The 56,849-nt window shown below is 64.9% G+C and carries 52 protein-coding genes and 2 pseudogenes (1 of these 54 running past the window's edge); 37 read left to right on the top strand and 17 right to left on the bottom strand.

Going from position 1 to position 56,849, the window contains the following annotated elements:
• On the bottom strand, positions 1-247 hold a 247-nt coding region (locus BEMPMBAN_RS08320; protein ID WP_159229885.1), incomplete at its 3' end, for a hypothetical protein.
• Positions 248-528: 281 nt separating this feature from the next.
• Here BEMPMBAN_RS08320 and BEMPMBAN_RS08315 point away from each other — a divergent pair.
• The gene (locus BEMPMBAN_RS08315) at positions 529-1,353 is read left to right on the top strand and encodes an alpha/beta fold hydrolase (protein ID WP_159229884.1); all 825 of its coding nucleotides are present in this window, start codon (positions 529-531) and stop codon (positions 1,351-1,353) included.
• Between the two features lie 10 nt (positions 1,354-1,363).
• On the opposite strand, the gene BEMPMBAN_RS08310 is transcribed toward BEMPMBAN_RS08315, so the two are convergent.
• On the bottom strand, positions 1,364-1,771 hold the full coding sequence (locus tag BEMPMBAN_RS08310) for a nuclear transport factor 2 family protein (protein ID WP_159229883.1): 408 nt from the start codon (positions 1,769-1,771) through the stop codon (positions 1,364-1,366).
• A gap of 234 nt (positions 1,772-2,005) precedes the next feature.
• Between BEMPMBAN_RS08310 and BEMPMBAN_RS08305 the strand changes: the two genes are divergently transcribed.
• Positions 2,006-2,488 (top strand): DoxX family protein, encoded by a 483-nt coding sequence (locus BEMPMBAN_RS08305; protein WP_159229882.1) that lies wholly within the window; start codon positions 2,006-2,008, stop codon positions 2,486-2,488.
• 218 nt (positions 2,489-2,706) lie between these two features.
• Positions 2,707-4,110 carry a hypothetical protein gene (locus tag BEMPMBAN_RS08300; protein ID WP_159229881.1) on the top strand — a complete coding sequence of 468 codons (1,404 nt, stop codon included), beginning with the start codon at positions 2,707-2,709 and terminating at the stop codon, positions 4,108-4,110.
• 156 nt (positions 4,111-4,266) lie between these two features.
• Here BEMPMBAN_RS08300 and mgtE read toward each other — a convergent pair whose 3' ends face one another.
• Complete coding sequence (gene mgtE, locus BEMPMBAN_RS08295) at positions 4,267-5,625, bottom strand: magnesium transporter (RefSeq protein ID WP_159229880.1); 1,359 nt, start codon at positions 5,623-5,625, stop codon at positions 4,267-4,269.
• A gap of 339 nt (positions 5,626-5,964) precedes the next feature.
• Here mgtE and BEMPMBAN_RS08290 point away from each other — a divergent pair, with 339 nt between their 5' ends.
• From BEMPMBAN_RS08290 to BEMPMBAN_RS08280, 3 genes are all read left to right on the top strand, one after another.
• On the top strand, positions 5,965-7,596 hold the full coding sequence (locus BEMPMBAN_RS08290) for a cation:proton antiporter domain-containing protein (protein WP_159229879.1): 1,632 nt from the start codon (positions 5,965-5,967) through the stop codon (positions 7,594-7,596).
• Between the two features lie 35 nt (positions 7,597-7,631).
• Positions 7,632-9,257: a response regulator transcription factor gene (locus BEMPMBAN_RS08285; RefSeq protein ID WP_159229878.1), complete on the top strand. Its 1,626-nt coding sequence runs from the start codon at positions 7,632-7,634 to the stop codon at positions 9,255-9,257.
• Between the two features lie 80 nt (positions 9,258-9,337).
• On the top strand, positions 9,338-10,753 hold the full coding sequence (locus BEMPMBAN_RS08280; protein ID WP_159229877.1) for an FAD-binding oxidoreductase: 1,416 nt from the start codon (positions 9,338-9,340) through the stop codon (positions 10,751-10,753).
• On the opposite strand, the gene BEMPMBAN_RS08275 is transcribed toward BEMPMBAN_RS08280, so the two are convergent.
• Genes BEMPMBAN_RS08275 through BEMPMBAN_RS08265 form a run of 3 tightly spaced genes read right to left on the bottom strand, consistent with a single transcriptional unit; the run spans position 10,734 to position 15,228 of the window.
• Positions 10,734-13,109 (bottom strand): PEP/pyruvate-binding domain-containing protein, encoded by a 2,376-nt coding sequence (locus BEMPMBAN_RS08275; protein WP_159229876.1) that lies wholly within the window; start codon positions 13,107-13,109, stop codon positions 10,734-10,736. The two genes, BEMPMBAN_RS08280 and BEMPMBAN_RS08275, sit on opposite strands and share 20 nt — an antisense overlap.
• A gap of 4 nt (positions 13,110-13,113) precedes the next feature.
• On the bottom strand, positions 13,114-14,103 hold the full coding sequence (locus tag BEMPMBAN_RS08270) for a TIGR03617 family F420-dependent LLM class oxidoreductase (RefSeq protein WP_159229875.1): 990 nt from the start codon (positions 14,101-14,103) through the stop codon (positions 13,114-13,116).
• A gap of 9 nt (positions 14,104-14,112) precedes the next feature.
• Complete coding sequence (locus BEMPMBAN_RS08265; protein WP_159229874.1) at positions 14,113-15,228, bottom strand: Rv3169 family protein; 1,116 nt, start codon at positions 15,226-15,228, stop codon at positions 14,113-14,115.
• 52 nt (positions 15,229-15,280) lie between these two features.
• On the opposite strand from BEMPMBAN_RS08265, the gene BEMPMBAN_RS08260 reads away from it, so the two are divergent.
• The 3 genes from BEMPMBAN_RS08260 (at position 15,281) to BEMPMBAN_RS08250 (ending at position 16,906) form a co-directional block, all read left to right on the top strand.
• Positions 15,281-15,880 (top strand): TetR/AcrR family transcriptional regulator, encoded by a 600-nt coding sequence (locus BEMPMBAN_RS08260; protein ID WP_159229873.1) that lies wholly within the window; start codon positions 15,281-15,283, stop codon positions 15,878-15,880.
• Positions 15,881-16,045: 165 nt separating this feature from the next.
• Positions 16,046-16,357, top strand: coding sequence for a WhiB family transcriptional regulator (locus BEMPMBAN_RS08255; RefSeq protein ID WP_159229872.1), 312 nt, complete (start codon positions 16,046-16,048; stop codon positions 16,355-16,357).
• 84 nt (positions 16,358-16,441) lie between these two features.
• Positions 16,442-16,906 carry an SRPBCC family protein gene (locus tag BEMPMBAN_RS08250; RefSeq protein ID WP_159229871.1) on the top strand — a complete coding sequence of 155 codons (465 nt, stop codon included), beginning with the start codon at positions 16,442-16,444 and terminating at the stop codon, positions 16,904-16,906.
• A 238-nt stretch (positions 16,907-17,144) separates the two neighbouring features.
• Here BEMPMBAN_RS08250 and BEMPMBAN_RS08245 read toward each other — a convergent pair whose 3' ends face one another.
• Positions 17,145-17,705, bottom strand: coding sequence for a TetR family transcriptional regulator (locus BEMPMBAN_RS08245; protein WP_159229870.1), 561 nt, complete (start codon positions 17,703-17,705; stop codon positions 17,145-17,147).
• 85 nt (positions 17,706-17,790) lie between these two features.
• Here BEMPMBAN_RS08245 and BEMPMBAN_RS08240 point away from each other — a divergent pair, with 85 nt between their 5' ends.
• Positions 17,791-18,714, top strand: coding sequence for an SDR family oxidoreductase (locus BEMPMBAN_RS08240; RefSeq protein ID WP_159229869.1), 924 nt, complete (start codon positions 17,791-17,793; stop codon positions 18,712-18,714).
• Positions 18,715-18,779: 65 nt separating this feature from the next.
• Here BEMPMBAN_RS08240 and BEMPMBAN_RS08235 read toward each other — a convergent pair whose 3' ends face one another.
• The gene (locus tag BEMPMBAN_RS08235) at positions 18,780-19,556 is read right to left on the bottom strand and encodes an SDR family NAD(P)-dependent oxidoreductase (RefSeq protein ID WP_159229868.1); all 777 of its coding nucleotides are present in this window, start codon (positions 19,554-19,556) and stop codon (positions 18,780-18,782) included.
• Between the two features lie 434 nt (positions 19,557-19,990).
• Here BEMPMBAN_RS08235 and BEMPMBAN_RS08230 point away from each other — a divergent pair, with 434 nt between their 5' ends.
• The 8 genes from BEMPMBAN_RS08230 to BEMPMBAN_RS08190 all read left to right on the top strand — a co-directional run bounded on the left by BEMPMBAN_RS08230 (position 19,991) and on the right by BEMPMBAN_RS08190 (position 28,088).
• Complete coding sequence (locus BEMPMBAN_RS08230) at positions 19,991-20,629, top strand: histidine phosphatase family protein (RefSeq protein WP_159229867.1); 639 nt, start codon at positions 19,991-19,993, stop codon at positions 20,627-20,629.
• Positions 20,630-20,670: 41 nt separating this feature from the next.
• Positions 20,671-21,963, top strand: coding sequence for a cytochrome P450 (locus BEMPMBAN_RS08225; RefSeq protein WP_159229866.1), 1,293 nt, complete (start codon positions 20,671-20,673; stop codon positions 21,961-21,963).
• A gap of 36 nt (positions 21,964-21,999) precedes the next feature.
• Complete coding sequence (locus BEMPMBAN_RS08220) at positions 22,000-22,998, top strand: hypothetical protein (RefSeq protein WP_159229865.1); 999 nt, start codon at positions 22,000-22,002, stop codon at positions 22,996-22,998.
• 288 nt (positions 22,999-23,286) lie between these two features.
• Positions 23,287-24,657 carry an aromatic ring-hydroxylating oxygenase subunit alpha gene (locus BEMPMBAN_RS08210; RefSeq protein ID WP_234897367.1) on the top strand — a complete coding sequence of 457 codons (1,371 nt, stop codon included), beginning with the start codon at positions 23,287-23,289 and terminating at the stop codon, positions 24,655-24,657.
• A gap of 42 nt (positions 24,658-24,699) precedes the next feature.
• Complete coding sequence (locus BEMPMBAN_RS08205; RefSeq protein ID WP_159229863.1) at positions 24,700-25,449, top strand: SDR family oxidoreductase; 750 nt, start codon at positions 24,700-24,702, stop codon at positions 25,447-25,449.
• Positions 25,446-26,024 (top strand): nuclear transport factor 2 family protein, encoded by a 579-nt coding sequence (locus tag BEMPMBAN_RS08200; RefSeq protein WP_159229862.1) that lies wholly within the window; start codon positions 25,446-25,448, stop codon positions 26,022-26,024. Before BEMPMBAN_RS08205 ends, BEMPMBAN_RS08200 begins: the two co-directional genes overlap by 4 nt.
• Before the next feature lie 41 nt (positions 26,025-26,065).
• Positions 26,066-27,076: a thiamine pyrophosphate-dependent dehydrogenase E1 component subunit alpha gene (locus BEMPMBAN_RS08195; RefSeq protein ID WP_159229861.1), complete on the top strand. Its 1,011-nt coding sequence runs from the start codon at positions 26,066-26,068 to the stop codon at positions 27,074-27,076.
• Between the two features lie 10 nt (positions 27,077-27,086).
• Entirely contained in the window at positions 27,087-28,088 is a 1,002-nt protein-coding gene (locus BEMPMBAN_RS08190) for an alpha-ketoacid dehydrogenase subunit beta (RefSeq protein WP_159229860.1), read from the top strand.
• Positions 28,089-28,105: 17 nt separating this feature from the next.
• Here BEMPMBAN_RS08190 and BEMPMBAN_RS08185 read toward each other — a convergent pair whose 3' ends face one another.
• Positions 28,106-28,816 (bottom strand): TetR/AcrR family transcriptional regulator, encoded by a 711-nt coding sequence (locus BEMPMBAN_RS08185; RefSeq protein ID WP_159229859.1) that lies wholly within the window; start codon positions 28,814-28,816, stop codon positions 28,106-28,108.
• On the opposite strand from BEMPMBAN_RS08185, the gene BEMPMBAN_RS08180 reads away from it, so the two are divergent.
• Positions 28,793-29,386 carry a TetR/AcrR family transcriptional regulator gene (locus BEMPMBAN_RS08180; protein ID WP_159229858.1) on the top strand — a complete coding sequence of 198 codons (594 nt, stop codon included), beginning with the start codon at positions 28,793-28,795 and terminating at the stop codon, positions 29,384-29,386. The two genes, BEMPMBAN_RS08185 and BEMPMBAN_RS08180, sit on opposite strands and share 24 nt — an antisense overlap.
• 13 nt (positions 29,387-29,399) lie before the next feature.
• Here the strand turns inward: BEMPMBAN_RS08180 and BEMPMBAN_RS08175 are convergent, their stop codons facing one another.
• On the bottom strand, positions 29,400-30,971 hold the full coding sequence (locus BEMPMBAN_RS08175; RefSeq protein ID WP_234897366.1) for an AMP-binding protein: 1,572 nt from the start codon (positions 30,969-30,971) through the stop codon (positions 29,400-29,402).
• 61 nt (positions 30,972-31,032) lie between these two features.
• Here BEMPMBAN_RS08175 and BEMPMBAN_RS08170 point away from each other — a divergent pair, with 61 nt between their 5' ends.
• From BEMPMBAN_RS08170 to BEMPMBAN_RS08135, 8 genes are all read left to right on the top strand, one after another.
• The gene (locus tag BEMPMBAN_RS08170; protein ID WP_159229857.1) at positions 31,033-31,419 is read left to right on the top strand and encodes a Zn-ribbon domain-containing OB-fold protein; all 387 of its coding nucleotides are present in this window, start codon (positions 31,033-31,035) and stop codon (positions 31,417-31,419) included.
• Positions 31,416-32,582 carry a thiolase family protein gene (locus BEMPMBAN_RS08165; RefSeq protein WP_159229856.1) on the top strand — a complete coding sequence of 389 codons (1,167 nt, stop codon included), beginning with the start codon at positions 31,416-31,418 and terminating at the stop codon, positions 32,580-32,582. Before BEMPMBAN_RS08170 ends, BEMPMBAN_RS08165 begins: the two co-directional genes overlap by 4 nt.
• The gene (locus BEMPMBAN_RS08160; RefSeq protein ID WP_159229855.1) at positions 32,579-33,808 is read left to right on the top strand and encodes an acyl-CoA dehydrogenase family protein; all 1,230 of its coding nucleotides are present in this window, start codon (positions 32,579-32,581) and stop codon (positions 33,806-33,808) included. The genes BEMPMBAN_RS08165 and BEMPMBAN_RS08160 overlap by 4 nt, the downstream gene beginning before the upstream one ends.
• A 34-nt stretch (positions 33,809-33,842) precedes the next feature.
• A complete protein-coding gene (locus tag BEMPMBAN_RS08155) occupies positions 33,843-34,919 on the top strand; it encodes an acyl-CoA dehydrogenase family protein (protein ID WP_159229854.1) in 1,077 nt (358 codons plus the stop codon).
• A 156-nt stretch (positions 34,920-35,075) separates the two neighbouring features.
• The gene (locus BEMPMBAN_RS08150) at positions 35,076-36,140 is read left to right on the top strand and encodes an oxidoreductase family protein (protein ID WP_159229853.1); all 1,065 of its coding nucleotides are present in this window, start codon (positions 35,076-35,078) and stop codon (positions 36,138-36,140) included.
• 28 nt (positions 36,141-36,168) lie between these two features.
• Positions 36,169-36,945 (top strand): SDR family NAD(P)-dependent oxidoreductase, encoded by a 777-nt coding sequence (locus BEMPMBAN_RS08145; RefSeq protein ID WP_159229852.1) that lies wholly within the window; start codon positions 36,169-36,171, stop codon positions 36,943-36,945.
• Between the two features lie 46 nt (positions 36,946-36,991).
• A complete protein-coding gene (locus BEMPMBAN_RS08140; protein ID WP_159229851.1) occupies positions 36,992-38,047 on the top strand; it encodes an alpha/beta fold hydrolase in 1,056 nt (351 codons plus the stop codon).
• Positions 38,044-39,132 carry an NAD(P)-dependent alcohol dehydrogenase gene (locus BEMPMBAN_RS08135; protein WP_159229850.1) on the top strand — a complete coding sequence of 363 codons (1,089 nt, stop codon included), beginning with the start codon at positions 38,044-38,046 and terminating at the stop codon, positions 39,130-39,132. Before BEMPMBAN_RS08140 ends, BEMPMBAN_RS08135 begins: the two co-directional genes overlap by 4 nt.
• Here the strand turns inward: BEMPMBAN_RS08135 and BEMPMBAN_RS08130 are convergent.
• The 3 genes and pseudogenes from BEMPMBAN_RS08130 to BEMPMBAN_RS08120 all read right to left on the bottom strand — a co-directional run bounded on the left by BEMPMBAN_RS08130 (position 39,119) and on the right by BEMPMBAN_RS08120 (position 40,651).
• Positions 39,119-39,736 carry an aldehyde dehydrogenase family protein gene (locus BEMPMBAN_RS08130; protein WP_159229849.1) on the bottom strand — a complete coding sequence of 206 codons (618 nt, stop codon included), beginning with the start codon at positions 39,734-39,736 and terminating at the stop codon, positions 39,119-39,121. The genes BEMPMBAN_RS08135 and BEMPMBAN_RS08130 overlap by 14 nt on opposite strands.
• A gap of 13 nt (positions 39,737-39,749) precedes the next feature.
• Positions 39,750-39,854, bottom strand: a pseudogene (locus BEMPMBAN_RS33140) (aldehyde dehydrogenase family protein); the annotation flags it as partial.
• A gap of 38 nt (positions 39,855-39,892) precedes the next feature.
• Positions 39,893-40,651, bottom strand: coding sequence for an MlaE family ABC transporter permease (locus tag BEMPMBAN_RS08120; protein WP_159229848.1), 759 nt, complete (start codon positions 40,649-40,651; stop codon positions 39,893-39,895).
• 500 nt (positions 40,652-41,151) lie between these two features.
• On the opposite strand from BEMPMBAN_RS08120, the gene BEMPMBAN_RS08115 reads away from it, so the two are divergent.
• From BEMPMBAN_RS08115 to BEMPMBAN_RS08075, 9 genes are all read left to right on the top strand, one after another.
• Entirely contained in the window at positions 41,152-41,949 is a 798-nt protein-coding gene (locus BEMPMBAN_RS08115) for an ABC transporter permease (RefSeq protein WP_425294947.1), read from the top strand.
• A 5-nt stretch (positions 41,950-41,954) separates the two neighbouring features.
• Positions 41,955-43,400, top strand: coding sequence for an MCE family protein (locus BEMPMBAN_RS08110; protein ID WP_159229846.1), 1,446 nt, complete (start codon positions 41,955-41,957; stop codon positions 43,398-43,400).
• 34 nt (positions 43,401-43,434) lie between these two features.
• A complete protein-coding gene (locus tag BEMPMBAN_RS08105) occupies positions 43,435-44,463 on the top strand; it encodes an MCE family protein (protein ID WP_234897365.1) in 1,029 nt (342 codons plus the stop codon).
• Entirely contained in the window at positions 44,460-45,806 is a 1,347-nt protein-coding gene (locus BEMPMBAN_RS08100) for an MCE family protein (RefSeq protein ID WP_159229845.1), read from the top strand. The genes BEMPMBAN_RS08105 and BEMPMBAN_RS08100 overlap by 4 nt, the downstream gene beginning before the upstream one ends.
• A complete protein-coding gene (locus tag BEMPMBAN_RS08095) occupies positions 45,803-47,131 on the top strand; it encodes an MCE family protein (protein WP_159229844.1) in 1,329 nt (442 codons plus the stop codon). Before BEMPMBAN_RS08100 ends, BEMPMBAN_RS08095 begins: the two co-directional genes overlap by 4 nt.
• Positions 47,132-47,160: 29 nt before the next feature.
• Positions 47,161-48,264 (top strand): MCE family protein, encoded by a 1,104-nt coding sequence (locus BEMPMBAN_RS08090; RefSeq protein WP_234897370.1) that lies wholly within the window; start codon positions 47,161-47,163, stop codon positions 48,262-48,264.
• 1 nt (position 48,265) lies between these two features.
• Complete coding sequence (locus BEMPMBAN_RS08085) at positions 48,266-49,735, top strand: MCE family protein (protein WP_159229842.1); 1,470 nt, start codon at positions 48,266-48,268, stop codon at positions 49,733-49,735.
• Between the two features lie 42 nt (positions 49,736-49,777).
• The gene (locus BEMPMBAN_RS08080; protein ID WP_272952229.1) at positions 49,778-52,141 is read left to right on the top strand and encodes a CaiB/BaiF CoA transferase family protein; all 2,364 of its coding nucleotides are present in this window, start codon (positions 49,778-49,780) and stop codon (positions 52,139-52,141) included.
• Positions 52,142-52,365: 224 nt separating this feature from the next.
• Positions 52,366-52,857: a CAP domain-containing protein gene (locus BEMPMBAN_RS08075; protein ID WP_425294946.1), complete on the top strand. Its 492-nt coding sequence runs from the start codon at positions 52,366-52,368 to the stop codon at positions 52,855-52,857.
• Between the two features lie 189 nt (positions 52,858-53,046).
• Here BEMPMBAN_RS08075 and BEMPMBAN_RS08070 read toward each other — a convergent pair whose 3' ends face one another.
• Positions 53,047-53,781 carry an SDR family NAD(P)-dependent oxidoreductase gene (locus BEMPMBAN_RS08070; RefSeq protein WP_159229840.1) on the bottom strand — a complete coding sequence of 245 codons (735 nt, stop codon included), beginning with the start codon at positions 53,779-53,781 and terminating at the stop codon, positions 53,047-53,049.
• A gap of 216 nt (positions 53,782-53,997) precedes the next feature.
• A complete protein-coding gene (locus BEMPMBAN_RS08065) occupies positions 53,998-54,849 on the bottom strand; it encodes an LLM class flavin-dependent oxidoreductase (RefSeq protein ID WP_159229839.1) in 852 nt (283 codons plus the stop codon).
• A 111-nt stretch (positions 54,850-54,960) separates the two neighbouring features.
• Here BEMPMBAN_RS08065 and BEMPMBAN_RS08060 point away from each other — a divergent pair, with 111 nt between their 5' ends.
• Positions 54,961-55,536 (top strand): TetR/AcrR family transcriptional regulator, encoded by a 576-nt coding sequence (locus BEMPMBAN_RS08060; protein ID WP_159229838.1) that lies wholly within the window; start codon positions 54,961-54,963, stop codon positions 55,534-55,536.
• Between the two features lie 15 nt (positions 55,537-55,551).
• Here the strand turns inward: BEMPMBAN_RS08060 and BEMPMBAN_RS08055 are convergent, their stop codons facing one another.
• Both BEMPMBAN_RS08055 and BEMPMBAN_RS32525 read right to left on the bottom strand, forming a co-directional pair.
• Complete coding sequence (locus BEMPMBAN_RS08055; RefSeq protein ID WP_234897364.1) at positions 55,552-56,553, bottom strand: NADP-dependent oxidoreductase; 1,002 nt, start codon at positions 56,551-56,553, stop codon at positions 55,552-55,554.
• A 219-nt stretch (positions 56,554-56,772) separates the two neighbouring features.
• Positions 56,773-56,849 (bottom strand): annotated as a pseudogene (locus BEMPMBAN_RS32525) (alpha/beta hydrolase family protein); its annotated part runs 47 nt beyond the window's last position; the annotation flags it as partial.

The following is a 56,849-nucleotide window of genomic DNA, read 5'->3' as shown; positions in this document are numbered from 1 at the left end:
GCGGTGGTGGCGGTGGGGGTGTGGTGTCCGCGGTGTCGTAGTCCTGCGGAAGCGGCACGTACTCAGAAGGCGGCGGAACCCACGGCGCGATGGCGTCGGCGATGCTGCCGCACGCATTCACCGAAACGTGGCGTCCGCCGACCGAGCCGCACACGTCAGCAGAAGCCTCGGGCGGTTGCGGCACCGCGTAGAGCCCCAAGGTGACCAGACACAGCCCGATCGGTCCGACGACGCGCATCACCCACATACGCCGGATCGTATCGCGTGAGCGCTGTGCTGCCAGGCCCTTGCCGCGACGAGTTCCGGCAACAGAACGTGGTTGTCAACGGTGCTCGCGGGGCCATGACACGAACGTACAAGGACGTTGGGGTGACAGATACGCGAAGCGTGGTGGCGCCATCAAAAACAAGCCGGGGGGATCGCTGCCGTCGGCCCAACGGCGCGCGCGCATGCCCGGATGGCGGGTAACGTCCAGCACGAGAGGCGATCCCGTAGGGCCCCGATGTCCCTGGACCGAGATGAGGCGCGATGCCGACAGTCACCACCGACGATGGTGTGGAGATCTTCTACAAGGATTGGGGCTCGGGTCAGCCGATCGTCTTCAGTCACGGTTGGCCGCTGTCATCTGATGACTGGGACGCCCAGATGATGTTCTTCCTGGACAAGGGTTACCGGGTGGTGGCCCACGACCGGCGCGGTCACGGCCGTTCCACCCAGGTCGCCGATGGCCACGACATGGATCACTACGCCGATGATCTCGCCGCGGTGGTCAGGCACCTGGAGTTGCGCGAAGCGGTGCACGTCGGGCATTCCACCGGTGGTGGGGAGGTGGTGCGTTTTCTGGCTCGCCACGGCGAGGGGCGCGCGGCCAAGGCTGTGCTGATCGCCGCGGTGCCCCCACTGATGGTGCAGACCGACGCCAACCCGGGCGGGCTGCCCAAGGCGGTGTTCGACGACTTCCAGACCCAGGTGGCCACCAACCGTTCGGGGTTCTATCGCGCGGTTCCCGAGGGTCCGTTCTATGGCTTCAACCGTGACGGCGTCGAACCGGTCGAAGCGTTCATCGCGAACTGGTGGCGCCAGGGCATGATGGGTGGCGCCAAGGCGCACTTCGACGGGGTGGTGGCGTTCTCCCAGACAGATTTCACCGAGGATCTGAAGAGAATTCAGCTACCGGTGCTGGTCATGCACGGCGACGACGATCAGGTGGTGCCGTACGACGATTCCGGACCGCTGTCCGCGCAGCTGCTGCCCAATGGAACACTGAAGACCTACAAGGGTTTTCCGCACGGAATGCCCACCACGCATGCCGAGGTGATCAACAGCGACCTTCTCGAGTTCATCCGGGCATGACCGGCCTAGGTCAGCCCGCGGGCCGGCCGGCTTCGAGGGCCTCGCGTTGAATCTGGTCGAACTGGGCACCCATCGCCTCGGCCAACCCGGTGGCCCCTGACAGCGGGCGCACCATCACCGTGAAGTCGTCGATCAGCCCGGCGTCGTCGACATGGAGGAAGTCGCACCCGGAGATCTGCTTGCCTGCCACGGTCGCCTCGAATACCAGAGCATGGTCCCGGCCGTTGCTGTCGCTGATTTCGCGGACGTAGCGGAAGTCCTCGAACACCCGCATCACGGCGCGCAGGATCGCCGCCGTCATGGCCTTGCCCGGGTAGGGCTTGAAGGCGACCGGGCTGGTGAACACGACATCGTCGGCCAACAACGCTTCGATGGCGGCGTCGTCGCGAGCTTCGACGGCCTTGCGGAACGGATGCATCACACACCTCATGTCTGGTTTTGGGCTGGCGTGGTCGTCGCCCGTGGACACACGGTATCGCCACCGTCCCGACGGCGCGCCGAACGCTCGCGTCGCGACCCCCCGACCAGCGTGATGGTGGCGATGAATTTCTCCAGAACGCTTGGCAGAGGGACGGTTAGCGGTTGCTGGGTCCGACGCCGCGGTGGCGGAGGTAGCGCCCCGTGCGGCGATCAACTGCCATACCGTGGCGATATGGCACGCATTTCGGGCTCCCTGACAACTGGTATTCATGCATCGGCTGGAATTCTCGTGTTCCGGGTGGTGATTGGTTTTCTGTTCGCGCTGCACGGGACGGTGAAGCTCTTCGGCTGGCCGCCGGGGGTCGGCAGCGCGGCACAGTTCGGCGCTTGGCCGTCGTGGTGGGCGGGGCTCATCGAACTGGTCGCGGGTCTGCTGGTGATGGCCGGATTGTTCACTCGTGCAGCAGCGTTCGTCGCGTCGGGCACGATGGCGGTGGCCTACTTCTGGCAGCATCAGGCCGACGGGTTGCTACCCATCCAGAACGGCGGTGAATCGGCGGTGCTGTACTGCTTCGCTTTTCTGCTGCTGACCCTGACCGGCGGGGGTCTGTGGGCACTCGACAATCTGCCTGGACGGCGCAGCACGTCCGCGGACCCTGCCGTTGATTCCGGGCAGAGCCGCGAGAACGCCGGAGCCGGCGTTGCGGGACGCTGACGAGTCCTTTGCTCGACCCGGGCAATTGCGGACGTGACACCTGTTAGTGGCCTCGCTGCCGGGCTCTCTGCGCCGCTGCAAGCTGTTTCGCCACTTTGCTGTGCTGGTCAGAATCATGGGGGTTTGTCGATTGTTCCTGCTTGGGGGGCGCGCATGCGACAATTGTGGTTCGGTTTCGACGTCCAGGATCCAGTTCGGGGTGAGGGAAGGTTTCACTGATGCGGCGCTTACGCGGCGCTACCGGCGCGCTTGTGCTATCGACCGCGCTCCTCGTGGGGGGCGCGGGTGGCGCAGTGGCGGCGGCGGACACCGGTGACAGCTCCACCCGTGCCGGACAGGACCGGGCCGGCGCTTCGGACACCTCCGGCGCGAGCAGTCGTGAATCGGCCAGGACCACGGTGCGCGACCTCGTGCGCAGCGCCACGAGCGCCGTCGAATCACACCGTGATCGCGTATTGGGGCCTGTCCGCGGCGCCGATCGGGCGAAAACCCGAGACGCCGACGTCGACCGCGATGCCGTGACGGCCACCGATGACGGCGGCGAATCGGCCCCGGTCATCGACGATGTCGTTGTCGACGACGTCGTCACGGATGGTGTCGCGGACGAGGCAGGGTCTGAGTCGGGTCAATCGGTGGACGACAGCGTCACGACGGCCACGGATCCGGCAGTGCCGGCATCCGACGACGTGGCAGAAGTGGCGACCGGGTCACAGTCATCCGCGCCTGAGCAAACCGGTGGCACGGAGCCGGCCGGGACGACGGAGAGTAGCTCGCCGGAGCCGGTCGGTTCCGGTTCGGTGTCGCCGTACGGGTCCGCCGATGAGCAGGAGCCGGCGGTGGTGAGCGAGCCCAGGCCGTTGGTCCGGGTGTTCACGACGATGACGACGGTGGTGGTGTCTCTGGGAAGCGCTGCTGCTGCGGTGCCTCCGGTGGTCCTCTCGCTGCCCTTTTCCGAGACGCCGATCTCCGATGTCATCGCGCTGCTGGAGACCGTCATGGCGTCGGTCTCGGAGTCCGCGACCGCCGCCCGTCAGTTGCCCTATGACCTCGCCGCGCTGCTCAGAGTGGAGGTCACAGGCACCAACCCCGTGGGGATCGCCGGGCATTCCGAGAGCCGGCTCGAGATCCTCCCCGAGGGCATCGCCCCGGTGGTGGACACTGCGGCGGCGTCGCCGCTGTCCCTGCCGATGACCTCGGAGCTGTTGTTCGGCGACCTGCCCGGGCAGTCGAGATCGGGAGCGTTGACGTCCGCGGCTTTCAGCGCTTTCGCGGCTTCACCGCACAGCGTGCCGTCGCCTCTGGCTGCGCGGATGGGTGAGCACCAATCCCTGATCGATCGTGCATTCGGCGCACTGCTGGTGCCGCTGTCTCTGTGGGCGTTGGCCACCGGTGCTCTTCCGGGACTCGCCGGACTGATCATCGTGTTCGGTGCGGGCATCCGCGTCGGATACCGAAATGCCAAGGCGGGCTTCGCAATGCGGGTGTCAGGTATCGCGCGCTTCGCGGGCTCCGGGCCACTCGGTGTGGTCCGCTCAGGTTCGTTCATCGCCCTGCACAACAGGGCGGCAGCCGATACCCAAGGGGCACTGCGCTGGTCGCGTTTCGGCGATCAAGCTGCCTGAGCCGCCGAAATGTCCTAAGACTTTTTGTGGCTGGAACGACCTTTGGCGGGTCTGATCTTCGGTGCCGCTGACCAGATTCTCGATGAGGTCGGGAAGCTCGGGAGCCAGCTGCATCGGCGGGGGTGGCTGCCGCGAAAATTCAGTCACATTCGGATATCAGATGCCGAGTACGGCCTTTGCGATGAGGAAGTAGATCAGCAACCCGGTCGCGTCGACGAATGTCGTGATGAACGGATTGGAGAAGACCGCGGGGTCAGCGCGAATCGTCCGCGCCAGCAGCGGCATCGCGCCGCCCACGGTGGCGGCCATCGTGCAGACACTGAGCAGTGTCAAGCCGATCACGGTGCCGAGCTGGCGGTCGTAGATGACGCTGGTGGCGGTGAACGCGACCGCTCCGAGTAGCAGTCCGAGCGACAGGCCCACCCGAAACTCCCGAAACAGCACTTTGAACAAGTCTGACGGCTCGACGTCGCCGAGTGCGAGCGCGCGGGTCACCGTGGTGGCGGCCTGGTTGCCCGTGTTGCCGCCGGTGCCGATCAGCAGCGGGACGAACAGGGCCAGCGCCACCACCTGGGACAGCGTGTCCTCGAAGACCTCGAGGACCTGGACGGTCAGCGTGGCGCCGATGGCCAGGACCAGCAGCCACACCACCCGCGAACGGACCAGGCTGGCGACCGGCGCGGTCAGGTACGGACGCCGCAGAGGTTCCACGCCGCTGATGCGGGCCTGATCCTCCGACTCGGCGTCCTCCAGGATCTGCAGCGCATCGTCCACGGTCAGGATCCCGACAAGGCGGTTCTCGTTGTCCACCACGGGCAGCGCCAACACCTTGAGATCGGCGCAGCGTCGGGCGGCGGCTTCGGCACCCTCGGAGGCGCGCACCCAGTGTGCCTTCCGCATCACGTCCGCGACGGTCGTGCCGGGCGCGGCGTTCAGCAGATCGCGCAGACCGGCAGTGCCGACGAGTCTTCGCTGCTCGTCTGCGACCGGCAGCGTGTAGACGGTCTCGGCGTCGTCGAGGTGGCGTGTCACCCGGACCAATGCCTCGGCCGTGGTCAACTCGGGCCGCAGCGCCACGAACTCCGGGCTCATCCGCCGGCCGATGGACCGCAGCGGGTAGCCCAGAATGTCGGCCGTCTTCTCCCGTTCGGCTGGCGGGAGTCCCTGGAGGAGTCGGCGCGCGACCTTGGCGGGCAGCTCGTCGAGCAACTCCACCCGGTCGTCGGGGTCCAGTTCGGCGAACAGCGCCGAGACGGTGTCATCCTGCAGAGCGCCGACCAGATCGCGTTGCAGGCTCAGATCCAGTCTCTCGAACACCTCGAGGGCCTGATCCTTGGGCAGCATCCGGTACAGCACCGCCCGGTGCTCGCTGTCGGATCGCTCGATGATGTCGACCACTGCCTCCGACGACAGGGTCTTGACCACAGCAGTCAGCGGTGCGAGGTCGCCGTCGTCGATGGCACGGTCCACCGCCCGGCTGACCGTGTCGCGGAGTTGCGCGTCGGTCTCATTCACCGAGTAGCGTCCCGGCGTAGAAGCTTCACTGGTGACAACTGCCGCTGCCGACTCGACATGCGGACCATTGAACACGACTGGGCGGCCGCTGACCACGCGGGGGTCTGTTACTTCAGGCCGAATGAAATACGTTGTGTCGCAGGAGTTACAGGAGAGCCGCCGTGCGGCGACAAGCGTTCACCGGGGTGTGATAGGGCCCGCGGCACACGCCCCACTGGGCAGGCGCGGCGCTCTCAAGAGAGAATTGGCGATCGTCGCGATATCGAGACAACTCCAGCAGCACATGGGGCCGCCGCCGACGTGGGCACCACCATCGCCAAGTGAGCAAGGGGACCGTGTATGACAGTTGTCGCCATCTATCTCGTCATCACCTTCGGTCTCGGGGGCCTCGCCCTGGTGGCACGACTGCCTCCGCTGGTCGGGTTCCTGGCGGCGGGCTTCGTCATCAACGCCCTCGACGTCGAGGACATACCGCAACTGGACGTGCTGGCGGATCTTGGTGTCACTCTGTTGCTCTTCGCCATCGGTCTCAAACTGGACGTGCGGATCCTGCTGCGGCGCGAGGTGTGGCTGACCACGTCGGTGCACATGACGATCAGCATCGTTCTCGGCGGGGCCGCCCTGTGGCTGGCCGCGGTGGCCGGAGTGGCGATGCTGGCAGGCCAGAGCATGCAGACGATCGCCCTGCTGGCGTTCGCGCTGTCGTTCTCGAGCACGGTCTTCGTGGTCAAGGTCCTCGAGGAGCGGGGCGAATCCCACGCTCTCTACGGCCGCGTCGCCATCGGCATCCTGGTCATGCAGGACATCATCGCCGTGGTCTTCCTGACCGCCACCAGCGGTCACCTGCCCAGCCCGTGGGCGCTGGCGCTGGTGGGCCTGTGGCCGCTCACCCGCGTGCTGCGCAGGATCTGGAGTCGGCTCGGCCACGGTGAGATGCAGTCGCTGTTCGGCATCGTGATGGCCCTGGTGCCCGGCTATGCACTGTTCTCCGCGCTCGGCCTGAAGGGTGATCTCGGTGCCCTGGTCATCGGGGTGCTCCTCGCGTCTCACCCGGCGTCCTCCGAGCTCGCCCGGTCGTTGTTCCACATCAAGGAACTGCTGCTCGTGGGGTTCTTCGTGTCGATCGGTCTGACGGGGCTGCCGGACCTGCCTACCGTTGGCGTGGCTGCGCTGATGGTGTTGCTGCTGCCGTTTAAGGCGGCCTGGTACGTGCTGTTGCTGTCCCGCCTGAAGCTGCGGTACCGTACCGCGCTGTTGGCCGGGCTGAGCTTGATGAACTACTCCGAATTCGGCTTGATCGTGGTGTCGGTCGGGGTCTCGGTCGGGATGCTCGCAGAAGCCTGGCTGGTGGAGATGTCGATCGCGGTGGCCATGAGCTTCGTGGTGTCGGCACTGGTCAACGGCCGCGGGCACCTGATGGTGGAGAAGATCGCCGCCCGGCTGCCGGCCCAGGACGAACACCAGTTGCATCCGGAGGAACGTCCCGGAGATGCCAGCGACGCCGAGGTCGTGGTGATCGGGATGGGCCGTGTCGGGTTCGCCGCATACCAGCGACTGACCGACCACTATGGGCTGCGGGTGGTCGGTGTTGACTACGACGGGCCCCGGATCGAGCGCCTGGCGGCCGAGGGGCTGCGGGTCATCGAAGGTGACGCCACGGACCTGTACTTCTGGAATCAGCTACGGCGTTCGGGTTCGGTGCGTATCGCCGTGTTGGCGATGCCACGTCACGGCGCCAATGTCACCGCGCTCGAATGCCTGCGCGAGTCGGGCTTCAGCGGCAAGGTCGCCGCGGTCGCGCGATACGACGACGAGGTGCAGTGGGCCAAGGACCACGGTGTCGGCATCGCGTTCAACGTGTATGCCGGTGCCGGACTCGAGCTGGCCGACCAGGTCGCCGACGGCGCCGACGGCTCCTCCGGGGAGGCCACGGTTCGACCGAGCGAGAACGGACCGTCCGAGACGACTTAGCGAGGGGAATCGCCCGGCGCGGGTATGGTCGGCCCATGAACGCGGGGCCGTTCGCCGATTACGAACCGGTCGCGGCCGGCCGCGAGGCGCTCGGGCAGGCGAACTGGGCTGATGCGCGGGCTCGCTTCGAAGAGGCGGCGGCGCGCGGGGACACCCCCGAGGCGTGGGAGGGCCTGAGCCGAGCCGCGTGGTGGCAGGGTGATCAGGACACGGTGTTCGTCGCGCGGGAACGCGCCTACCGCTGCTACCAACAGGCAGGAGATCGGTGTGGTGCGGCGCGGATGGCGATGTGGCTGGCCTCGGACCATCTCGACTTTCGGGGCGATGACGCCGTTGCCACGGCGTGGCTGAGACGGGCGCAGGCGCTCGCCGCCGATCTCCCGCCATGCGCCGAGCAGGGTTACAACCTGCTGCTCGCCGCCGACATCGCGCTGCTCTCCGCGTCGGACCCGGCCACCGCAGTGCAGAAGGCGAACGAGGCCGTCGACTTGGCGCGCCGAATTCCGGACGTCGGTGTGGAGGTCGTCGGCCTGGCGATCAAGGGAAGCGCGCTCGTTGCGCTCGGGGCGGTCGACGAGGGTCTGCGGTGTCTCGACGAGTGCGCGACACTTGCTGTCGCCGAAGATTTCTCTGAGATGGCCGCGCCGGGTTGGGCGCTCTGCCACACGGTGTCGGTGTGCGCGAACGTCGGCGACTTCGGGCGCGCCGCACAGTGGTGCCGCGCGCTGCACAAGTGGTCGGCGGCATGGCAGGCGCGGCATTTCTTCGGCGTGTGCCGTACCGCGTACGGCGACGTGCTCGCGACCCGCGGCGATTGGCGCACGGCCGAGCAGGAGCTCGTCAGCGCCATGGAGGATCTGCGTGTCACCCGTCCTGCTCTCGCGGCGCCGACGGCCGTGCGCCTCGGTCGGCTGCGCGCGTCGCAGGGTGACCTGCCGCAGGCGCGCGCCCTTTTCGAAAGCGCCCTGCCTGCGCCGCCGGCGCTGCTGGCCCTCGGGGAGCTGAATCTTGCCGCCGGGGACGCGAGCGCGGCCGCCGATGCGGCTGACCGTGTTTTGCGCAACCTCGGCGACGCGAGCATCCTGGACCGCTTTCCGGCACTCGAGCTGCGTGCACGAGCGTGCGCGGCGGCGGGCGACCCCGCCGCCGCGATCGCTCTCGTCGACCAGATCGATTGCCTGGCAGCGCAGCTCGGCACGCCGTACATGCGCGCGCGCAGCCGTCACGTGCGTGCGGACGTCCTGGCGGCGGCGGGCGATCACGACGGCGCTCGGAGGGCCGCCGAGGATGCTGCCGACCTGTATACCGCCAGTTCGGCGCCCTACGATGCGGCCTGCGTGCGGATCGTCCTGTCCGCTGCACTGGAAGCGCTCGGCCACCACGCGCGCGCCGAGGAGGAGACCCGCGCGGCGCACCAGGCATTCGCGCTGCTTCGCGCGCCGCGTGATGGGGACCGGCTCGACGCCGAGGGACTCAGCGAGCGAGAGGTCGAGATCCTGCGGCTGGTGTCGCAGGGTCTGGGTGACGGCCAGATCGCCGAGAGGCTCTTCTTGAGCCCGCACACCGTGCACCGCCACGTGGCGAACATCCGGACAAAGCTGCGGACGCCCTCGCGGGCGGCGGCGGTGTCCTACGCGACGCGCCACGGCCTGCTCGATTGACGCTGGCCGATTCCGGCCATTGCGCTCAATGGCCGGTTCTGGCGATGTGCCACCGATGGCGGCGACGGCAGGCTGGCGCCATGCCGAACAACACGATCACCTCCAAAGTCGACGAGCTGCGTTTCCGCCTGCAGGGGGGCGTGCACGAGCCGGGTGACGCCTTCTATGAGGACAGCTGCACGCTGTTCAACACCATGATCGACACCCGGCCGCGTTTTGTCGCCGAGTGTGTCGTCATCGACGACGTGGTTGCGGCGCTTGCCTTTGCGCGCGACCATGCACTGCCGATCGCGGTCCGCGCCGGCGGGCACTCCGTCGCCGGCCTGTCACTGTGTGATGACGGCGTGGTGCTCGACGTCCGTGGCATGGCCGACATCAGCGTCGACGTCGACCGCCGGATCGCGCGGATCGGCGGCGGGGCGATCTGGGCTGATGTCGACCACGCGACGCAGGCGCACGGACTGGCCACGACGGGCGGGCGGGTATCGACCACCGGGGTGGCGGGGCTGACGCTCGGCGGCGGTTCCGGCTGGCTCGAGCGCAAGCACGGACTGGCGTGCGACAACCTCGTCGCCGCGGAACTGGTCACCTGGGACGGGCGGATCGTCCGCGCGTCGGACGACGACAATGCCGAGCTGCTGTGGGCGTTGCGGGGCGGTGGCGGTAGCTTCGGCGTCGTCACCGCGCTCGAACTCGAGCTGCATCCTGTCGGGCCAGAGGTCTGGGGCGGGCTCGCCCTCTTCGGAGCCGAGCGCACCCGCGAGGTGATGCGAACGTTCCGCGACGTCATGAACGACGCGCCGGACGAGCTGGCTCTCATCGTCGCATGCATCACCGCACCTGATGACGACGACGACGTTCCGACGCACCTTCGGGGTCGTCCTGCGGTCGCAGTGGCGGGGATGTGGGCGGGCACCCTCGCGGACGGTGAGAGCGCACTGGCCCCGATCCGGGCACTCGACCCCGACGCCGACTTCTTCGGCCCCACAAGCTATGCCGATTTCCAGTGCTCGCTCGACGACCCACCGGGGTACCGGAACTACTGGACGGCAGAGAACGTCGTCGATCTGCCCGACGAGGCCATCGACGTGCTCGCCGAGCGCGCGATCGAACTGCCGGCAGGCCCGTCGCAGCTGTTCATCGTGCCCTGGGGTGGCGCCGTCACCCGTTTCGGCGCAGACCATTCGCCACTCGCGGGGCGCCAGGCACGTTTCATCGTGCATCCGCTTCTGCTCTGGCAGGACGCTGCCGACGACGCGCGCTGCCGCAACGTCGCTCGGGCATTTCGAACCGATATGGCGCCGTGGTCGACGGGCGCGACATATCCGAACTTCCTCGGCGACGAGGGCAGCGCGCGGATGGCCGCGGCCTTCGGAACCAGCGCGCAGCGGCTCAGCGCTGTCAGGGCGGAATGGGACCCGCACGGGGCGTTCCGCACGCATCAAGCGTTCCGCGTGCAGCCGACCGCGAGCCGATTCACTGCGGCAGGCGGGTGACGACACCGCGATCGCCGTCGACCCGTACCCGGTCGCCGGTGGCGAGGACCCGGGTGCCGACCAACGTGTTGACCACGCAGGGCAGGCCGTACTCCCGAGCCACCACGGCGCCGTGTGACACCGAGCTGCCGATATCGGTGACCAGCGCGGCGATCACCGTGAAGTACGGCGTCCAACCGACGTCGGTGACCGGTGCGACCAGGATCTCTCCACGCTGCACATCACGGGCATCCTGGATCGACTTCGCCACGCGGACAACACCTTCCACAACACCACGGCTGGCGGGCCGGCCGACGATCTGGTCGCCGTCGAAGGCGCTCGGTGGCGCCGTCACGACCGGTGTGGGTCGGCCTACGGAGACATCATCGAACTCGAGTGAATCCTGGAATGCCAATGCCTCGCGGCGTTGCCGTGCGCGCTGCACGAGCGCGATGGTGTCGTCCTCGCCGAGGAGCTGGGCCAGTTCGCTGCGGTCGAGGAAGAACACCAGATCGGCGTCGGGCAACCGACCAGATCGGACCAGCACCTCGCCCAGATGGTGATAGCCGCGTTTGAGCGCATGCGCCATCAGCGCCATCTTGGCTTTGGTCTCCTCGCGGCCACGCGCGCCGCCCTGCGCCAGCCGGGCGAGCAACCTGACGACGCGGGATCTCGGCGCGTCGGCCGCGCTGCGCACCGGTTCACGGTCAGCCGGCTCGTCAACTGCCCCGAGCATCACCTGCATCATCGCTCCCAGGCCGCCGGAGTCCTCGGCCCAGGAGGGGTCGCGCATGCACAGTTCGCGGTATCCGCGGTGGCCGTGCCGAAGCAGGAACTGCCGCAGCATGATCCCGGTGGGGCTGTCCCCGTCCCGCAACGCGGTGACCGCATCATCCGGTGCGGCGGACAGGAACTGTTCGGCGGTGGCGGCGTCGGCGGCGATGTTCCGGACCACCGAGTGGAGTTCGTCGAGCATCATCGCGCTCTCCACGTCGGCCGCCCCCGCCATCAGCCGCATCGCGTCGGCTCGGCCCTCATCCTCGCTGCGTCCGTTCTTGGTTGCCTGTTTGATGAGGAAGCTCTCGAGGATGTTGGCCGCCACTGCGGCCCGTGATGACGATCGCACATGGGTGAGCGTGACGTCGCAGTAGAGGGTGACGCCGGATTCCAGCTGATCCAGGACAACCCGTGGGTCGTCGCTGGTCGGGATCTGGAACCCGGCGATCTGGTTGCCGAGTCTGCGGATGGCCGGGCCGGCGGACAGCGCATGCGAGGTGAGCCGGACTGTGTTGACGAGCTTGCGGCCGAACGGCTTCGGCGCTTTGGGTTCCAGTTCGTCGATCACCCGTCCGCAGATCGACATCGAGAACTGCTCCAGGGAGTTGCCGAGGATGCCCGAACTCAACGCCGTGCCCTCGGTCATGTTCAAGAACATGTGTCCGTAGAAGTACCCGACCTGAAGCCACGGCTTCTCGTAACGGTCCTGGGCCCGCGCCACCACCTGTGTCGTCTGCATCGCATAGTCGATGGCGTGGCCGGACACCGACGCGGTCAGTGGGCAGAACGCACCGGGCATCATCTCACCGATGTTGCAGCGGGTGTAGACGTGCGTTGGACCGGCCACCGGTGAGTCCATCTCGTTGAGGTCACCGGGCAGCGTGGTGAGCGGCCGCGCCTGCAGCCACCACAGTTTCCCGGAGCGGTCGATGGCCCATTCGAGATCCAGTGGTCTGCCCCAATGTTGCGCAGCAATCAGCGCGCCGGAGCGGATCTCGGCGACTTCTTCTTCGGAAAGCACCGGAACCGCGCCGACCTCGTGCACGACGGGGGAGCCGTCGGAGTTCAGCACGATGTGGTCGGGGGAGGCCGTGCCGTCGACGAGCGCTTCTCCTAGTCCGGCGATCGCGTCGATCACCATGAGGTCGCGCCGGGCTGTCGCCGGGTCCGCGGTGAACACCACGCCGGCTGCGCGCGCGTCGACCATCTGCTGGACGACGACGTTCATGGTGGCCGCGGCGTGGCCGCTGTAGGACGACGCGCGTGGGGAATCCGCGGATTCGGCACACTTGCGCACCGCCGCGGCGAAGCCGTCCACGGAGTCGACGTTGAGCACGGTGTCGTACTGTCCGGCGAAAGACTGGTCGTCGCCGTCTTCTCCGACCGCCGAGGACCTGACGGCCACCGGGGTGGCGCCGGCGGAGACCATTTGTGAGAACCGGTCGGCGGCAGCATCGCAGGCGTCGTGAGCAGAGGCTTCTGCGAGGACGAAACCCGCGGGCACCGCGAGCCCCAGGCGCCGCAGTTCGGCAAGTCCGGCCGCCTTGCCGCCGAACCGGGAGTCGGCGATGTCGTCGAATTCGATTGTCGTCGGTGCCATGTCGTCAGCCCAGCGCATCCACGATCTCGGCGAGAGCGTCGATCGCGATGGGCCCCGGTTGGTACAGGCAGATCCGGTCCGACACCCCATCGACGCGGTCGCGGATGCGTGCGGCGACCTCGGCCGGGGTGCCGCAGGCGGCGATGGTGTGCAGGATCTCGTCGTCGATCAGGGTGGCCATCTCCTGCCAGCGGCCCTGCTTGGACATCGCGTTGAGTTCCGGCTGCAGGTCGCCCCATCCGTGGGCGTCGAGCACCGGCCGGTAGGCGGGGGTGGAGCCGTAGAACGCCAACAGCATTCGCGTCGAGGTGTGATCTGGGTTTTCCTCAGAGCCGACCGACACGATGATCTCGGGCAGCACGGCGAAGTCGTCTTCGTGGCGGTCCGCCGCGGCCAATCCCTCGCGCACGGCTGGCAGCGTCGTCTCGTGCAGGAACTTTTTCGACCCGAACGGCATCACCAGCAGACCGTCGGCCACCTCCGCGGTCGCCCGGGTCAGTCGCGGTCCCAGCGCGCCGAGATAAATCGGGGGCGGCCCGAACGGGTTCGGTCCGGGAACGAAGGTCGGCGTCATCAAGGTGTGGCGGTAGTATTCGCCGCGGAAATCGAGTCGCTCCCCGGTGTTCCAGGTGGCGAAGATCGCTCGCAGCGCACCCACCATTTCCTTCATCCGGGCGACGGGACGGTCGAACTCGGCCCCGTAGCGCTTCTCGATCTGGGCCCGGATCTGCGTGCCCAGCCCGAGGACGAACCGCCCCTCGGTGAGCAACTGCAGGTCGTTGGCCTGATGGGCGAGCTGGATCGGGTTGCGGGGGAGTGCGATCGCGACGTTCGACATCACGTCGAGACCCTTTACCGTCGACGCCAGCACCAGCGGGGTGAACACGTCGAAGGGGCCTTCGAAGGTGAACACGCCCGAGGCGCCGGCCTCGCGCAGTAGTTCCGCCCGTTCGATCGCGTCGGTGGGCCCGAACAACGCTGTCATGATCTTCATGCCGCTCCCTTAATCCGCCACGTCGGTCCAGTCGGTGAAGCCCGAGGGGTGGTGCGGGCCGATGACAGCGTGCTCGAACAACCCTGCGCCCTCGCGGGTCCGGCCGTCGGCCTCGGTGCACACCGCCTTGCCCACGTGGTCGATGAGGCTGAACGGCGCTCTGGCCATCACCGCCGGGTCGGTCAGGTCGAAGGTGACCCGTTCGGTGAACGGTCCGTCCTTCCAGGTGCCGTGTCCCCATGAGGAGTCGCCGCCGTAGCCGGACCCGAAAGCTATGGGCGCGAACAGTTGTGATTCGACGTCGAGCTGGATTCGGTCACCGGAGCGGTTCATGAACTCCACGTGGGCGCCGTGCGGGATCCGGGTTCCGGGCCGGTAGTGAATCGTGGCGCGCACACCGTCGAGTTGTTCGACCGTTCCGTCGCGCCAGCGTCGGGTGCAGTCGTAGAGGCTGCGGTGACCGTCGGGATTCTCCTGCAAGATCAGAAACAGCTGATAGTCGTCGAAGGCCAACGGCAGGTACAGCCACCACATCCCTTGGAACGCGGTGTCGGGCCGGCCGGTCGGTTCCGGTTCGCCCACGGGCCGGATGCCCCAGGATCTGTCGCGGCTCGCCACGCTGGTGTCGTGGTCCACCGCCAACCGTTCGCCGTCGACGTCGATCCAGCCCTGCCACGTACCGACCTGGGCAAATCGGCACGCCTGCAACGTCACTCGCCGCTCGGTGAGCATTTCGTGGGGGTGCTCCAGAGCAGCGGGGAACAGGCCTTGCCACGTCAGGTCGGCGGAGATGCCCTCGGTCTCGGCCACAGTGAGGTGCAGTTCCTGCAGTGGTTCGACCACCTCGAGGCGGTACCCGTTGACGTTCTGGTGGAGACGGTCGTCGTCGAGCGCGTCGCTGAAGTGCACGGCGGTCTGGGTGTCACCGCGCCGCACCAGGAAATAGGCGTCCTTGACGCCGAGTCGCGGGTAATAGCCGATACCGGTGAGCGCCATGAAGCGGCCGTCACGATCGAGGACGTTGAAGTAGGACCGATCATAGAAATTGCGATCCGAGGTCGCCGGGGAACTGATCGGCGACGGCGTCTGATGGATCGGGTACTCGTCGAGCGGGCTGAGATTCACAGACTCTCCGTTAAGATACGATGCATCCTATATTGGAACTAGGCTGGGACCCATGACAGCAGATCAGCGCACCGATGGCAAGGCACCCGCCCGGCAGGCGCCGGGGAGGCCCCGCGACGGCAGGATCGACGCCGCGATCATCGCGGCCACCCGGGAGCTGATCCTCGAGACCGGTTACACCGCGCTGTCGTTGTCCGCGATTGCCGTGCGTGCCGGGACGACCACCGCAGCCATCTACCGGCGCTGGTCGGGCAAGGTGCACCTGGTTCACGAAGCAGTGCTGTCCGACGAGGTGATCTCCGCACCGAACGGCTCCGGTGACATCCGTCAGGACATCCGGGCACTGGTCGAGACCACCCGCGCGATGTTCGACCGCCCCGAAGTGCGGGTGGCGCTACCGGGTTTGATCGCCGACACCGTCGCCGACCCGGATGTGCACAACATGATGATCACCAGGCTCACCGGCAATCTGGCGGACTTCGAAACGAGGTTCGGTCAGCAACGCCGCGGTGACGACGAACTGCCGATGCTCGCTGAAGTGGTGGCGGGCAGCGCGATCTTCCGCATCCTGATCCGCCAGAATGCCGCTCTCGACGATGCGTGGGTGGACGCGATGACCGAGATGATCACCGAACGGTGGCCCGTCGAGTAGGCGCCTGTTCTCCACCGTCGGCGGAGAAGAGACGAAGGTCCCACTGATCCGGGTACATCGATACTGCAGCTTGCCGGCCTCACCTGAGTAACCTTCGCGATGACGGACCCCTTGATCGGTGCGCGAGCGTAACGGGTCCTGTGGGTGGATGGGGGATCGAAAGACATGAACTCTGACGGTGGGCGACTCGAAGCGCGGTTCGAGTGGGCGTCGCAGGCACGGTGCCGGGGAATCGATCCGGAGGAGTTGTTCGTCCGCGGCGCGGCGCAGAAGCAAGCTGCGCGGATATGTCGCCGCTGTCCTGTGGTCTTGCAGTGTGCGGCGGAGGCGCTCGACACTCGCACCGAGTATGGCGTCTGGGGCGGGATGACCGAGCGGCAGCGGCGCGCACTGCTGAACCGCCATCCTGAGATGAGATCCTGGGCCGGCTACTTCGAACGTCAGCAGAACACGACCACCGCAGGTCACATTGGGTGATACGGCGCTCGGATGGTGCGTGCGACGTCCCGACGCAGCAGTTCCCTGGTTTAGTAATCAGCCGTTGTGGGGCACTGTGGGGGAATGGGCGTCAACACAAAGGTCACTGTCGAACGAACCATCGATGCACCCGTCGACGTGGTTTTCGACATCCTCTCCAACCCCCAGCGGCATCACGAACTCGATGGCTCGGGGTTTGTCCGCAGTGTGGACCATGCCGACCGGCTACAAGAAGTCGGCCAGGTGTTCACCATGAACATGCAGGGCAGCCATATGGGCGGCGAGTACAAGACCGATAATCACGTGTCCGGGTACGCGAAGGACAAGCTACTGGCGTGGAAGACAGCGCCTGCGGGTACCGAGCCTCCGGGATGGGAATGGCTGTGGGAGTTGGAATCTCAGGGACCCAATGAGACGTTGGTGCGCCACACCTATGACTGGTCGAAGGTCACCGACAAGAAGCTGCTCGAGAAGGTCAAGTTTCCGCTGGTAAGCGAGGAACAGCTGACCGATACGCTGGCGCGGCTTGCGTCGGCGACGTCGTCCTGAGCGGCTGGCGGTTCAGGAGAAACTCCTCAGCGCTTGTTCTTCGGAATTCGGTTCGCCACAGCGTCAATGCGGTCAGCACCGGCGCAAACGGTAGGCGCATGAACCGGCTGGTGTCGCTGTTGAGGTGGAAGGCGTCGACCTGGTTGAGATATTGGGCTCACTCGGCGCTCGTCGTCAACGGCACGCACGCGGCGGACTAGCCTCTCGCGTTCGAGTCGCTTGGCTGGGTGGGGGATTTTCATCCGGCGGTCACCGCCCTGAGTTGGGCGACCGTCTCACGGATGTGCACGGCGATGCTGCGCTCCGCGGGGTCGTCGAGCCAGCGCACGAAGGCGACCTTGAACACCGCAGTGCCTGCCTCCGCAGTCAGGCTGGCCGCGGGTTCGGGGACGCCACGACCGCGGAGCGCTTCTCCGATCAGTGTCGCGATCGACGCGAGCTTGATCGATTCGCGTTCTTGCAGCGCCGGATTGGCATCGATGACGGCCTGGCGCTTCTTTGAGTACGGTCGGCGCTCGTCGAAGAAATCGGCAGTCGATTCGAACGCGGCGGTGACGGCGGCAAGTGGAGCCAAGGACTCGGGCATGGTGGTCAAGGTGTCGGCGATGCTGCGAGCCAGTTCGTCGCCGCGGAACAGCACCTCGCGCTTGTCGGTGAAGTGCCGGAAGAAGGTGCGTTCGGTGACTCCTGCCCGCTGGGCGATCTCGGCGACGGTGGTGTGGTCGAACCCGCGCTCGGCGTAGAGCTCGAGCGCGGCACGCTCGAGCCGTCCCTGCGCATCCGGCTCCCATCGGCCCATGGGGGAATAATACGGCGATGGCAGGCGCTGACATCAAATGTAAACTGATGTCAGTAGCTGACATGCCAAAGAAGGGACACGTCACATGCTCGTTTTTGTCACGGGTGCGTCGGGACATATCGGTTCGCTGGTGGTTCGCGAGCTGCTCGACAACGGTCATCGCGTTTCGGGTCTGGCCCGTTCCGACGCGGCTGCGGCGTCGGTGACGGCGGCCGGAGGCCAGGTGGTCCGCGGCACATTGGACGATCTTGATGTGCTGGCCGGCGCCGCCAGTGAGGCCGACGGCGTCATTCATCTCGCGTTCCAACACGACTTCAACGATTACACCGGTGCCGCCGAGGTTGACCTCGAGGCGGTGAAGGCCATGGGAGAGGCGCTGGTCGGTTCCGGCAAGCCGTTCCTCACGACCTCCGGGACCGCGATGCTGGCCACCGGCCCGCTCAGCACGGTGGGCACGGTGGGCACGGTGGGCACGGAGGAGAGCGAACCCAGCGCGCAGGGCGCGCGTGCGCCTTCGGAGAATGCCACCCTCGCACTCGCCGCCCGAGGAGTGCGCGCCTCGGTCATCCGGCTGGCGCCAACGGTACACGGACCCACCGATCTTCACGGGTTCATCCCGACACTCATCGAGAATGCGCGAAAGACGGGGCAGGCCATCTATGTCGGCGACGGAGCCAATCGCTGGCCCGCCGTGCACAATGTCGACGCGGCACACCTGTACCGACTGGCGTTGGAGCACGCACCGGCCGGTTCCAGGCTGCACGGAGCCGCCGAGGAGGGCATCCCGTTCCGGGACATTGCCCAGGTCATCGGCGACCAACTCGGCGTACCAACCGTCAGTGTCACCCCGGAGGAAGCCTCGAGCCAGCTGGGCTTCATCGGTTGGGTTGCCTCACTGGACAATCCGACGTCGAGCCAGATCACTCGGCAGCTGCTGGACTGGGACCCCCAGCGGCCGACCCTGCTCGAAGACCTGAGGGCCGGGCGCTACTTCGCCAGGGACGTGTAGGTCGAACGGCCGGTGGGGCGCCCCCCAGGTGTCGCGCCCCGCCGCCCAGGTGAGCCGCGGGCGAACTACTTGGGTGGCATCCTAATTCCGCCATCAACGCGGACAACTTCGGCGTTCATGTAGGAGTTGGTGATCAGTTCGACCACCATCGAGGCAAGTTCTTCGGGCTTACCGAGCCGCTTGGGGTACAGGACCGACTCGCCGAGCTTGGCCTTGAACGCCTCCGAGTCCGGGCCCTCACCGTAGATCGGGGTGTCGATCAGGCCCGGCGCGACGGTGTTGACGCGGATCCCCACCGCAGACAGGTCCCGGGCCACCGGCAGCGTCAACCCGACGACGCCGCCCTTGGACGAGGAGTAGGCCGCCTGGCCGATCTGGCCGTCGAAAGCCGCCACACTGGTCATGTTGACGATCGCGCCACGTTCGCCGGAATCGGTGGGATCCAGTCGGCTCATCGCCGTCGCTGCCAGCCGGATGCAGTCGAACGTGCCGACCAGGTTGATGGCGAGCACCTTCTTGTAGGCATCGAGGTTGTGCGCCGACGCGAATTCGCCATCCTTACCGATCGTCCTTTGCGCCCAACCGATTCCGGCCGAGTTGACCAGCGTTCGAAGAGGTCCGAGGTCGACGGCGGTGTTCACCGCGTCTTCGATCTGAGCCGTGTCGGTGACGTCGACACTGACAAACGCGCCGCCGATCTCGTGTGCGAGCTCCTCGCCGCGTTCTGCTTGCATGTCGGCGATGACAACGCGGGCTCCCTGGGATGCAAGCAGTCGGGCTGTCGCCGCGCCGATACCGGATGCTCCGCCGGTGACAATCGCGCTGGTTCCGTTGATTTCCACAGCGAGAGTGTAGAGGAGACGTTGGGTCCGGCGTCCGCGGTTTCTGTTCTGCCCGCCCACCGGTTCACAGCGTCCCACGTTGAGAATGCCGGTCTGCTGCCTAGGTGGTTGGTCGTCGCCAGCCCCGCCCCGCCGCTCGGCGTAACGCGACGCAGCACGTTCGAACGGCGCGGGTATGCACGCGAGGACGGCCACGGTCGCGGAAACCGCTGAGACGACGGGCTCAGAACTGGGGCAATTGTCGACGAACATGTCGGCGCTGCTGAGCGGGCGAAGGGGGTGTCGGTGTGCCTCGGCCTACCCCGCAAGACCGGTGGTCGGTCCAGCCCCGGTCGATCCCCGAAACAGCGGCGGGCTCTCGTGAGTCAGGCCCAAGTATATGATCAGCAATTAAAGTAAGTCCCAGTCCGGTTTGCGAAGAGTGCGGGGAGTTCATGCGGTTGCTGCTGGTTCGTCACGCCGAAACCGATTCCAACGTCGCCGGTCTCATCGATACCGGCATTCCGGGTCCTGGGCTGACAGTCGTGGGGTATCGGCAATCCCACGCTCTGGTCGAAACGTTTTCCGGTGAGCGCATTGAGTCGATTTATGCTTCGACTCATGCTCGAACGGCCTTGACTGCGCAACCATTGGCGCGAGTCCGCGGAATCACCGTCGAGGTCGATTCCGGGCTGGGTGAGATCTCGGCGGGCACGCTGGAAATGCGCGGGGATTCAGGCGCGGTCGCTGAGTACCTTGCGGTGCTTGAGGCCTGGGTGCAGGGGAGGCTGTCGCGCCGCATGCCCGGCGGTGAGAACGGCCACGAGTTTCTTGCCCGATACGACTCGGCCTTGCACCGGATACGTGCGGCGGGCTGTGGGGTTGTGGCGGTATTCAGCCACGGTGGGGCCATCCGCACCTGGAGCTTGATCAGGGTCCGCGGCGCTGCAGGTGTGCTCGACGTCAACCGTGATGTCGGAAACACCGACGCGATCGTCATCACACACGAAGATTTGGGGTGGCGAGTCGGCGGAATGCATGAGGCCCAGAATGCCTCTTGCGCTCGGGTGGATCCCCTGCAAGACTTCGAGTAACTGTAGTCAGTACCCAGTTACTAAGGATTGTGGGTAGATCGTTGTCGGATATCGAGGCCGCCGCCTCAGCTACTTGGTCGTTCGACCCCTATGCCGCGGCGGCGAACCACACCACCGATGAGGCATACTCGCGGATGCGTGTCGAGTCGCCGGTTTACCAGCTTCCCGACACGAACGTCTTCTTGATAACCCGCTACGACGACATCATCACCGCCGCGCGCGACACAGCGACGTTCAGCAACGAGTTCGTCAGCCCCGGCATCGCGCTCGGGCAGGGTTCCTCGGAGATCTCTGACGAGCTCGCTGCCATCCGCGCCACCGGGTACCCCCAGGTGCCGACGATGTTGACCCGAGATGACCCGGCACACAGCAGGTTTCGCCGGCTGACGACACGAGCGTTCAGTGCGAGGCGCATCGATTCCTGGGCCGCCGACATCGAACGCATCAGTGCCGACCTCATCGACGGCTTCATTGATGCCGGCGAAGTCGAGTTCGTCTCCGCGTTCGCCGTACCGCTACCGGTTCGCGTGATCGCCTTCGCGCTGGGGGTCCCAGCCGAACGTGAACGTGACTTCAAGGCGTGGACCGATCATGCGACGGCGGCCATCGGGGCCGACCCTGGCGACGACGCGCGATTGGAGGCCGCCCGGGGTCTGGTGCAGTTCCAACGGTACTTCGCCGGCGAGCTGCAAGATCGACGGTCCCATCCGCGTGACGACTTCTTGACCGATCTGCTGAACGCCAAAATCGCCGCCGACGACGACGACATCGAAGACCGGCGGCCCCTGGACGAGACCGAAATGTTGAGCATCTTGCACCAGCTGCTTGTCGCGGGCAATGAGACGACGACAGCATTGCTCGCCTCGGCCGTGATCGAACTGAGCGACAAGCCCGAGTTGCGCAATGCGATCCGCAACGACCGCAAGGCGACGCAGGCTGTCATCGAAGAACTGTTGCGGCTGTCCTCACCTGCTCAGGGGATGTTCAGGATCGCACGTCGCGACGTTACGGTCGCCGGCACGTTGATCCCCGAGGGCGCCACAGTGGTCCTGATGTACGCCTCCGGCAACCGGGATGCCGAGCGGTTCGAGTGCCCGCACGAGTTCAGCATCGACCGTAAACCGATGCAGAACTTGGCCTTCGGACACGGTTTGCACTTTTGCATCGGAGCGCGCCTGTCGCGGCTGGAAACCGAGATCGCGCTGCGCCAACTGTGCCAGCGGATGGACGATATGTGGCTCACCGCAACTCCGACCTACAAACCCAGCTTTGTTCTCAGCGGGCCGCTCACCGTCCCGCTGGCGTTCAAGAAGACCGAGCAGCACGCCGAGTAAGCGGAATAGAAGTTCCCAACCAACGAAAGAAGCGCGATGTCTGACAAGAAGCCCAGCCTGGGAGATTTCCACTTCCGAAACGTGGCGGCAAGCTACGAACCGAACCTGGCGCTGTTGATGCCGGATCAGCCGTTCTGCGGAGTGGCGCTGCAGTCGCAGTACCTCTATGGGGGCCTCACCAGCGAGTCCGGTGTCACCTACGTCCTGGAACGCAAGTTCATCGGGCCGATGTCCGGTGGCAATTACGTGCTTACCAACAGGTCGGGAACGATGGACCTCGCACCGGAGTCGGGCCGCACCGCCAAGGGCGAACTGGTGCGCAAATTCGAGCCGGATAAGCGCCATTGGGCCTCCAAGGGAATGCTGCACGACAGCGCTGAACTGCCGATCGACCTCACCATCACCGATGACGTCCTCACCTGGAGCGAGGGCGATGCGCTCGACCTGTCCGGCACCCGTCCCGCCTACGGCGTGCAGTTCTACGCACCCATGCGTGACGAACCGCTGGCCTACGCCAGCCAGCCCTACTGGGTGACGGGAACCATCCTCGGTGAGAAGTGCGAGGGCCCGTTGTTCTTCGACCATCTCTACTTCCGCCACGGCGTCGAGTGGAAGGAATACCGTTGGTACACAGACCTTCAGGTCTCATGGAACGTCTTCGCGAACAAATTCGAAGACGGGTCGGTGGAGTGGGGCCACATCGTCCGCGGTCGGCAGGACTGGTCGGTCGGAGCGGTGATGGCCAACGACGAAGAACTGGCGATGTGCACTGACGTGCGTGGCGACTTCACGCTCGACGACGAAGGGTACGTCGCAGAGGCGGACTACGACTGTGGTCCGGCGGGAACGTGGACCTTCACCGGAGACCCCACGCAGACGCTGGCAGGTTTCAACAACGCGCGGTGGGGCGGCTACCGAGCGCAGGGCGGTACCACGCGCCGAAAGGGCGACGATCGCGCGATCGTTGGCGGCTGGACCTGGCTCGAGTGCTTCGCAGACCGGATCACCTCGGAAGGTCTTCTCCGGCAGCCATAACCAGCGCGTGCCGTCAACTGATCGGAGGGGTTAGATGCGCAGGTTGGCGCACCCGTTCACCGGATGGATATACGAGTGGCCCGACGATGGTATCGGCCCGGTCATGGTCACCGATCGCAACGGCGTCAGCGGTCGATTCGACCGAGACGGACGGCCCGTTGCCGGTGATCTCGGGTATGCCGACCCCGAGATGTGCCGGTGGATCGCAAGCGGAGGCCCCGCCGTCGGTGGTGCGGCGGGGCGTAGCCGGCGATTCGTGGTTCCGACCCCAGCGGCAATGGAGGCTTCGTGACGACTGAGAGTGCGTCCGTGCGGCGCGCGCACGCGACAGGAATGAGCTACCAGGAGATCCTCGACGCCGACCGCAGCGAACCGCCGGCAACGTACCGGTGGCAGTCGCCTGACCGGCACGGCCCGGTGGAAGTACCGGTCTCGCGGTACCTGTCTGCCGAGGCGCATCAGTTGGAGAAGAGGTATCTCTGGTCACGGGTATGGCAGATCGCTTGCCGCTCTGAGCAGTTGACCAATATCGGCGATACGGTGGTTTACGACATCGCTGACAAGTCGTATCTGTTGGTGCGCGCGGCCGACGGACCCGACGGCATCAGTGCGTTCCCCAACGCCTGCCTGCACCGTGGCCGCGCCCTCCGGGACGGCCCAGGCCGGGTATCGGAGTTGCAGTGCAGCTTTCACGGATTCTGCTGGACGCTGGAGGGCGCGCTGCGCCGAATCCCCAGTGCGTGGGACTTCCCGCACCTGGACCCGCAATCCATGTCGCTGCCCCGAATACGGGTCGGCGAGTGGGGTGGATTCGTCTTCATCAACCCGGACATCGACTGCGAGCCCTTGGCCGACTACCTCGGCGTGCTGCCCGAACTCTTTGCGCGCTGGCCGTTGGACGATCGCTATACGAAGGCCCATGTCAGCAAGGTGATCAACGCAAACTGGAAGGTCGTCCAGGAAGCCTTCATGGAGAGCTACCACGTGGTGACGACCCATCCGCAGCTGCTGCCCGGCTTCGGTGATGCCAACAGTCAGTACGACGTCTTCGGCAACGTCGCCCGCGCGTTGAGCCCGCGTGGGGTGCCCAGCCCCCTGCTTGCCTGGACCCCGACCGAGCAGCAACAGCTCGATTCGGCACTGGATGTTCGTCAGGACGATCCCGCCCTTTTCGCGCTCGGCGAGGGTGGCCGGGCACGCCACGCTCTTGCGGATGCGGCCTCGGCGGCATTGCGGCCGAGCCTCGGTGATGCCGTCGACGGCCTCAGCGAGGCAGAACTCGTCGACAGCTACTTCGTCAATATATTTCCCAACGTTCACCCGTGGGCTGCCTACAACCAGATCTTCTACCGCTTTCGCCCCAACGGCGACGACCATCAGAGCTCTGTCATGGAAGTCATGCTGCTGGCTCCGTTTTCGGGTGCTCGGCCCGTCCCGGCCGCCGAGGTGCGACTCGGTGCCCAGGACCCGTGGCGGGACGCAATTGATGTCCTCGGGTCGTTGGCCCGCGTCTTCGATCAGGACGAGTTCAATCTCGAAGCGGTGCAGCGCGGTCTGCGCAGCACCCAGCGTCGCACTGTGAACCTAGCCACCTATCAGGAGGGCAAGATCAGGCACTTTCACGAGCTCTACGAGCAATGGATACCCGAGCTGACCTGAACAGGTCAACGCACAGAAGATGGCAACGCAGACGGAGGAACGATGGAGTTGCACGGCAAGACGGTGATCGTCACCGGGGGAGGGGGCGGGATCGGAAGCGCCGCAGCTCGTCTGCTTGCCCGACGTGGCGCCTCCATCGTTCTCGCGGACCGGGACAATCGCCTCACCGCGCCCGTCTTGCAGGAGTTAGCTCCTGGTAGTCACCGCAGTGTCAACGTCGACGTCAGCGATGTGAAGGCGGTTACCGACCTGTTCAATTCGCTCGACGACAACGATACCCAGCTCGTCGGCGTGGTGAACGCTGCGGGCATCGTGTCGGGAGGCCCACCGTGGCCCGCCGGCGACCTCGATCGGATGGCCACCGTCGTCGCAGTCAATACCCTGGGAACCCTGGTGTTTTCGACTCTTGCCGCCCGGCGGAGCGCCACTACCGAGATGGCTGTGGTGAACGTCGCCTCGGCTGCGGCGCTTCGCCCACACGCGCCGGATCCGGCCTACGCCGCGAGCAAAGCGGGCGTGGTCGCGTTCACCCGGTCGGCAGCCGCCGCCGGGTTGCCCGGGCTACGGGTCAACGCCGTCCTGCCCGGTGTGGTCCGGACACCCATGTTGGACAACACCGGCGAAAACGGAGTGGCCCCGTGGTTGGCACCGCGCCTTTCGCAGCCGCTACTGAGCGCAGGACAGGTCGCCGAAGCGATCGAAGACCTTGTCGCGGGAGATCAGAACGGTCAGATCTGGTCTTTGGAACTCGACAAGACCAACCCGACTCGGGTCTTGCGGAGCGCCCTGTGAGCGCGCCCCCGAGTTCCACCGCGGACGCTCTCGCACTGGCCATCACCGATGCGGACGACCCGGTGATCTGCCGCAATTTGCAGGTGGTTGCCGAGCATGTCGATGCGGAGATTGCCGGTGATCTGGACAGGCTGATGGCCACCCTCGTCGACGAGCCCATCTACCACGTCTGGGGAGCATCACAAAGTGTTGGGCCGCAGGGACACGACGAGGTCCGCGCCAACTACGAGAACCTGGTTACAAGTGGTAAGAACCGGCTGGAGTACCGGGTGAGCCGCGTGGTCGCCGACCGCAGCTGCGTCGTCACCGAAGGACACTTCGTGTTCGCGTATCCGGGGGTGGTGCTGCCGCACGACGAGTTGCCCACGGGCGAAGCGATTCTCGCTGACCATTGGTATCTCGTCGAGTACAAGTGTGTCGTGCTGTGGCCCGTCGATGCCGCCGGTCGTATCGAAGGCGAAGAGCTCTACGCCGGTGAGGTGCCCCAGGTGGTCAGAGCGCTGTATGACGGCGAGTTGACCGGCTTGGGTCCTCGGGACCGGCGCAACGGCACTCTGACATCAGGATGGATATGACACTTGCACATCGTGATTCGCATTCGATCGAGGAGAAGGCCATGACCACTGTTGCAGGGGCCCCGCAACTGGAAGCCCAGAACGTCCCTGAGCGTGCCGCTCTGGCCCGCATGTACGAACTGATGCTCACCACCAACCTGGCCGATGACAAGGCCCGTGAGGAGGCGAAGGCCGGCCGGTTGCAGGCGGCGTTTTATCCCGTGCGGGGCCTGGAGGGCGTGTGCGCTGCCTTGAGTTCGGCGTTGCGGCCCGACGACCAGCTGGTGTCGACGTATCGGAACCTCGGAGACGCACTGGCCAAGGGTGTTTCGCTGCGCGCGATCGTGGCCGAGTTGTACGGTCGGGTCGACGGAACGTCCCACGGCAAGGGCGGGGGAATGCACCTGCACGACCGCGCCGTGGGCTTCATGACGACCACCGGAATCGTCGGATCGGGGCTGCCGATTGCTGCTGGGTTGGCGTTGGGCGCCCAACTGGACGGCGACGATCGGGTGGTCGTCGTGACTTTCGGAGACGGCGCGACGTCGATCGGCGCGTTTCACGAGGCGATGAACATCGCCGCCCTGTGGTCGCTTCCGGTGGTCTTCCTATGCCAGAACAACCAGTGGGGCGAGCACACGCCCATCGCCGAGTATGCGGCCAACGTCGATCTGACCGCGCGCGCGGCGTCGTACGGCATGGCGGCCACCCGCGTCGACGGTTTCGACGTCATGGCGACGCTGCGCACACTGCGCAGAGCTGTTGCCGCTGCCAGGAGCGGTGCAGGTCCCGTTTTCGTCGAAGCTGTCACCTACCGGCTGACCGGGCACACGGGAACCGCGGACTTCAGTTACGTTCCCGCCGACGAGTTGGACGCAGCGATGAAGCGCGACCCGGCGCCGAACTTCCGAACCTGGCTGCACGACGATCACGGATTCACCGACGAAGAATTGTCCACGATTGAACACGAAGCCCAAGAAGCGGTCTCAGACGCGTTCGACTTTGCGCAGGCGAGCCCGTTCCCGGCGCCCGAGGCGCTCTACGCCGACGTGTTCGCGCCGAACCGCACATGAGGAGCTGACCATGACCCTTACTTCAGAAACCGGTGAACTCGAGGTGATGAAGTTGGCGGGGGCGGTGACTTCGGCCCTGGAGTGCGCCATGACTACCGATGAAAAAGTGATCCTTCTCGGTGAGGACATCGCTGACCCCATCGGGGGCGTGTTCAAGATCACCAAAGGCCTGTCGACGAAGTTCGGTAGCCACCGGGTCCGGGCGACACCCATCTCCGAGCAGGCGATCGCCGGCACGGCGATCGGACTGTCGATGGTCGGCTATCGCCCGGTGGCCGAGATCATGTTCTTCGACTTCATGACTGTGGCCATGGACCAGATAATCAACCACGCAGCCAAGATGCGGTATATGTCGGGCGGCGCGACGCCAGCTCCGATAACAGTGCGAACAACTGTGGGTGGCAGCAGGTTCGGTGCGCAGCATGCTCAGATGTTGGAGGCATGGTTCATGCACACGCCGGGGATAAAGGTCGTCATGCCATCAGGCCCGCGAGACGCCAAGGGCCTGCTGACATCCTGCATCTTTGACGACGACCCGTGTCTGTTCATCGAGCACATGGGGCTCAATTTCAGTGTCAGCGAAGAAGTCCCGGTTGAGCACTTCCAGGTCCCGCTTGGTAAGGCGAACACGCTCAGGACCGGATCCGATGTGACCATCGTGACCTACGGCTCCATGGTCGGGCCATGCCTGGCGGCACACGGCACGCTGGCAGGAGCCGACATCAGCTGCGAGATCATCGATCTGCGCACCCTCTATCCGCTCGATCTCGAGACGATTTTCGAGTCGGTCACCAAGACCCGGCGAGTCCTCGTGGTCCACGAAGCCACGCAATTCTGCGGGCCGGGCGCCGAGATCAGCAGCCAGATCCACGAGCAGCTGTTCGGCGAACTGCTCGCTCCTGTCCTGCGTCTGGGAGCCGAATACACTCCAGTTCCGTTCTCGCCGGCTCTCTCGGGTTATCCGACGCACGACAAGATCGTCGCGGCAGTGCTCTCCGCGGTGCGGCCGTGACGGTCAACGTGCCGGGTTCAATCGAACACAATGCGATGGCCCACCGCCTGCAGTGAGACCTCCAGGGCCTGTGCTGACCGACGGCTAAGGGCCCCTCCGTCAAGGCGCAAGGGCATGACCGAGATCATCAGATGAACCAGCGTGCGGGCAGTCAGGACGTCGTTGATGCTGTTCACACCTGAGTCATCTGCCGAGACGTCGTCCCGCTCGAGGTAGCGAAACGCTGCTGCTGCGTGGCGGGCCTCGTGCTCCTCGCGGAACTGGGCGCTGCGCGGGGTGGCGCCCGGTAGCTGGCTGTAGAGCATCTTCGATGCCCGCGGATGCTCGTCAGCCCAGCTGTTGCCCGCGTGGATGACTGCGCGCAGTTCCTCCGGAGACCCCGGGGCGTGCCCGGCGCGAGCAGCCTCGACGGCGGCATCGAGGCTGTCGTAGACGGCCTCGATCGCGGCGTCGAAAAGGTCGGCCTTCGTCTCGAAGTGATAGTAGATTCCGGACTGCACGACCTTTGCGCGCTGCGCAATGTCGTTGATACTGGCCTCCGCGAACCCCTTCTCGGCAAAGACGGCAACCGCAGCTTCGATGATGTCGCGCCGGCGCGAGGGCCGATGCGCTGCACGGCGGCCGTCGTCGGCTTTCTTGCGTTGGGCAGACAGTGACGTCCTCCGCTCGTGTTGATCTCGGATGTCCGGACTTACTATAGATCCATGACAGTTAAGCGCGCGGCCCATCGCCCTTCGCGCAAGCATGAGATCGTGGCAGCGGCGTTGCGTCTGTATGCTTCGAGGCCTCGGGAATCGATCGCCGTCGCCGACATCGCCGCGGAATCGAGGATGACGTCAGCGGCGCTGTATTACCACTACGCCACCAAAGAGGAAATCCTCCTGCACGGGCTGACATCCTTCGCCGAGGACTTCGCCGCGGAGGCGTCGGCATACTTGAAGAGCGATGACGCGGCGGTGCACAACCTGGTCGTACACCTGTTGGGCTGGATGCAGGACCAGCGTGACGCGGCGGCCGTCTGGTTCGCTCACAGTGACGGGTTGAGCACTGCGGTCGAGGCGGTTCGCCGCACCACCAACGAGAGCGTGCTCGGCGATGTGATCAAGGCGGTGAGAAGGGCGAAACCGCAGTATCCGCTGCCGCACGCGTCGGTGGTCGCCGCGGCGCTGATGGCGCAGATCGACGTCTGTGCGCGTGCCTGGTTGGCCAACGACGAGCAATGTTCAGGGGTCAGCGAGGATGACTTCCGCACTGCAGTAGCGGGCTTGAGCGCCCGAATCATCAGCACGCCGATTTGACGCGTCGAATCCGCTAACCCGATATGGCGCGCCGGGCATCCCAATAGTTGGCGCGCAGCGAGCGTTTGTCCACCTTGCCCATCTCGTTTCGGGGAAGCCGGGGCACGAATTCGTAGGTTCGCGGGCACTTGAATCCGGCGAGCTCGGTGCGGCACCACTCGCCGAGTTCGCCGATGTCGAGGTCCGCACCGGTGGGCACGAGGAGCGCGTGCAGCGCTTCGCCCATGTCGGGATCCGGCACGCCGATCACGGCGACTTCTTCGATGCCCGGGTGGGTGATGAGGACCTTCTCGCACTCTGCTGGGTAGAGGTTCACACCGCCGGAGATGACCACGTCCGCCAGACGGTCGGTGATGTAGACGAACCCGGCCGCATCGACGTAGCCGATGTCGCCCAGGGTTGCCACGCCCGGCTTGATGTAGGCGCGCCGAGACTTCTCGTCGTCGCCGTGATATTGCACGGCCCGCCCGTCGTTGAGTTCGATCCCGAGTATGCCGACTGCGCCCGGTCCGAGCTCGACACCGGCGTCGTCGAAGGCTGCGATCCGCAGCGGTGGGACGGCTTTGCCCACCGATCCGGGATGCGATTTCCAGTCCTGGCTCGAGATTCGAGCGACGGTGCCGATCTCGCTGCCGCCATAGGATTCCACGAGGATCGGACCGACCCAGTCGATCATCGCCTGCTTCACCGCTCGCGAGCATGCGGAACCGGTGTGCGCCAACATCTTCAGGCTGCTCACCTGGGTTGCGCGACGCAGGTCCTCAGGCAGCGATAGCAGTCTGGTGAAGTGAGTAGGAACCATGACACTGGACGTGATGCCGTACCTCGCAATCAGAATCAGGGCCTCCGCCGGGTCGAATCGCGGCATCACGACCACCGGCTCGCCGGCGATGAGGTGCCGCACACTGGTCAGCGGGCCGTTGTGCTGGAGCGGCCCCACCACCAGATGCGGACCGGCGGGAAATGTGGAACGGTCGGCCAGTTCCCGCAGGTACTGCCACGCCGACGTGGCGCGTTGGGGTGGCAGCCACTTGGCCTCGGTTGCGCTGGGGTGGCCCGTCGTTCCCGAGGTGTAGACCATCAGCGGACGTGCAGGACGTGCGTCCAGAGCCACTGCGGGTGGTGTACCCGCGCAGAACTTTTGCCACTCCAGGAACCCCGCGGGTGGATCGTGGACGCCATGAGCTGCAGCGATATCGACCACACCGCCCACTTCTGTTGCGGCGGCGACGGTAGTTGGTCCGACGAGCACGGCCCGGCAGTCGGCGGTCTGCAATTCGTGGACCAGTTCGGCGGGGGTGGCCTGGCGGTGAATCGCCACGGTGCCGACACCGCTGACCAGACCCGCCACGTGTGCAACGAGGGTCGGTGCCGCGTTTTCACCGCTGACGCCCAGCCTGGCGCCTTCGGGAAGCATGGCCAGGTGGCCGGCGACGCCGCGAACGGCCGCAGCAAGCTGTGTCCAGGTCAGCGTCGTCGTGCCATCGGTGAGCGCGATGTCGTCGGGCGAACTCACGCTGCGTTCAGAGATGCCACCGAGATACATACCGCCTCCGTTGTTGAGGATCCGTTCTTGCAAACGCATCCGTGTTACTAGAGACTACACTCAGTAACTCACGCGCCATGCCAGCACTGGAGGTTCGCTAGTGGCCTATTTATCACCCGAACTCTTCGCGACCACCGACCCGCTGCGGTTGGCCGGATCGCGGTGCCTGAACTGCGGTCATGTTCACTTCCCGCCGGGTGAGCAGTGTCCGAATTGCGCGGAAGGCGAGAGTCGGCGGTTTGCACTACCCGAGCATGGCGTCGTATGGACGTGGACGGTTCAGCGGTTCGCGCCGAAGGCGCCCTATGTCGTCGCCGACGAGGGGTTCATGCCCTTCGCGGTCGGCTACGTGGACTTGGACTGCGTCCTGGTCGAATCGGTGCTGCTCGGCCCACTCGACAAACTGTCCATCGGAACGCCCGTCCGCCTCGTCAGCTGCCAGCTCGGCGGTTCGGACGACATGCAGTCCTACGCGTTCAGCGCATGAGCAGGGCCGACGATGTCTTCGTTGTGGGCCTGGGCATCCACCCGTTTGGCCGGCATCAGGGAGTCACCGGGCTCGACATGGGCGCGGCTGCGGTCAAGTCGGCGCTCGATGACGCCGGATTGGCCTGGCGACAGATCGATCTCGCGGTGGGCGGAAGCAACACCGCTAAACCGGACACCCTCGTGTCACGCTTGGGACTGACGGGTCTGTCGTTCGTCTCGGTGCGCAACGGATGCGCCACGGGCGCCCTGGCGTTGTCGACGGCCGCGAATGCTCTTCTTGCAGGGGAAGGCGAACTGGCCGTTGTCGTCGGGTTTGACAAGCACGAGCGTGGCGCGTTCAACAGCGACGCGGCAGCCTACGGGCTGGGTCCGTGGTACCCGAGGTCGGGTCTGATGGTCACCACTCAGTACTTCGCCATGCGAACCCGCCGATACATGCACGACCACGGGGTGACCGAAATCGACCTGGCCGAAATGGCGGTGCTGTCCAGTCGCGCCGGCGCCGTCAACCCTGTCGCGTGGCGCCGACGTAAGCTGACCGCCGCGGAGGTGTTGGCTGCACCGATGGTGTCAGATCCCCTGACGCAGTTGATGTTTTGCCAGCCCAACGAGGGTGCGGTGGCACTTGTGCTGGCGCGTGGCGAACGCGCATTCGAGCTGTCCGAACAGCCGGTGCGGGTGGCGGCAATCGCGGCGCGATCCCGAGGTGTCGAATCGTTCGAGGTCTATTCACCGTCGATGACTCCGCGTCGGTCGGGAAGCCCGACGGCCGCGGCGGCCGCTGCGGCGCTCAGCTCGGCGGGGATCTCGGCAGCAGACGTCGACATCGCGCAGGTGCAGGACACCGACTCAGGGTCGGCGATCATCTCGTTGGCCGAGACCGGTCTCTGCCAGGACGGTGAGCAGAGCGATCTGTTGGCCGACGGCAGCCTCTCGTCCGAGGGTGGTTTGGCGGTCAACAGCGACGGCGGCTGTCTTGCCAACGGTGAACCGATCGGGGCTTCGGGTTTACGGCAAGTCCACGAAGTTGTGCGTCAGCTGCAGGGCAGAGCACTTGGCCTGCCCGCGCACCCGCGACCCCAGATCGGCTTCACACACGTGTACGGCGCACCCGGAATCTCCGCGTGTTCTGTTCTGACAAAGGTGGATTCGTCGACATGACCCTGCCAGACATAGCCACGTGGGAGCACGAGGTGCGGACGTGGCTGGAAGCCGAAGTCGGGCGCCGCGAGGACCTCGGCCACACCCCGGACCTGGAGGTGTTCCGGGATGTCACCCCCGACCAGGAAATCGAGATCCTCAACCGCGTGCGTGCCTACCGACGGGCTCGGTTCGACGCCGGTTACGGCGCCTTGACCCTTCCTCCCGAATGCGAGGGGGCGGGACTGCCGGCGTCCTTTGCTGCCCGATTCAGCCAGATCGAACGCGACTACGCCGTGCCTCCGTCAACCGAACTGATCAGTGTCACCACGAGTCTCGTAGCGTCGGCCGTTGCCATCTACGGAAGCCAGGCGCAACGGGACCGTTACCTTCGCGCGCTGCTGCGCACCGACCTGCTCGCTTGCCAGCTCTTCAGTGAACCAGGCGCTGGCTCGGATCTGGCGGGATTGACATGTCGCGCCGAGTCCGACGGTGGCCACTGGAGGGTGCATGGCCAGAAGGTGTGGACATCGGGTGCCGGGCATGCTGATCTCGGCCTGCTCCTGGCCCGCAGCGACCCGCACGTCGGTAAGCACCGTGGCATCACCGCATTCCTGGTGCCGATGGGGTCGCCCGGCATCACCATTCGGCCGATTCGCCAAATGAGCGGAGCGAGCTCGTTCACCGAGGTCTTCTTTGATGCGGTAGCGGTTTCCGACGAATTGAGGATCGGCGACACCGGCCAGGGCTGGGAGGTCGCCAAGGCGACGCTGGCCTTCGAACGTCAGGCGTCCGGCAGCGGGGCACGACAGAAGGGCGGGACGTTCGGTGACCTGCTCGCCGTGGCGCGTAGGACCGGCCGGCTCTCTGACCCGGTCGTGCGCCAACGCCTCGCTGACATCTATGTGTTGGCCGAGTTGCGAGCTGCGACCAGCGAACGAGTTGCCCGGGCCGCGGCCGCAGGCCAGGCGCCCGGACCAGCCGGATCGGTCGGCAAGTTGGTTGCCTCCGAATTGCTCGTCGACATCGGCGAATATGCGATCGAACTGCTGGGCAGCGGCGCCATTGCCGACCATGGCGACGGTGCGTTCGCCTGGACCGCCCACGTGCTTGGCGCGCCGGGATATCGCCTCGCCGGTGGGACCGATCAGATCCAACGCAACGTCATCGCCGAACGCGTTCTGGGCTTGCCCGCCGAATCACGCCTCGACGTGGGCCACCCATTCTCCGAGATCGATCGACGATGACTGCCCACGTGACTGACTGCCAGAGGAGTTCGACATGATGACGACCGCCGGGACCGCCGACGTCCTCGGTGAGCTGCGGGCCACCGTTCGGGACTTTGGTCAGCACATGGGCGGCACACAGCTTGCGCGCCGCGTGATGGAATCGGCGACGCCTGGTTTCGACGGACGAGCGTGGCAATTGCTCTGCGGCCAACTCGGCATCGCCACCATCGGTATGCCCGAGGGTCTCGGTGGTGTAGGGGGGCTGCCCGAATTGGTCGCGGTCGCCGAGATATTCGGCGAAAATCTGCTCGCCGTGCCATTCTTCGGAAGCACGGTGCTGGCTGGCCAAGTGCTCGCCCGATGCGGAGTTGCCGCACGGACCACTGTGGAGGAAATGTCCGAGGGCACGATATGCGCGCTTGCGGCAGCAGCGTCGGTCGGCGCCCAGCAGCCGCTCACATTGGCGGCCAACGGCACGGTATCCGGATACCTGCCCGCGGTGCTCAACGCCTCAGAGGCCAACGTGCTGATCGCGGTCACTGCCGGGGCGGTGGTTCGGGTGGATCTGCCGGATCCCGACTGTGAGGTGACCTCGCTGCGAACGCTCGACCTGACTCGGTCTGTCGGTTCGGTGAAGCTCCGCGATGCTGCCTGCACCGTGTTGGCCGAGATCGATCCGGCCGAGGCGCTCAAGCCCGCATTGGACGTGGCCGCCCTGGTGCTTGCGGCCGAACAGGTCGGTGGCTCGCAGGCCTGTTTGTCGATGACCGTCGACTACGTCAAGGACCGCCGGCAATTCTCCCGTCCGATCGGCAGCTTCCAGGCCGTGAAACATGCGTTGGCCGACGTACTCGTCGATCTCGAGTTGGCCCGTTCGGCTCTGTCGCGCGCGCTCGACGTCGCCCCGGGCGGCACTCGATTCACCGAAGCGGCTGCGGTAGCGCGTATTTGGTGTAGTGAGGCGTATCTTGCGGCCAGTGCCGAGGCGATTCAGCTTCACGGCGGTATCGGCTTCACGTGGGAGCACGACGCGCACCTGTATTTCCGCCGGGCCAGGTCGGATGCCCTGCTGCTCGGCACCACGGCCGAGTGGCGTGAGCATCTGGCGCAGAACCTGCGGTGGGCGTGATGTCAGCCCCGATGAGTAACAAGAAATGAGTTACAGAAACTCGTTGACTGGATCCCGTTCGATCAGGCATTGTGTGTTCGTGATGCGCATCACAAGAAGAGGGAGAGCAAATTGCCAAGGCTAGTCGAGCAGTCGACGCCCCACCGATTGTCTGAGATGACTCCAGAGTGGCTCACCGTGGTGATGCAGTCGGCGGGCCAGCTGGGGGACGACGACGTCGTGGCGGGTTGGCACGCCTCGCCGATCGGTGAAGGCGTAGGGCTGTTGAGCGATCTGGCCAAGCTCGAGCTGCAATACGGTTCGGCGGCCGGCCCGGTGCCCGCGCTGATTGCAAAATTCGCGGTCGCCAACGAGGTCAATCGGGCTGTGGCCCAGGGATTGCAGACCTACGAGCGGGAGGTCAAGTTCTACCAGGACCTGGCCGCCGAGGTGGGTTCATGTTGTCCGCAGTCTTACTTCTCCGACCTTGATCCGGCGACCGGCGATATGGTGCTACTCCTGGAAGATCTGACCGACTATCGCGCCGGAGATCAGACCCGAGGGTGCACGGTCGCCGAGGCGGAGTTGGCGCTCGACGCGGTAGCTCGGCTGCATGCCGCGACGTGGCACGCGGAGCAGCGCGAGGACCTGGCCTGGTGGCCGACCATTGAAGGTCCGCTGTACAGCGGAGCCATCGGAGTCGCCGTGGTCAACGTGTTCGCCACGACGATGCAGAGCTTTTCGGCCTTCGTTCACCCCGACGTCGTCGCCGCGGGCGAGCGCTACACGACGGCGGTGCCCGAATTGCATCGCCGGATGGCGCAGGGGCCGCAGGCGCTCATCCACGGCGACTATCGCTTGGACAACTTCATGTTCGGGACGCGGCCCGACCAACGTCCCTTCGTGATGCTCGACATGCAGGCGCCGATCGTGACCAAGGCCGTTCACGACGTCGGATACCTGCTGTCGCAGAGCCTCGACGTCACAGCACGCCGATCCAACGAGCAGCAACTGCTTGTGCAGTACCACAGCGCGTTGGTCAGCCATGGCGTCAGCGACTATTCCTTCGAACAGTGTTGGGAAGACTACAAACTTGCCATCCTGCACTGCTTGGAGTACGCGATCATCATCGCCGGCACGCTGGAACCGGGTAATGCCCGCGGGCGCAAGTTCGTCGAGGCCTGCCTACACCGCTCATGCCAGGCCATCGTGGACCTGGACCTGCTGAGCCTGCTTCCCTAGACCCCTCGAACTACGCACGGAGGAACACATGCAGCTCAAGGACAAAGTGGCCCTGGTCACCGGCGGGACTCGAGGCATCGGGTTCGGCATCGCCGCGGCATTCCTGGCCGAGGGTGCCTCGGTCGTCATCACCGGCCGAAGCCAGGACAAGGGCGACAAGGCGTTGGCCGAGCTCGGACAATCGGAGCGGGCCGTCTTCATGGCCGGTGACGGCACTGACCGGGAAAGCATCGAAGCGGCGATCGACGGCACCGTGTCGCGGTTCGGTCGGATCGACGTGCTGGTCAACAACATCGGTGGTGCAGATGCGTTCGCGCCGGTGGCAGTGATGTCCGACGAGGTGTGGGAGCGTGGTTTGCTGTTCAACCTGACCAGCGCGTTCTACGCATCCCGAAAAGCCCTGCAGTACATGCTGAGTCAACAGCACGGCCGGATCATCAACATGTCCTCGGTGGAGGGCAAACACGGCAAGCCATTCATCGTGCAATACGTGACGGCTAAGCACGCACTCAACGGGTTCACCAAGGGACTGTCGAAAGAGGTTGCTGCCGAAGGTGTCACGGTCAATGCCATCTGCCCTGGGCTGGTCATCACCGACCTCATCAAGGAGTCGGCGGCAGCAGCGGCAGGTTCGGCCGGCGTCAGCGCCGAGGCTTTCCTCGACCAGTATGCCGCAGAGGCGGCGCTGGGCAGAGCTATCACTCCCGCCGAGGTCGCCGCGATGGCAGTGCTGCTGGCCTCCGACGCCGGATCTGGTATCACGGGTGCGCTGCTGTCCGTCGACGGTGGGACCGCGGCCTATTGATGCACGAACGGGGCTGACCGGCATGATGTTGGCGTCAAATCCCTCGGTGGCAGCCGGAGCCAGCATCACCGTACGACAACAGGTCGTCGAGCTCCCTGGTGGTCATCGGGTGGGTGTGCACGTCGCCGGGGCAGGAGTGCCGATGGTGTTTCTGCACGGGATCGGCCTCAGCGGCGCGATGTACTCAGGGCTACTCGGCGGACTTCCACAGCTGGGCTTTCTGGCCGTCGCCGTGGATGCCCCTGGCTACGGCCGGACGGCCCCGTTGGCCGACGGCGCCAGCTTCCACGAGCGAGCGCGGTTTATCGACAGGGTTCTCGTCGAGTTGGGCATCCGTCGTGCGGTCCTCATCGGTCACTCGATGGGTGGCCGCAACGTCATCGAATTGTCGGTCATGAGACCGGATCGCGTCATCGCAGCGGTACTTCTGGATGCCGCCGCAGGCCATACCTTCGACCGGGTTTCGCGCCGCGCGGCGCTGCGGCTGCCGACGCTGCTCGCCGCGTTCGCGCGCGCCCGCTGGGATGCCCGCAGCGGAACCGGCTACCTGTCTGGAGATGACAGCGCCCGATACCGACGGCTCAAACGCAAGGTGTCCCGACAGGCACTGCGCAACGGTGCCGAGCTGCACCGTACCGCACACGCCATCGCACACGCTCAAGAGTCGACTCCGATGCTGGAACAGATGCGCGCGCTGGGTATCCCGACTGTCGTGGCGCACGGAACCCACGATCTGGTCATGCCCATCGAGTCCGGCCTGGACTGCGCGCATTCGGCGGAGGCGGCGTTGTACCTACTTCCGCACGCTCACCACTCCTGGATGCTTCCGGACCCGCGGTTGGCCACCGAGTTCATCGAGGGCCTGGTACACGCCGAACTCGGAACGGCAATCGCCGCCGCAGCGGCGCAATCCTGCCTGCCCGAGTGCCCGACGGCGGCCGACTGGCACAGAGCGTGCCTCGACGTGGACGCGCGGGTTCTCGAGTTGGCAAGAGAAATGGGACCGGGCACCGAACGGATGGGTCCCTACTACGGCCCCCCGATGCAGCGCGCCGTGCGTGTCGAGATCGCGGGGCGGACTTCAACAAGAGGAGCGTCATGAAAACGCAGGCACTGGTTTCCCGCGGACCCGACACGCAGTTCGAGCTCTGCGACGTCGAGATCGACCCGCCGCGCTCCGAGGAGGTCCTCGTCCGATTGGTCGCCACGGGAATCTGCCACACCGATCTGTACTTCAGGAGGCTACTTCCTGCGGCTATGGGGCCCTGCGTCTTCGGCCACGAGGGCGCAGGAGTCGTGGAAGCGGTGGGCCGCGACGTGCGCGGCGTACATCCGGGCGATCACGTCATCTTGAGCTACCGCAGTTGCGGGGAATGCTCGCGGTGCCTGGGCGGACAACCTGCCTACTGTGTCGGCGCCGCAACGCTCAACGCGCCGGGATTGCGGCCCGACGGTTCGGCCCAGCTCACGTGTGATGGTGCGCCGGTGCTGGCCGACTTCTTCGGTCAGTCAAGCTTCGCGCGCCATGCGCTTGCCCTGGCTCAGAACACCGTGGTCATCGACGCTGACGTGCCGTTGGCTCCTATCGCGCCGCTGGGATGCGGCTTTCAGACCGGGGTCGGTGCCGTGCTCAATGCGCTCTCGCCCAGCCCTGACTCCCGGTTGGTGATCTACGGAGTGGGCAGTGTCGGTTTAGCCGCCCTGCTCGCGGCCAGGATGACCGGTGTCACCACCGTCGTGGCCGTCGACCCGGTTCCCGCACGCAGGAAACTGGCAGAGACGTTCGGAGCGGTGGCCGTCGATCCGGACGCGGACCCGATGGCGGCGCTTAGGGATGCCCTGGGGCCGGAAGGGGCCAGCCACGCATTGGACACCACCGGCAAACCCGCCGTCATTCGGGGGGCTGTGGAGAGCTTGGGGGCACGCGGGCTGGCGGTTCTCGTCGGGCTCGGTGACCCTTCGGTGACTCTCGACGCTCAGGACATCCTGATGAACGGCAAGATGATTCGGGGATGCATTGAGGGTGACTCACACATCCATCGGTTCATCCCGGAGCTGGTCAGTGCTTTCCGCCGCGGAGATCTGCCGCTGGATCAGCTGGTCAGCACATATCGGCCAGAGGACGTCAATACGGCAATCGACGATCAGCTGCAGGGGCGGGTGATCAAGCCGGTCATTCTGTGGTAGTAGCCGAACCCACTGTTGCCCACGCCGCCGAACGGTGCACCGTTGGGAAGGACGTGGATGGCAAAATCGTTTCGGGACATACCGCCAAGCGGACCCGTTGCGAGAATATTTCGTATTCGGGACTCGACGGGCCGTACCAGTACGCGGCCAGCGGCGGGGGCCTTTCGGCAATCTGTGCCACCACGTCATGAACTGCGTCATAGGGGATGACGCTGAGAACAGGACCGAAGACCTCTTCGTGGTACAGCCGCATGCCGGCGTCGAGATTCCACGCGAGGGTGGGCGCCATCCAGCGGTGTTGCGCTGACGAAGGCTCCTCACCGTTGGGTCGCAGAGTCCGGATCTTCGCACCTTTGGATTCGGCATCGTCGACGAGGTTCTTCAGCCGGATGTAGTTGTTCTCGTCCACAATCCACGGGTAGTACGGATTCTCGGCGATGGTCGGCCACGTGCGCCATGCGCGTTCCGCGTGCTCGAGAAACTCGTCCAGCCTCTCCCCGGGCACCAGGGCGTAGTCGGGGCACAGACACAGTCGACCGCCGTTCATCATCCGTCCGGCGGTGATCCGATTTGCGGCCCGCACGATATCGGCGTCTCGTGCCACCCGCGGGGTTCTTGCCGCCGAGCTCGAGGGTCACCGGCACCAGGTGATCAGCGGCCGATCGCTGGACGAGCTTGTCGACTGCGGGAGATCCGGTAAAGAATAGGTGGTCGAAAGCCAGCCGGGCGAACGCGCCGGCAACCCCACTACGCCCAGTGGTTACTGGTAGCCAATCGCGGTGATGACCACGTTGATGACGAACAATGCCATGAAGCTGAAAACCACAGTCTCGTTCACCGCGTTGCCCACACCGGCCGGGCCACCACCGACGGAAGTTCCCTTGTAGCAGGCGATCAGCCCGGCGCACATCCCGAAGATCGCCGCCTTGGACAACGCGAACGTCACGTCCCGTCCGTCGATGAGCAGGGTCATTCCCGACACGAACGCACCCGGTGTCACGTTCTGGAAGAACACCGAGAACAAGAACCCGCCGACCAGGCCGACGATGGTGACCACGCTGTTGAGCATCAGGGCGACGACTGTGGCGGCGAGTACACGCGGGACAACCAGCGACTGCACCGGATTGATCCCCATTACCCGCATCGCATCCAGCTCCTCGCGAATTGTTCTGGCACCCAGGTCTGCGCACATCGCCGTCGCGCCCGCGCCGGCGATCACGAGGACGGTCACCACCGGTCCGATCTGCTGCACCGCGCCAAGCGCCGCACCACTTCCGGAGAAGTCGGCAGCCCCGAACTCGATGAACAAGATGTTCAGCGTGAAGACCACCATGACGGTGAACGGGATAGCGAGCATCACTGTGGGGCCGATAGACACCCGCGCGATAAACCATGCCTGCCTGATGAATTCGCGCCACGCGAAGGGAGGCTTGAACATCAGCACGAACGTGTCGAGACTCATCGCGAAGAATCCGCCGATCCCGCGGAATGACTTGCCGGCGGTGGCGGTCACTGCCATAGCGCGACTGTCCGACTCGCCGGAGCTACGCCCGTCGTCTTGACGTTCATACTTCCTCCTTGATGGTTTGCTAGCGGTCTGTCTGTCGTTCCAGCCCGGCGGTTGCTGAGGTGCGTTCGACGCGGGGGTTTGTGACTTGTCTGTCTAGCATGGATTGGCCGAGCATAGCAGCAACCGAGGCCGAAAAAAGCAGAGAAACTGGTATAGATGCGCACTAGGAGCGACTTCGTTTCTCGGGCGTGAATCCATTAACTGTGGGTTTCGGATCAGTCTGGCGCGGTCCTGTCTTCGGGTATTGCCCGCCCGGGCGATTGTGGTGTAGCTTACTGTCTTGGCGACTTAGTGGTGTGCATCTCAAGTTTGCTATGTATGACCGTAGGGGATGTGAGGAGGCTTTTGATGGCTGAAGTGGCTGGTGCCGTTCGTGTTTGGGTGGCGTTGCCTTGACCGTTGCGGCCGCCAGCACCTTGCGCCCCCGACTTCGTCGCACTGTCAGCCGCGTGACGGAAGGGCTGACCCGACTCGGTTTCCAGACGCGGTTCTACGCGACGACAGTGAGCGGCATCTGGGATGCGTTCGTCCACTACAAGATCGAGCTCGTTCGGCTCATCGCCCAGATGAGTCTGGGGGTGGGTGCGCTGGCCGTCATCGGTGGAACCGTCGTCATCGTTGCTTTCTTGACGTTGTCAGCCGGTTCGCTGGTCGCCGTGCAGTCGTTCAACCAGTTGCAGCAGGTTGGGGTAGAGGCGCTCGCAGGCTTTACGTCGGCATTCATCAACGTGCGCATCGTCGCGCCCCTGGTTGCAGTGATCGGGCTGGCGGCAACCATCGGCGCAGGGACGACGGCCCAACTCGGCGCCATGCGGATCAACGAGGAGATCGACGCGCTGGAAGTCATGGGTGTGCGCTGCATTGCTTACCTCGCATCTACTCGAGTGGTGGCAGGGGTCATCGTTGTGATGCCGCTGTACTGCATCGCCGCTCTGATGACCTTTGTGGCAACCAGGCTTGGCACCACCCTCGTCTACGGGCAGTCAACCGGCGTCTATGACCATTACTTCAATACCTTCCTCAATCCGACGGACCTGTTGTGGTCGTTCGGACAGGCCGTGGCGACATCGGTCGTCGTGATGCTCGTGCACACCTACTACGGCTTCACAGCGTCTGGTGGACCGGCGGGAGTTGGTGAGGCAGTAGGCCTTTCGGTGAGGACATCTCTGGTGGGGGCGTCGTTTGCCACCCTCTTCGTTTCATTGGCCGTCTATGGTCAATCCGGCAGCTTCCATCTGTCGGGATAGTGCCAATGGATGTTGATCGCCGCGACCGCGGACTGCACCCGATCTGGTGGGCTGTCGGCCTGTTGGTCGTCTTGAGCCTGCTCATCGGGATGTCTGGGGCACTGTTTCTGGGCACGTTCCGCACCTTCGTTCCAGTGACGTTGACATCGGACCGGGCGGGCCTGGTGATGGAGGAGGGCGGCAAGATCAAGATGCGCGGTGTCGAAGTGGGCCGTGTCGGTGCCGTCCGCCGCTTGAACAGCCAGGTCAGTCTCAAGCTGGAGATCGATCCAGAGCAAGCCAAGTTCATCCCGGCCAACGTCGAGGCCCAGATCCGTGCGACGACGGCATTCGGGTCCAAGTATGTCGACCTGACCTATCCGGCCGACCCGAGCCCGAACCACATCGTTGCGGGCGCCGTGCTGCAGTCGCAAAACGTGACCACCGAAGTCAACACGGTGTTCCAGAGCTTGACCAACGTGTTGGCCCAGATCGATCCGCCCAAACTCAACAGTGTGCTGAGCGCCTTCGCTGAAGGCCTGCGCGGTCTGGGCCCGAGGATCGGCGAGGCGACGACGGCTGCCAACCGCGTTCTTCCCAAGCTGAACTCGCGAATGCCGACGATCCAGCAGAACTGGCGCTCACTGCGCGGCTTTGGCGATACCTATGCCGGTGCAATGCAGGACATCCTCGCAACACTGGACAGTGCGACCACCACCAGCGCCACCATCGACACCCACGCGGCCCAGCTGGATGAGTTGCTGGTCAGCGTCATCGGCTTCAGCCGCAGTGGAATCGAACTGCTCGGACCCAGCAAGGACAATCTGGTTGCGGGTATCAACGCGCTGCAGCCGACGACAGCGCTGCTGCACAAGTACGACCCGGTGTTGACGTGTCTGCTCGTGGGCGCCAAGTTGCTCACCGATCCGGAGAGCGAAGGTGGCTACGGCGCCGCGGAGTGGAATGGTGGCCGAAACGGCAAGTCTGAAATCCTGGACATTGCACTGCTTCTCGGCGACGATCCGTACCGCTTTCCACAGAACCTACCCATCACCGGCGCCAAGGGCGGCCCAGGCGGCAAGCCAAGCTGCGGGTCGCTGCCTGATGTGTCCAAGAACTTCCCGCAGCGTTACTTGGTGACCAACACCGGATGGGGCACCGGCGTGGAGATGCGACCCAACCCCGGTATCGGATTCCCCGGCTATGCGAACTACCTCCCGGTAACTCGCGGAATCCCGGAGCCGCCGAGCCTACGCAACCAGGGCGGACCGGCCCCCGGACCCATTCCCTATCCGGGTGCACCGCCGTACGGGGCCCAGCAGTACGGGCCCAACGGGACCCCGTTGTATCCGGGACTTCCGCCGGCCCCGCCGCCCGGTGCGCCACGGGCGCCCGGACCGGTGCCTGGCGCGGAACCGTTCGTTCCGCCGTTCCCCATGGATGTGCCGCCGACACCGGCACCGTCTCCCTAGCCGCAATGTCACGTAATCGGGAAAGGTGCGACTGTTGAAGAAGAGTCTGGCAAGCGTCAGTTGGCGCCTGGCGATCTTCATGGTGGTCTGCGTGTTCTTCACCTTTGCGCTTTATGCCACCTTTGCTCAGTTGCGGTTCGAGGCCAACAACACCTATTACGCGCTGTTCTCCAACGTGTCGGGCCTCAAGGAGAACCAGTTCGTCAGGATCGCCGGCGTGGAGACCGGCAAGGTGAAGTCGGTCAAGGTGCGCCCCGACGCGTCGGTGCTCGTCGAATTCACCACTGAACCGTCGGTTGTGCTCACCGAGGGCACCTTGTCGGTCATCCGCTACGACGACCTGATCGGCGGCCGGTACATGTCTCTGCAGGAGGGGGTGGGCAGCACCAAGCGACTCAACCCTGGAGCGACGATTCCACTGACGAATACCGAACCCGCGCTGGACCTCGACGCGCTCATCGGTGGATTCCGGCCGCTGTTTCGCGCATTGGAACCTGAACAGACGAACGCGTTGACCGAACAGATGATCAGTGTCTTCGAGGGCCAGGGTGACGCGATCGGGTCGTTCCTTGACCAGACAGCCGCGCTCACGGCGACTTTGGCCGACCGGGACGAACTCATCGGACAGGTGATCACCAATCTCAATTCCGTGCTCGGCTCGCTGGGTGACCAAGACACCCAGTTCGCCAAGGCGGTGGATTCTCTGGCTGCCTTTGTCGGAGCGCTGTCCGAGCGCAAGCAGGATCTGGCCAATGCCATCGGCTACGCCAACGCCTCCTCGAGGTCGATTGCCGACATGCTCGAACAGTCGAGGACACCGTTGACCGAAGTGATCCGCGAAACCGATCGCAGCGCTGGAATCGTGGTAGCCGACCACGACTACCTGGACGACCTCTTGCAGCAACTGCCCGATGCGTACCAGATGCTGGGCAGACAGGGGCTCTACGGTGACTTCTTCAGCTTCTACCTGTGCGACTTGGTGCTGAAAGTCAACGGCAAAGGTGGCCAACCCGTTTACATCAAGGTTGCGGGTCAAGATTCCGGGAGGTGCACCCCTCGATGAAGATGTTCGCCGAGCGAAATCCTTTGCTCATCGGCGCTGTCGGCGTCGGCTTGACCGCGGCCGTGATGGTGGCGGCACTCAACTACCGTTCCCTGCCTTTGCTCGATCGTACCGACGACTACGCCGCATACTTCGCCGATGCCAGCGGGTTGTACACCGGTTCGGACGTCGAGGTGTCGGGCGCCGGCGTGGGCAAAGTCACCAGTATCTCCCTCGATGGAGCTCAGGTGTTGGTGGAATTCACTGTAGCCGAGGATATTCCACTTGGTGACCGCACCGAAGTGGCGATCAAGACAAAGAGCCTGCTCGGCGCCAAGGTGATCAACGTGACTCCCCGCGGACAGGGTCGGGTCTCGGGCACTATCCCCATGGAGCGCACGGTATCGGCGTATCAGCTACCCGATGCCCTCGGCGATGTCACCGCAGCTATCAGCGGGCTCAATACCGATCAGTTGGCGCAATCCCTCACAGTGCTTTCGGAGACGTTCAAGGAAACCCCGCCGAACATCAAGGTCGCTGTCGACGGTGTGGCGCGCTTTTCGGACAGCCTGAATCGTCGTGACGCCGAGTTGCGAAGTCTGCTGGCGAATGCCAACAAGGCTTCGGGAGTGTTATCCGAGCGGGCCGACGTGATCGCCAAGTTGATCGCCGACAGCAATGCCCTGCTGGCTGAATTACGCACGCAGAGCGCTGCTCTCGATCAGATCTCCAGCAGTCTGTCGGCGGTCAGCACGCAGATCAAAGGATTCATCACCGACAACAAGACGACTTTCAAACCTGCCCTCGAGAAACTCAACGGAGCGATCAGCATCGTCGACAACCACAAGGAAAAGGTCCAGGAGTCGATCAAGAAACTCAACGCGTATGCGCTTTCGCTCGGCGAGTCCGTCGGATCCGGGCCCTTCTTCAAGGCCTACCTCGTCAACCTGATTCCGGGGCAGTTCATTCAGCCCTTCGTCGACGCCGCATTCTCCGACCTCGGAGTGGATCCCAACACGTTGCTGCCTTCACAACGCACCGACCCACAGGTGGGCCAGCCCGCGACACCGGCGTTGCCGATACCGTATCCGCGGACGGGGCAGGGCGGACCACCCAAGCTCACCGTGCCGGAAGCTATCACTGGAAACCCCGGCGACCCGCGCTACCCGTACCGGCAGCCGCTTCCGGCCCCGCCGCCGGGTGGACCGCCACCAGGACCACCCGCGCTTCCCCCCGACGGCGTCGCGCCGCCGGTGCCCGTCTCGCCGCCAGTCCATCAAGAGGCAGCTGGTGAGCCTCAGCCGGTCGAATCGCCCACATCTGCGCAGCCGGGCGCACCGGCTAGATCGGAAGGCCCGCGATGAAGCCTCAGCCCCGAGCCATCACGATCGTCGTTCTGGTCATCGCGCTGGTGGGTGGTGTGCTGGTCTTGACCGGCGTCGCTGACCGCGTCAATCGACTCCGCCTGACCGCGTACTTCGCCAACAGCAATGGAATATTCGTCGGTGACGACGTCCGGGTCCTTGGCGTACCGGTCGGCGAGATCGAACACATCGTTCCAGAGCCCCAACGGGTCAAGATCACCTTCTGGGTTGACGACACCGTGAAGATTCCTGCGAACGCCAACGCGGTGGTGATCTCGCCTTCGTTGGTGTCAGCGCGGGCAATTCAGTTGACACCCGCCTACACCGGTGGTGCGGTGATGCCCGAGGACTTTGTCATCCCACAGGAACGAACCGCCGTTCCCGTCGAGTGGGACGATCTGCGCGAGCAACTGCAACGTCTCACCGACACACTGCAGCCGACGCAGCCGGGCGGTATCAGCAGCCTCGGTAATTTCGTCGAGACTTCAGCGGCCAATCTCCGTGGGCAAGGGGTCGACATTCGCGACGCCATCGTCAGCATGTCGCAGGCCTTTTCGGCGCTGGGCGATCACAGTACTGATCTGTTCAGCACGATCAAGAACATTTCGGTGATCGTCACGGCCCTGCAGTCCAGTCATGACTTGATGCGACAGCTCAATGTCAACCTCGCGGCCGTCACCGGCCTGTTGACCAATGACCTCGGCGCGGTGGGTACCGCAATCGCCGATCTCAACGGGGTGGTTGACGACGTGAGATCCTTTGCCGCCGAAAACACCGAGACGATCGGAATTACAACCGACAAGCTGGCGTCGATCACCACGGCGGTCAACCAGAGCCTCGGCGACATCAAGGAGGCGCTGCACGTCACGCCGAACACGTTTCAGAACTTCATCAACATCTATCAACCGGCTCAGGCGACGTTCACAGGAGCCCTGGCGGCGACGAACTTCGCCAACCCGCTCAGCTTCCTGTGTGGAGCGATCCAGGCTGCATCTCGGTTGAACTACGAGCAGTCCGCCAGGTTGTGCGTCCAGTACCTGGCGCCGATCGTCAAGAACCGTCAAATGAACTTTCCGCCCTTGGGTGAGAACCTCTTCGTGGGAACGGGCGCCCGCCCCAACGAGATCACCTACTCCGAAGACTGGCTGCGGCCCGACTATGTACCACCTCCGACGCCACCTGCACCACCGGCCAGCCCTGCCGAGGTTTCGGCAGGCGAGCCGCTGGCCGCCGAGGCGCCAGTCGCTGCGTCACCGGCCCCGGTACCGACTGATCCGTCACAGGGATTGCAGGGCATCATGGTTCCCGCCGGGCCCGGATCATGAAGCGGTGCAGCAGAAGAGCTGTGGCAGCGATGATGCTGGCGGCGGCGGCTCTGCTCGCTGGATGCAGCGATTGGCAGGGTGCGAACACGTTGCCGCTGCCGGGATTGGCCGGTCAGGGCGCCGGCTCCTACACGATCCAGGCGCAGATGCCCGACGTCGACAACATCCAACGGAACTCACGGGTGCGCGTCGGGGATGTGACGGTCGGAACGGTCACATCGATTGAGCGGCAAGGTTGGCACGCTTTGGTGACGATGAGTCTGGACGCGGACGTGCAACTGCCTGCCAACTCAACAGTCAAGCTCGGCCAAACCAGCCTGCTAGGCAGCAAGCACATCGAGCTCACTCCACCGCGTGACGCGGCCCCGCACGGCCGGCTGCACGCAGGCTCCGTCATCCGGCTGGCGTCCAGTGGCGCCTACCCGAGCACTGAGCAGACCCTGACTGCGTTGTCCTTGCTGCTCAACGGCGGAGGCATCGGACAGATCCAGGAGATCACCCAAGAGCTGTCCACGGCATTCACCGGTCGAGAAAAGGACTTGCGCGAACTCATCACGCAGTTCGACACGTTCGTCACGAATCTCAACGATCAGACCGACGACATCATCGCCGCCAGCGAGAGCCTCAACAATCTCGCCGGACAGGTCGCGGCGCAGAAGCCAGTGGTCGACAAGGCGCTCGAGACCATTCCAGAAGCCCTCGAGGTGCTCGAGAGCGAGCGCCAGACATTTGCCGAAGCCCTCGATCAGTTCGGCAAGTTCAGCGCCCTTGCCGCCGATACGTCCAATCAGACCCGGGAGAACCTCGTCAAGGAGCTCAAGGAACTGGCACCGGTGCTCAAATCACTGGCTGACGCCGGACCGGCACTGACGCGCGGTGTGGGAGCCCTGACCACCTATCCGTTCCCGATGTCCTCGCTGTCGAAGTGGTTTCGAGGCGACTACGCCAACCTCACTGCGGTCGTTGACCTGACACTGAGTCGGCTCGACTCCGCGCTGTTCACGGGTACACGTTTCGAGGGCGAGTTGACCGAACTGGAGATGCAGTGGGGACGCACAATCGGCCAGCTGCCCAGCCCCTATACGTCGGGCAACCCCCTCATCGTTCCCTACAAGCTGGATCAGGGGCCCTGATATGCGGATGACTCGACGCCTCTGGATCCAGATCGGCATCCTCTTCGTCGTCGCCACGACGGCATTCGCGGTCATGATCTTTGGTTATCTGCGTCTGCCCACCCTGCTCTTCGGAGTCGGTCGTTACTCGGTAACGATGCAGTTGAACGAAGCTGCCGGACTGTACGAGCGAGCCAACGTGACCTATCGCGGAAGTGAGGTGGGGGAAGTCGAGGCGGTGCAGCTGACACCGTCGGGTGTGAACGCGATCCTGTCGCTGCGATCGGATGTGGCGGTGCCGTCGGATCTGACCGCCGAGGTGCACAGCACGTCAGCGGTGGGGGAGCAGTACGTGGCGCTGGTACCCCGCGACGGCAGCGGGCCCCCACTCGAGGACGGCGACGTGATCACCGTTGCGAACACGACGGTGCCGCCGGACATCGGCGCCCTGCTCGACGCCACCGACCGGGGTTTGCAGGCGATCCCCAAGGATGACCTGCAGACCGTCGTCAACGAGGGCTTCACCGCCTTCGGGGGTCTGGGTCCGGAACTGCACCGGCTCTTCAAAGGATCGACAGCGCTCGCGATCGACGCCGACCGCAACCTGCCGGATCTTGTCAACGTCGTTGACAACTCGGCTCCGCTGCTCGACACCCAGTCCGATACGTCGGCATCGGTGCGCGCGTGGGCCGATCACCTTGCAGGCCTGACTCGTGAAGTCGCTCAACATGACCAGGACGTGCAAGGCCTGTTGCAGGGCGGTCCGTCGGCCGCGGACCAAGCGCGCCAGCTGCTGGACCGGGTGAATCCAACGGTGCCCATCCTGGCGGCCAACCTGGCCAGTGTGGCCCCGGTGTTGGTTACCTATCAACCCAATCTCGAGCAGATGCTCGTCCTACTGCCCCAAGCAGTCGCCAACTCCCAGGGAATCAGCCTGCCAAACCGGTTCACCAAATTGGACTACAAGGGCGGCTATTTGAGCTTCAATCTCAACCTGAATCTTCCGCCACCATGCACCACCGGTTTCCTACCCGTGCAGCAGCAGCGTGATGCGTCGTTCGAGGACTATCCCGACCGCCCGGCCGGAGACCTCTACTGCCGCATACCGCAGGATGCGCCGTTCAACGTCCGAGGTGCACGCAACATCCCGTGCGTGACGAAGCCGGGCAAGCGTGCCCCGACAGCTGCGATGTGCGAGAGCGACGAGCAGTACGTTCCACTCAACGACGGCATGAACTGGAAGGGTGACCCTAACGCCACCCTGTCGGGTCAAGACGTACCGCAGTTGCCTCCCGGCGTTCCACCGGCCGCCCCTGTGGTGGCGGCCGGGCCTGCGCCACCTGTTCCCGCGTTGGCTGCTGCCGAATACGACCCTGCGACCGGCACTTACCTGGGTCCCGACGGCCAGCTCTACACACAGTCAGATCTGGCGCACACCACACCGAAGGAGCAGACGTGGCAGTCGATGTTGATGCCGCCGTCGTCGCCGTGACCACCGCCCAGGAGGACTTCCCACGCGACGCGTCAGCCCCCCCTGGCCGGATTTCGTGTCATCGATCTCACCGATGGCCCCGCAGGAACGGCCGGGAGATTCTTGGCCGAGGCCGGGGCGGATGTCATCCTCGTCGAGCCGCCCGGTGGGGCGAAATCCCGTCGCGAGCATCCTCAATTCGGCGGCCACGGGCTGTGTTTCGCGACTACGCACTTCAACAAGCGCGGCGTGGTACTCGACCTGGGCACGAGTGAGGGTAGGGGGCAGCTTCTCGGCCTTCTCGATGGAGCCGACCTGGTGCTCGAGTCGTGGGCGCCCGGCAGTCTGGCCGAGTTGGGCATAGGCCCCGAGGTCATGCGGAAACGCAATCCGAGGCTCGTCGTCGTCTCCGTCACGGGGTTCGGTCAACACGGCCCTTACCGTGATTGGAAGTCCAGCGAGTTGGTGCTCACGGCGATGTCTTCGGCGCTGACCCGAAGCGGAGCTCCGCACCGTGAGCCGCTGATGCCGCCGGGCGAGCTCGCGAGCCAGACTGCGGCGGTGCACGTCGCCTTCGTGGCGCTTCTGGCGGTGTACCGTGCGCTGCGTACTGGACGCGGCGAGTCTGTCGATTGCTCGTTATTCGACCTCGTTGTGCAGGACTTCGATCCGGGACTCGGTATGGGCGGCACGGCCACCATGGGACAACCGCTGCTGCAACTGCCACCAGGGCGCCCGGATCGTCGTATGTTGTATCCGATCGTTCCGTGTGCCGACGGGTACGTGCGAATGTTCGTCGCATCGGCAAAGCAGTGGCGGGCGTTGTTCGGCTGGATGGGGGAGCCAGCCGAATTCGCGGACCCGTCCTACGAACAACTTGTCACGCGGTTTCAGAACTGGGACCAGATTCAACCCGCCATCGTCGAGCTCTTCGCCGACAAGAGCCGCGCTGAGATCGTCGAGGCTGCGGCCGGACTGGGCATCGCGGTCGCTTCTTTGAACACCGCGCGCGAGATCCTCACAAGTGATCATGTGCGGGAACGCAACTCGTTCACCCGTGGGGAAGTCGCACCGGAGTTGGTCGGAGTCATACCCAACGGATACGTCGAATACGACGGCCAGCGAGCCGGTTTCCGGCATCGCGCCCCAGAGCTTGGCGAACACACCATCGAGGTGCTGGCAGAATCGGTGGCGGCCCGCGGCATCGCGGACCATGGGGGCGTGAGCCGTCCGCTCGAGGGTCTGCGGGTGCTCGATCTGGGAGTCATCGTGGTGGGGGCCGAAACCGGTCGGGCTTTGGCGGATCAAGGCGCCGATGTCATCAAGGTCGAGAACGCCGCCTTCATGGATGGCGCCCGCCAGTTCGATCAGCCCGACAAGTGTGGTTTCACCTCGGCGATCGGCAACCGCGGAAAGCGCAGTCTCGGCCTTGACCTGCGCAGCGCTCGGGGCCGAGAGCTGTTCTGCCGGCTAGTCGCCCAGTCCGACGTCGTCCTCACCAATTTCAAGCCGGGAACTCTGAAATCCCTTGGACTCGAGTACGAATCGTTGCGAGCCGTCAACCCACGAATCATCGTGGTCGAAAGCAGCGCACTCGGGGATACCGGGTCGTGGAGCGGCCAGATGGGATACGGGCCGCTGGTTCGCTCGACTGTCGGCCTGACCCAGCTGTGGCGGCACCCCGACTCCGCCGATGCGTTCGGCGACGACATGACGGTGTATCCCGACCATGCTGCGTCCCGAGTGGGAACTGCCGCGATCATGGCGGCCCTGATCGACAGGACCCGAAGCGGCATCGGCCGGCGGATCAGCGTGGCGCAGATGGAGACGGTGTTCTGCCATTTGGCGATGAGTTATCTCCGAGAATCCCTGGAACCGGGCAGCCTGGTGGCCCGAGGTAGCGTGAGCGAATTCGATGCTCCGACGGGGTTATACCGATGCCGAGGCAGCGACGCCTATTGCGCCATCGACGTCGACGGTGACCAGCAATGGTTGAACCTGGCACAGGCGATGTCGCGCGCAGATCTCGCCGACAATCCCCAGTATGCGACGGCAGCCGGCCGGGTGGCGCATCGTCGGCTGCTCGACGAGGCGGTCGCTGAATGGACCGCACATCTGGCACCGCGCGCCGTCCAGGATCAGCTCCAAGCCGCTGGGGTGGCCTGCGGAGCGGCCGTCCACGTCGAGGCGCTGCTGACCGACCCACACCTTCGCGCACGGCGCCAGCTGGGCGAGTTCGTGCAACCGGGCTTCGACACGCCGCTGCCGGCGGAGCTGGGTCCAGCTCTGTTCGGTGAGATACCCGAACCACAATTGAGGCCTTCTCCGCTGCTGGGAGCCGATACGCGAGCGGTCTGCCGAGAGCTGTTGAGCTTGACCGACGCCGACGTCGACGAGCTGATCGCGGCAGGGGTCCTCGCGGAGTGAGGCCCGGTCATGACTACCATCCCAGTCGAGAAACTTCAGTTCCAGCTGGCTGCAATGACATTAGCTCTTATCGGTCTCATCCTGGGGATAGGGCCAGAGGTATCCCGGGCTTTACACATGATTCGTCGAGGCAGCTAATGACTGGTGGCCCGAAATCATCTGGCAACAACACAGCTCTGCCGCCGGCTGCCGTCGGAAACCTTGCTGACCGAGAGGACGTCGTCATGGCCCGCTACACCTGCTCTTCGTCGATGATGTCGACAGTTGCCCTGACGGTTGCTGTGGCGGTGCTGGGGGCACCTGCGGCCCATGCCGACAACAGGCGGCTCAACGAAGGCGTGGTTTCCAACGTGTACACGATTCAGCACCAAGCGGGTTGCACGAACAATGTTGTTGTCAACGACCAGCTCCAGCTGGCCGCGCAGTGGCACGCTCGAGATGTCTTGAACAACACCAGCATCGGCGGTGACATCGGTTCAGATGGGTCGACCGCCCAGCATCGCGCCAATGCCGCAGGCTTCAAGGGAGTGGTTGCCGAAACCGTGGCAATTAACCCAGCTTTGGCAATCAGCGGCATTGAGCTGATCAACCAGTGGTATCACCGCCCCGACTATATGGCGATCATGTCCAACTGCGCACATTCGCAAATTGGGGTCTGGTCGGAGAACAGCCTCACCCGCACCGTGGTGGTGGCGGTTTACGGCAGGCCGGTCTGAGAGGACTCCCACCTCCCGGCTCCACCTCTTCGAGAATCAGCGGCCCTGCAAGTCTGGTTCGAAGGAACGAGGCCGATCGGATCTTGTCTCAGAGGTATTGAGCGGGCGACCCTGGTCGTGGACCGCTGGAGGATTCGTCAGAGGTCCGTTTTGCGCCGATGGGTACGCAAGCCAGCGGGGCGCCATGTGTCACATCTTCGACACGGAGCGCTTGATGGTGTTCGGAGCGATCCGCAGCAGTGTCGGTAGCAGCTTGGTGGGGCCTGGCAGAGCCATCGACCGCCGGTGCTCCAACGCCTTGAGGGTGACGGCAGCGACTTCCGCGGGTGATGTCTTCTTGCCCGTGAAATCGGCGTTCATGGGCGTATCCGTCGCGGGTGGAAGTAGTTCGAGAACGTGGGTGTTGGGGGCCAGCTGTCGGCGCAGCGCTTCGGCGAAGCCATGCAATCCTGCTTTCGCGGCGCCGTAGGTGGGCGCGCGGGTCGGAGAAATCAAGGCGAAGCCTGACGTTACGAACACGATCGCGGAGATCTCCGGCCAGCGGGACAACACGTCCCCTGTCAGCTGGATCGGTGCTGTCAGATTGAGAGCAAGTTCCTGCTCCAGATCTTTGGTGGCATCCGGGGCTTCAGTGAAATCTCGATTGACGAAGATCCCTGCATTGTTGATCAGAACGTCAAGCCGACCGAACCGTGCGGCTACCGCGTCCAGCATGGCGATCCTCGCTTCCGTACTGGTTACATCTGCCTGAACGGCTAGTGCGTTCGGGTGCGCGCGGGAGAAGCGCTCCAGGGCCGCCGTCGACCGACCGCAAACCGCTACCGCAGCGCCCTGAGCCAGAAAAGCCTCGGCCAGGCTCAGCCCGATGCCCGAGGTCCCCCCTGTGATCAGGACAACCTGTACCGACTCCCCACGCCTGGTCATGTGAATAGCCAGCCTTCCATCAGTTTGTGTACCGAATGGTACTGAAAGTAGGCTAGCACTTCTGTACCTAATGGTCCAAAAAATGGTGGTCGGTGCCCGCCGAGGTCGATCTGATCGCTGGAATCGCAGCAAACTCATGTTGTTGGTGCGTAGCGGATAGCTGGCGAAGGGCCGCGATGCCGCCAGTGCCCGCTTCGGCTGTGGGCGCAGCTGCTCCTAGCCGATCACCTCGTCGGCTACCCAGTGTGCGACGCGCCTGGGGTACGGCGCAGTCAGCATCAGTACGACGTGACTGAATCCGGCGTCGACGGCCTCGGCAACAGCTGCGCGGGTGACGCGAGGTCGATCGTAGAAGACTGGTAGCGCTATGGAGCGCGTAATGGCGGCCGGATCACGCCCGATGTCGACACACAGTTGGTCCAGCAGCGAGTTGCGCGCCGTGACGTCGGCGATGTCGCCTCCTGGGATGTTCCAGACGTCGGCATGCTCGGCTGCCACGCGCAGCGTCGCAGTGGACCTGCCCCCGATGACGATCGGCGGCGGGCGTTGCACAGGTTTGGGATTGCAGAGAGCACCAGAAAGTTGCACGGACTTCCCGTGAAAATCGAAAGGAACATCTTCCTTCCACAGCCGCCTGATGACCGTACAGGCCTCGGCCAGGGCTTCGACGGAATGCGCAAAGTCGTGGTAGGGCAGCCCATTCGCGTTGTACTCGCGACGCGCCGCAGGGTGACTTGGGCGAGAACCGGCGCCGATGCCGAAATCAAGACGGCCATTCGCGACGATGTCCACGGTTGCGGCGATCTTCGCCAGCATCGCCGGCGGCCGAAAGCGGTTGCTGGTCACCATGATACCCAGTCTGAGGCGCTCGGTCAGTGCCGCGAGTGCTGACAGCAGTGTCCAGCCCTCGAATACTGGTCCATCGATGTCGCCGTGAATCGGCATCAGGTGGTCGAATAGCCACGCGTGCTCGAGTGCGGGGATATCGTCGGCGTCCCGCCACACCTCCAGCAAATCAACATAGGAAACCTGTTGAGGCGCAGTCAGGATGCCGAATTTCGGGTTCATGACGGCGCCGGCTCCCATGAGCGGGGCTCTCTGGCATGATGACTAAACGGAACCATGCTCCGAACTATACGGAATCATGTTCCGCTTATCAAACATGTGTTGGGAGGCGGCATGGAGAACGTCCGCGGAGCCACGGTGCGACCTAAGCGGGCGGACGCGCGGCGCAATGAACAGATTCTGCTCGACGCTGCCGCAGCCGCGTTCGTCGACGGGGGAGTGGATGCGCCGGTGCGCGACATCGCGGCCAGGGCCGGGGTCGGGATGGGCACAATCTATCGGCACTTTCCGACCCGTGCCGATCTGATCATCGCGGTATACCGCCATCAGGTTGACGCCTGCGCGGAGGCGGGACCGGCGCTGCTCGCAGACAACCCGCCGTTCGTGGCACTGACCAAATGGATCGGCCTCTTCGTCGATTTCCTCGTCACAAAACACGGGCTAGCCGAGGCGCTGCAATCCGACACTGCGCGGTTCGAGGCACTGCATACCTACTTCCTGGAGCGACTCGAGCCAGCGTGTTCTTCGCTGCTGTCCGCCGCCGCCGCCGCTGGCGAAATCGAGGGTGACGTGAACTCTTACAGCCTGATGCGTGGAATCGGAAATCTCTGTATCAGCAGCGGCGAGGACTCCCGCTACGACGCGAAGCGGTTGGTCAGCTTGCTTCTTGACGGGCTGCGCTCGGTGTGAGCACTGTTTGGCTTTCTAGGGAACGGTGAGCACGATCTTGCCTTGAATGTGTCCGTGGTCGGCGCGTTCGTGCGCCGTGCGGGCATCCGCGAGGGGAAACGTGCCGTCGATCGCGGTGCGCACGGTGTGGGCGTCGAGCAGGCGTCCGAGTTCCTCCAGTTGTGTGCCGTTCGAGCGCACTTGGGTCATCGAAACAGTGACGCCGCGCTGTCTGGCATCCTCGAAGTCGCAGAAGCCCGGAAATACCGGGAATAACGCGCCGCCACGGCTGAGCGTGGCCAAGAAGCGTCCGGTCGCGGGACCTCCGAGCGTATCGAGGACCAGATCGACGTCGTGCGCGACGTCCTCGGGACGATTCTTCGTGTAGTCGATGACTTCGTCTGCGCCGAGCTCGCGCAGGAACGACTCGTGTGCACCCGACGCCACCGCGATTAGGTACGCCCCCTTCCATTTTGCGAGCTGTACGGCGATGTGCCCCACCCCACCTGCTGCACCATTGACCAGAATTGTCTTGCCGTCGAGGGGCACCGGGTGATGCAACTTCGGTTGAAGCGGGTTCGGTTGGTCGTGCCCCAGCTCGATCAGGAACTGCCACGCGGTGAGCCCTGACATCGGCGCCGCTGCCGCATGTACGTGATCGACGCCAGCCGGCTTGCGTGCTAGATCTGACGCAGGCGCACTGACGTATTCGGCATACGCAGCGCTGTCCCCGAAACTCGGAAAGCGAACCATGCCGAAGACGTCGTCGCCGACCGAGAAGCGATGCACATCCGGCGCGACAGCCTCGACGACGCCCGAAACGTCCGATCCCGGAATGGCCGGCAACTGTATCGACGGCGCCATGTCGGCGGGAAGCTGCTGTTGCCGATATCCATCGCGTAGGTACCAGTCTGGGGGATTGATGCCGACCGCGTGGACGCGGACGAGCACCTCGCCCGCCTTCAGCTCAGGGACCGGCACCGTCTCGTAGCGCAGCACTTCGGGGCCGCCGAACTCGTGCAGCTGAATCGCCTTCACCGGTTTTCTCCTCTCGCATAGGCTCTTCACAACTCGACGGCATGGTCGAGTCAGTAGAACGTCCGTTGACAAGCGGTGGCAGCGTTCCCTCATATCAGTGCTCGCCTGCGCCTGCGGCGGTTAATCGCAGATGGGTCTTTGGACCGCTGAACGCCTCGTAGTGCAAGGTCGGCTTGCCCTAGTTGGAAGCCCGCAGGTAGGCACTGTTGGTGCTAATCGGTTGCCTGGGATGCCCCCCGCGATGGTGTTGACCTCGCCGATGTCGGCCCCCGTAGGCGGCGTAGCCGAGGGGGCGC

Source organism: Mycolicibacterium austroafricanum, from assembly GCF_902705885.1.
GTDB classification, from domain to species: domain Bacteria; phylum Actinomycetota; class Actinomycetes; order Mycobacteriales; family Mycobacteriaceae; genus Mycobacterium; species Mycobacterium vanbaalenii_A.
The sequence above is the reverse complement of the archived record's forward strand: the minus strand, read 5'-3'. Positions and strand labels throughout refer to the sequence as shown.

Coding starts and splice junctions, on each gene's coding strand:
- BEMPMBAN_RS08315 (WP_159229884.1), top strand. CDS start 529: ATGCCGACAGTCACCACCGACGATGGTGTGGAGATCTTCTACAAGGAT.
- BEMPMBAN_RS08310 (WP_159229883.1), bottom strand. CDS start 1,771: ATGCATCCGTTCCGCAAGGCCGTCGAAGCTCGCGACGACGCCGCCATC.
- BEMPMBAN_RS08305 (WP_159229882.1), top strand. CDS start 2,006: ATGGCACGCATTTCGGGCTCCCTGACAACTGGTATTCATGCATCGGCT.
- BEMPMBAN_RS08300 (WP_159229881.1), top strand. CDS start 2,707: ATGCGGCGCTTACGCGGCGCTACCGGCGCGCTTGTGCTATCGACCGCG.
- BEMPMBAN_RS08290 (WP_159229879.1), top strand. CDS start 5,965: ATGACAGTTGTCGCCATCTATCTCGTCATCACCTTCGGTCTCGGGGGC.
- BEMPMBAN_RS08285 (WP_159229878.1), top strand. CDS start 7,632: ATGAACGCGGGGCCGTTCGCCGATTACGAACCGGTCGCGGCCGGCCGC.
- BEMPMBAN_RS08280 (WP_159229877.1), top strand. CDS start 9,338: ATGCCGAACAACACGATCACCTCCAAAGTCGACGAGCTGCGTTTCCGC.
- BEMPMBAN_RS08275 (WP_159229876.1), bottom strand. CDS start 13,109: ATGGCACCGACGACAATCGAATTCGACGACATCGCCGACTCCCGGTTC.
- BEMPMBAN_RS08270 (WP_159229875.1), bottom strand. CDS start 14,103: ATGAAGATCATGACAGCGTTGTTCGGGCCCACCGACGCGATCGAACGG.
- BEMPMBAN_RS08260 (WP_159229873.1), top strand. CDS start 15,281: ATGACAGCAGATCAGCGCACCGATGGCAAGGCACCCGCCCGGCAGGCG.
- BEMPMBAN_RS08255 (WP_159229872.1), top strand. CDS start 16,046: ATGAACTCTGACGGTGGGCGACTCGAAGCGCGGTTCGAGTGGGCGTCG.
- BEMPMBAN_RS08250 (WP_159229871.1), top strand. CDS start 16,442: ATGGGCGTCAACACAAAGGTCACTGTCGAACGAACCATCGATGCACCC.
- BEMPMBAN_RS08245 (WP_159229870.1), bottom strand. CDS start 17,705: ATGGGCCGATGGGAGCCGGATGCGCAGGGACGGCTCGAGCGTGCCGCG.
- BEMPMBAN_RS08240 (WP_159229869.1), top strand. CDS start 17,791: ATGCTCGTTTTTGTCACGGGTGCGTCGGGACATATCGGTTCGCTGGTG.
- BEMPMBAN_RS08230 (WP_159229867.1), top strand. CDS start 19,991: ATGCGGTTGCTGCTGGTTCGTCACGCCGAAACCGATTCCAACGTCGCC.
- BEMPMBAN_RS08220 (WP_159229865.1), top strand. CDS start 22,000: ATGTCTGACAAGAAGCCCAGCCTGGGAGATTTCCACTTCCGAAACGTG.
- BEMPMBAN_RS08205 (WP_159229863.1), top strand. CDS start 24,700: ATGGAGTTGCACGGCAAGACGGTGATCGTCACCGGGGGAGGGGGCGGG.
- BEMPMBAN_RS08195 (WP_159229861.1), top strand. CDS start 26,066: ATGACCACTGTTGCAGGGGCCCCGCAACTGGAAGCCCAGAACGTCCCT.
- BEMPMBAN_RS08190 (WP_159229860.1), top strand. CDS start 27,087: ATGACCCTTACTTCAGAAACCGGTGAACTCGAGGTGATGAAGTTGGCG.
- BEMPMBAN_RS08180 (WP_159229858.1), top strand. CDS start 28,793: ATGACAGTTAAGCGCGCGGCCCATCGCCCTTCGCGCAAGCATGAGATC.
- BEMPMBAN_RS08185 (WP_159229859.1), bottom strand. CDS start 28,816: ATGGGCCGCGCGCTTAACTGTCATGGATCTATAGTAAGTCCGGACATC.
- BEMPMBAN_RS08175 (WP_234897366.1), bottom strand. CDS start 30,971: ATGCGTTTGCAAGAACGGATCCTCAACAACGGAGGCGGTATGTATCTC.
- BEMPMBAN_RS08165 (WP_159229856.1), top strand. CDS start 31,416: ATGAGCAGGGCCGACGATGTCTTCGTTGTGGGCCTGGGCATCCACCCG.
- BEMPMBAN_RS08160 (WP_159229855.1), top strand. CDS start 32,579: ATGACCCTGCCAGACATAGCCACGTGGGAGCACGAGGTGCGGACGTGG.
- BEMPMBAN_RS08155 (WP_159229854.1), top strand. CDS start 33,843: ATGATGACGACCGCCGGGACCGCCGACGTCCTCGGTGAGCTGCGGGCC.
- BEMPMBAN_RS08150 (WP_159229853.1), top strand. CDS start 35,076: ATGACTCCAGAGTGGCTCACCGTGGTGATGCAGTCGGCGGGCCAGCTG.
- BEMPMBAN_RS08145 (WP_159229852.1), top strand. CDS start 36,169: ATGCAGCTCAAGGACAAAGTGGCCCTGGTCACCGGCGGGACTCGAGGC.
- BEMPMBAN_RS08135 (WP_159229850.1), top strand. CDS start 38,044: ATGAAAACGCAGGCACTGGTTTCCCGCGGACCCGACACGCAGTTCGAG.
- BEMPMBAN_RS08120 (WP_159229848.1), bottom strand. CDS start 40,651: ATGGCAGTGACCGCCACCGCCGGCAAGTCATTCCGCGGGATCGGCGGA.
- BEMPMBAN_RS08110 (WP_159229846.1), top strand. CDS start 41,955: ATGGATGTTGATCGCCGCGACCGCGGACTGCACCCGATCTGGTGGGCT.
- BEMPMBAN_RS08100 (WP_159229845.1), top strand. CDS start 44,460: ATGAAGATGTTCGCCGAGCGAAATCCTTTGCTCATCGGCGCTGTCGGC.
- BEMPMBAN_RS08095 (WP_159229844.1), top strand. CDS start 45,803: ATGAAGCCTCAGCCCCGAGCCATCACGATCGTCGTTCTGGTCATCGCG.
- BEMPMBAN_RS08090 (WP_234897370.1), top strand. CDS start 47,161: ATGATGCTGGCGGCGGCGGCTCTGCTCGCTGGATGCAGCGATTGGCAG.
- BEMPMBAN_RS08085 (WP_159229842.1), top strand. CDS start 48,266: ATGCGGATGACTCGACGCCTCTGGATCCAGATCGGCATCCTCTTCGTC.
- BEMPMBAN_RS08075 (WP_425294946.1), top strand. CDS start 52,366: ATGGCCCGCTACACCTGCTCTTCGTCGATGATGTCGACAGTTGCCCTG.
- BEMPMBAN_RS08070 (WP_159229840.1), bottom strand. CDS start 53,781: ATGACCAGGCGTGGGGAGTCGGTACAGGTTGTCCTGATCACAGGGGGG.
- BEMPMBAN_RS08065 (WP_159229839.1), bottom strand. CDS start 54,849: ATGAACCCGAAATTCGGCATCCTGACTGCGCCTCAACAGGTTTCCTAT.
- BEMPMBAN_RS08060 (WP_159229838.1), top strand. CDS start 54,961: ATGGAGAACGTCCGCGGAGCCACGGTGCGACCTAAGCGGGCGGACGCG.